This window comes from Flaviflagellibacter deserti (genome assembly GCF_042652085.1).
GTDB classification, from domain to species: Bacteria; Pseudomonadota; Alphaproteobacteria; order Rhizobiales; family Methylopilaceae; genus Flaviflagellibacter; species Flaviflagellibacter deserti.
In genome coordinates this window covers 1,015,896-1,073,021 of sequence record NZ_JBHSJF010000006.1, presented here as the reverse complement: position 1 = coordinate 1,073,021, position 57,126 = coordinate 1,015,896, and the positions used below count along the sequence as shown (strand labels likewise).

Here is a 57,126-nt window from a genome sequence, read left to right as displayed (position 1 = left end):
GACCGGAGCATTGCCCTGGGTGGCGGATTTCTTGACGGTCTTCTGCTTGTCCTTCGCGGGCTTCGGCTGCGCGACCTTCTGCTTCTTGCGAGGCGGCGGGGCCTCGTCGACCGGGAATTCCTGGAAGTCCTCGTACTGTTCGTAGACGACGACCGGAGGACGCCGAGGCATGCGGGGACGATAGCGCTCGCCGCAACTGTTGAACTCGCAAGGGTTGGACATCTCGAAGCCGCCGCCGCGACCGCCCATTCCGCCGCCACCGGGCGGCAGTGCGATGAACTGCGCATAGGCGGTGCCCGTCGCGAGACAGGCGCCGAACATTGCCAGACCGAACAGGCTGGAACGAGCGTAAGGCAACTTGGACATCCGACGATCCTCCGGATCAGGATGCGGGCGAAGCCGGAGCGACGAAGCTCACCGCCGGCCTCTGACGCATGGTGTCGATCACACGGTCGAAACCGGCCTGGTCGAGATCGGCCGGGCCGATACGCACCTTGTACAGGCCGCCTTCGAACGGGGCTTCGATGATGGTGCCACCGACGTCGCGGAGCAGGGCATCGATCTCGCCGACAGTGGCCTGGGGTTTGAAGCTTACCAGAACCTGCCGTCCTTCGGACAGCGAAGCCGGAGCGGTCGCGGTTTCGTAAACGGCGCCTCCGGAACGCTCCGACACGATGACGCCGGTCTGGACCGCGATGATCGCGATCGCGGCGGCGGCTGCGAAACCGAGAGTCTTCGGCGACAGCGCGGCCTTGATCTCGGAGAGCCAGGCGCTCAGGCTGAACTTCGGCTTGTACGCACGCGGATTGGCGGCTTCCTCGGCATCGATCGCGGCGAACAGCTTGTCGGCCGCGCTGCGGGAGGGAGCGCCGAGGCTCTCGTTGAGCAGGAGATTTTCGGAGGCTTCCAGCCGCACGTCCTCGAAACGCCGGGCGAGCTCCGGATCGGCCTCGATCGCGGCCGCGACGCGGCGGTTCTCGGCCTCGCTCAGTGTGCCTGCCGCATACCAGGGGAGGAGCAGCGAGATTTCAGCCTTGTCTTCCAACTTCGTCATCACGGCCATCCTCGGTCGATGCCGGCGGTCTTGAGCAGGTCGGACAACCGCTTGCGCGCATAGAACAGGCGCGTCTTCACGGTGTTCTCCGGAATTCCGAGGATTTGGCTCGCCTCTTCCACGCTCTTCTCGTGGTAGTAGACGAGATCCACGATCTCACGGTGTTCCGTGGACAAGTGGTTCAAGCACTCACGAATGGCGCTTGCCTTGTCCTTCTTCTGGATCGTCACTTCGGGGCTGTCGCCGTCGTCCTCTATGGATTCGGCGACTTCCTCGTCGAGTTCGGCATCGGTCTTCTTCCGAAGCGAACTTAGCGCCTTGAAACGTGCGATCGAGAGAAGCCAGGTCGAAACGCTGGATCGTCCCTCGAACCGCCCGGCCTGACGCCAGACGTCCAAGAATACCTCGCTGATCAAGTCCTCCGCATTTGCCTCATTACGAACGAGCCTGAGTACGAAGCGGTAAACCCGCACATGGTGCCGCGCGAACAGCACCTGCATCGCCAGTTTGTCGCCTGCCGCAATGCGGCCGATCAGAACATCATCGGGCGTTGCCGTGTTTGCAGCCACTTCGTACCTGCTCGTTTATGGGTCGCGGAAGGATGTCCAGAGGTTCAAGACGACCGGGGTCGTAACGAAGATTTATTTCGTGGGCGTTTCGAGACGGAAACAAAAGCGAAAAGCCGGTTTTCGCCGGCTTTTCGTTTAATCGCAGATCTTTTTTGTGGTCCAGACCCAATCCGACGCCCGGATGGGGGTTCTGACCCTTACCTTCCGCAGAACGCAGTTTCGCTGACTCGCAAGAGAAGGGGCGCTCCGAAGAGCGCCCCCTGGTCTGCGGCTCAGTAGCTGCAGACCTTCTTCTTGGTCCAGTACCAGTCCGGACCGGGGCCCGGATTGTAGACCTTCACCTTCTTCCACCAGCAGCTCGGGCCGTAGCTGCTGTAGTACGGTCCGTGGAACTTGAAGCCGAAATGACCGCCGTGATGACCATGGTGGCCATGATGACCGCCGTGATGCCCGCCGCCGTGATGGCCGCCCTTGGCGGAAGCGATCGTGGGGGACAGGGCCATCGCGCCGAGAGCTGCGGCCGCCGACAAAGTGAGCATTGATTTGCGAAGCATATGATCTTCCTCTGGTAATCAGGAGACCAGGAGGGGTGATCCGGTCCCTATGCTGATTGGTCGTCCTGAGGAGAGGGTTGGTTCGACAAAAGTATAAGAAAAACGATGCCTGGAACGGATGAACAGGAAAGAAAAAGGCGCCCCGGAGGGCGCCTCACATCTGCTCAGTAGCAGATCTTCTTCTTGGTCCAGTACCAGTCCGGGCCGGGACCCGGATTGTAGACCTTGACCTTCTTCCAGTAGCAGGTCGGGCCGCCGATCACGACCACACCCGGCGAGTAATAGCCGTGATGGCCATGGTGGCTGTGATGGCCGTGGAAACCGACCCCGAAACCACCGAAGCCGATGCTGACGCCGCCGGCCGAGGCCGCGGTGGGAACGAGGGCGGAGGCACCGAGCGCCGCAGCCGCAGCAAAGCCAAGAACGATCTTGCGAAGCATAATGGTCATCCCTTCAACTTGGTGAGGCCGCCCGTTTAAGCCGGGATATTCGGCCTCGATGACCATTCGTCGTGGGGCTCGCGAAACCGGTTCATTCGATTTTGAAAAAAGAATCAACCCGCACTCAGGAGGCGTGCGGCCTCCTCGCGTTCGAACAGATAGAGCAGGGTGCGCAGCGCCGGACCGCGCGGGCCGGTCAGGTGCGGATCGCGGTCCAGAAGCATGACCGCTTCCTTGCGGGCGGTCTCCAGAAGCTCGCCGTAAATCTCGACATTGGCGAGCCGCGTTCCGGGCAGGCCGCTCTGGCGGGTGCCGAGCACCTCGCCTTCACCACGCAGGCGAAGGTCTTCCTCTGCGATACGGAAACCGTCCTCGGTTTCGCGGAGAATCTTGAGGCGCTTCTCGGCCGTCTCGCCGAGCGGAGGCTTGTAGACGAGAACGCAGGTCGACTTCGCATCGCCACGCCCGACGCGGCCCCGGAGCTGATGGAGCTGTGCGAGGCCGAAACGTTCGGCGTGTTCGATGACCATGATATTGGCCTCGGGCACGTCGACGCCGACCTCGATGACCGTCGTTGCAACCAGGATGCGGGTCTGTCCGGACGCGAATCCAGCCATCACGGAATCCTTTTCGGCGCCACGCATCTTGCCGTGGACCAGAGCGACCTGGCCCGGAAACTCCATCGATAGCTGGATATAACGTTCCTCGGCTGCCGCCGCGTCGACGAGGTCCGACTCCGAGACGAGCGGGCAGACCCAGTAGACGCGGGACCCGGTTTCGAGAGCGCGGTGCAGACCGGCGATGACTTCGTCCACGCGCTCGCTCGAAACCACGCGGGTGTCGATCGGCTTCCGGCCGGCCGGCTTTTCATGAAGCGCCGAGACTTCCATGTCGCCGAAATATGTGAGGACCAAAGTGCGGGGGATCGGCGTTGCCGTCATCACCAATACGTCGACGGCTTCGCCCTTGGCCGCGAGTGCCAGCCGCTGATGGACGCCGAAACGATGCTGTTCGTCGACGACCGCGAAGGCGAGGTCCTTGAAGGCGACGATCTCCTGGAACAGGGCATGAGTGCCAACCAGGATATCCACGTCGCCCGCCGCGACGTTGGCGAGGATCGCCTCACGTTCTCGACCCTTCTCGCGGGCGGTCAGGATGGCGACGCGAAGGCCGGCCGCCTCGGCGAGCGGCTTGATTGTCTTGAGATGCTGCCGTGCGAGGATTTCCGTCGGCGCCATCATCGCCGCCTGACGGCCGGCCTCGACTACGGTCGCCATCGCCAGCAGGGCGACGACGGTCTTGCCCGAGCCGACGTCACCCTGGAGGAGGCGCAGCATGCGCTCGGGTTTGGCCAGATCGCCACGAATGTCGTGAACGGCGCGAACCTGGGAGCCGGTCAATGCAAACGGCAAAGCGGCTTCGAGTTTCGTCACGATGCGCCCGTCACCGGCGCTCGAGCGCCCGTGCTGGTGGCGCATGTGACGGCGGACCAGACCGAGCGCGAGCTGGCCGGACAGCAATTCGTCATAGGCCAGACGATGACGGCTCGGGCTTTCCGGCGCCGCGTCCTCCGGCTGGAGCGGCAGATGGAGATGGCGCAGGGCTTCGCGGAACCTCGGCCAGCCGCGGCCGGCGACGACCGATGGATCCTGCCATTCGGCGAGATCGGGAATCCGTTCGGCGGCTGCTCGGGCCGCGCGAGATATCAATCCCTGTGTGACACCTTCGGTCAGAGGATAGACCGGCTCGACCAGCGGGAGCTTCGACAGGCCGGCTTCATCGACGATCCGCTCGGGATGCACCATCTGCAGCATGCCGTCGTATTGTTCGAGCCGTCCCGATATCCAGCGCTTCGCCCCGATCGGAAGCTGGCGCTCGACGTAGTTCTTGTTGGCTCCGAAGAAGACGAGCGTGACCCAGCCGGTGCCGTCGGTGACGACGATGCGGGTCGGAGCCTTCGGGCGGTTGCGCGGGGGGGCGTGGATTTCCTCGACCGTGACTTCGAGCGTGACCGTCCCGCCGGGCACCGCATCGGCGATCTTCGGGCGCATGCGGCGATCGACGATGCCGCTCGGCAGATGGAACAGGACGTCGAGGACGCGCGGCTCGTCCCCGAGAAGCCGCTTGAGGGGAAGCGCGCTCTTTTCGCCGAACCCCTGAAGGGTTTCGACGGGCGAGAACAACGGATTGAGGGCAGGGGGACGCATGGAAAGCGGACGGTGCCTGCTTGTAGGTCAGGGTTCAAGAGTTGCGCGTTTTCCGGGGCGGCGAAGCCGAGCCCGGAAACCATAGCCCTTGTCTGGCGAGCCGAGATGCTGCGGGGTATGGGTCTCGGGCTCGGCTTCGCCGCCCCGAGACACCAAGGAACACGCTTGTTGCGGCGCGGCTCTCAACTACATAAAGCCTTCTCTCGTGACCGGAACCACCCGCACCACCGCTGAATTGAACCCGCGCCGACGCCGCGTGCTTTACCGAGCCTGGCATCGCGGTACGCGGGAGATGGATTTCATCTTCGGCCGATTCACCGATGAGTGGATTGACCGGATGAGCGACACCGAACTCGATGAGTTCGAGCGGATCCTCGACGCGGGCGATACCGAGCTTTTCCTATGGGTCGCCGGCCAGATGCCGGTACCCGCCGAATACGATACCGAACTGTTTCGCCGCATCAGGGCGTTTCATGGAGTGCCGGCTGGGCCGGGTGGACAGGATTTGACGTGAAGCAGGCCGATGTGCTCGCGCGTGGCGGGCAGCTGATCTTTACCCATACGCCGGATGGCTTCGACGCCATGGTGCTCGCCGATCTGGCGCGGGCGCTCGCGCGGAACGACCGCAACGCGCCGGCCGCGATCGCCTATGTCGCTCGCGAGCGCACCCGCATGCATGCGATGGAGCGCGAACTCGCCTTCTTCGCGCCGGACATCGACACGCTGACCTTCCCGTCCTGGGACGTGCTGCCCTATGACCGCGCCTCTCCGAATGCCGCCATCTCGGCGCAGCGGATGACGACGCTCGCCCGCCTGGCCCGCACCAAGCAGGGTGACAAGCCCCGCGTCGTGCTGACGACGGCGAACGCGGTGGTTCAGCGCGTGACCAGCAGGAAGCAGATCGCGGCGCAGAGCCTTTCTGTCGCGCCGGGCAACGCCGTCGATCTCAACGGTCTCGTTCAGTGGCTGGAGACCAACGGCTTCCTGCGCGCCTCGACCGTTCGCGATACCGGCGAATATGCGGTGCGCGGCGGTATCCTCGATCTCTACCCGCCGGGACATCCTGCGCCGGTCCGCCTCGACTTCTTCGGCGACACGCTGGAATCGATCCGGCCGTTCGATCCCGAGACGCAGCGTTCGACCAGCCAGATGAAGGCGCTCGACCTCGTCCCGGTCAGCGAGGTTCTGCTGACGCAGGAGACGATGCGCCGTTTCCGGCAGGCCTATATCGCCGACTTCGGAGCGCCGCACCGCGGCGATGCGCTCTATGAAGCCGTGAGCGAAGGCCGTCGCTATCCGGGCGTCGAGCACTGGCTGCCGCTATTCCACGACGGACTGGAGACCCTGTTCGACCATCTCCCAGGCGCGGTGGTCGTGCTGGACCATCTGGTCGAGGACGCGGCTTCCCAGCGCCTGGCACACGTCGCGGACTATTACGAGGCCCGCAAGAGCGGCCTCGACGAGCAGGCCGGTGGTGCGCCGTATCATCCGCTCAAGCCGGACAAGCTCTATCTGTCGCCGAAGGAGTTCAAGGACGTCCTCGGCAAGAGCGGCCTGGCTCGCTTCTATCCGTTCGAGGCGGAAGCCAGGGAAGGCGTCCAGATCGTGGACGCGGGCGGGCGTCCCGGTCGCAATTTCGCTCCCGAACGCGCCGACGAGAACGCCAATGTCTTCGACGCGGCGGCGAAGCATATCAACGAGCTTCACGAAGCCGGAAAACGCGTCGTCGTCGCCGCCTGGTCGGAGGGTGCACGCGAGCGCCTGAGCCATGTCCTTCACGATCACGGCCTCGAAGACCAGAAAGAAGTCGCGAGCTGGGCCGAGGCGCAGAAGCTCGCCAAGGACCATGTGGGTCTCGCTGTTCTCGGCCTCGAAACAGGCTTCGAGACGCCGGACCTCGCCGTCGTCGGCGAACAGGACATTGTCGGCGACCGCCTGATCCGCGGCCGCAAGAAAGCGCGACGGGCCGCCGACTTTCTCACGGAAGTCACGGGTCTGTCGGCGGGCGATATCGTCGTCCATGTCGATCATGGGATCGGCCGTTTCATGGATCTGAAAGCGATCCAGGCGGCCGGCGCGCCGCATGACTGCCTTGAGATCATCTATGCCGGCGACGCCAAGCTCTATCTGCCGGTCGAGAACATTGAGCTGCTGTCTCGCTACGGTTCCGAGGACACCGACGTCCAGCTCGATCGCCTGGGCGGCGCCGGGTGGCAGAACCGCAAGGCCAAGCTGAAGCAGCGCATCCGCGAAATGGCCGGCGAGCTGATCAAGGTCGCCGCGCAGCGGGCGATGCGCGAGGCGCAGCGGCTCAATCTCGCGGACGGCATGTACGAGGAGTTCGCGGCCCGTTTCCCGTTCGAGGAGACCGAAGACCAGCAGAACGCGATCGATGCCGTGCTCGACGATCTCGCGGCCGGGAAGCCGATGGATCGACTGGTCTGCGGCGACGTCGGCTTCGGCAAGACCGAGGTCGCGCTACGCGCCGCCTTCGTGGCGGCCATGAACGGGAAGCAGGTCGCGGTCGTCGTGCCGACCACGCTGCTCGCTCGTCAGCACTATCGGAACTTCGCGGAACGGTTCCGCGGTTTTCCCCTGAAGGTGGCTCAGGCTTCGCGCTTCGTGGGTTCTGCCGAGATGAAGAAGACGAAGGAGGGCATCGCATCGGGCGATGTCGACGTGGTGGTCGGCACCCACGCCCTGCTGGCCAAGGGCGTTACCTTCAGGGATCTCGGTCTCGTCATCGTCGACGAGGAGCAGCATTTCGGCGTCTCCCATAAGGAACGGCTGAAGCAGATGCGCGCCGAGGTGCATGTGCTCACTCTGACCGCGACGCCGATTCCGCGCACCTTGCAGCTCGCACTGACGGGCGTGCGCGAGCTGTCGATCATTGCGACGCCTCCGGTCGACCGCCTCGCCGTTCGTACATATGTCGCTCCATTCGATCCGCTTGTCGTTCGAGAGGCATTGCTTCGGGAGCGCTATCGCGGCGGCCAGAGCTTCTATGTCTGCCCGCGTATCGAGGACATCGCGACCATCACCGAATTCCTGCGGACTCAGGTGCCGGAGGTGAAGTTCGCAGTCGGTCACGGCCAGATGGCGGCGACCGAACTCGAGGACGTGATGACCGCGTTCTATGAGGGACAGTACGACGTGCTGGTCTCGACCACGATCGTCGAGTCCGGCCTCGACATCCCGAACGCCAATACGCTGATCGTCCATCGCGCCGATATGTTCGGCCTGGCCCAGCTCTACCAGCTTCGCGGCCGCGTCGGCCGGGCGAAGACCCGCGCCTATGCGATCCTGACCACGCCGGTGAACAAGGCGCTGACGGCCAATGCCGAGAAGCGGCTGAAAGTGCTGCAATCGCTGGACAGCCTTGGCGCTGGCTTCCAGCTCGCCTCGCACGACCTCGACATCCGCGGCGCCGGCAATCTGCTCGGCGACGAACAGTCGGGTCATATCCGGGAGGTTGGCTACGAGCTCTATCAGCAGATGCTGGAGGAGGCGGTGGCCGCGCTCAAGGAGGGCGGCGAGGTCATCGACGAGCAATGGTCGCCGACGATCGCGATCGGCACGCCGGTGCTCATTCCCGAGACCTATGTCGAGGATCTGGAACTCAGGCTCGGCCTTTATCGCCGTCTCGCCGGGATCAGCGACGATGCGGACATCGCGGCGTTCGGCGTGGAGCTGGCCGACCGCTTCGGACCGCGTCCGCCGGAGGTCGAGCATCTGCTCAAGATCGTCGGCATCAAGGCGCTGTGCCGGAAGGCGAATGTTGAGAAGATCGATGCAGGCCCGAAGGGCGTGGTCATCGCCTTCCGCGACAACAGCTTCGGCAATCCGGACGGCCTGATCGCGTGGCTCTCGAAGGAGCGGGACGTGAAGCTGCGCCCGGACTTCAAGCTGGTCTTCAAGCGCGACTGGGCGACGCCAGAGCAGCGACTGAAAGGCACGACTGGCCTGATGCGCCAGATCGCCATGATCGCCGAGGCGAGCAAGAAGGCGGCTTAGAGCTTAGGCTACCTGGGCACGGCTGGAGGATTCCGGCCGCGGATAGAGCGCGGGCGAGGCGCCGCGCATATCCAGCGTCGATGCCAGCAACTTGGCGCCGCCCTCGGTCTGGACCGCTTCGCCGAACACCGGGTCGTGCTGGAACTGCGCTTCGGTGCCGGCTTCTGTTGCCGCGATGCCGAGATAGTCTTCCGTCGCGCGCCGTGGGAATGCCAGCCCGCCGATGCGGACCACGCCGTTGCGCACCGATCCGACGCGGATGTCGCCATCATGCAGCGCCGCCGGAAGGCCCGTATCGACCCATCCATCGAAGTCGATGTTGAGCGTCGGCGCCCCGGTTGCGGCGGGTAGGTTCGCCGCCGGCGTCATGGCGCCGCGCAGGACGAGCCGACCCTGGTTTGAGACCTTGGTTTCGATCATCGCCCGACCCAAAGGGGTCGTGCGCTGGAGACGCACTGCGCCGTGTGGGATGGGCTGAGGCCGGCCGTCGGCCTCGCGGCGAGCGGCGATGAGACCGATTTCGCCGAACGTGATCACGTCGGTCAGGATCGGGCCGCCGGATGCGATCGTGATCTTGCTCGGCCGTTCCCCGGTCCGCCAGACGGCAGATACGGTACGGGTAGGGCGGGTCGGCAGGCGGCCGGCTCGGGCCATGCCGGCGACGAGCGCGCCCGGCAGCACGACATGGGTCGCGCCTTCGGTGGCCAAAGCGCCTGCGAGCGCGCGAGAGCTGAAGGGCTGGTGAAGGACGAGTGGCGCACCGGAAAGCAGGCTGGCGATCAGGCCGGTCGCCATGCCGGCAAGGCTCGTCCCGAACATCGTGGTCGCGATGACGTCGGCGCCACCGATACCGGCTTCGAGAATATAACCAAGGCCGGCCGCCAGGAGATCGCAATGAGCGCGCGGCACTGGAACGAAGCCACCGGCGACGGCATCCCAGGTGATCGCGGCGAGATGCTGGCCGGGTTTCCCGGCACGGTCGGGAAGCTTCTCGAATTCCTCGGAGGCGAACTCGTCGATCTGCTCCTCGATCGGCACGACACCGTCCGGCACGTTCCGGCCGTAGGCAAGGATGAAGCGCACCGAGAAGGCTTCGAAAGCGGCGTGGCAGAGGACTTCGCCAGGACGCATGCTGCCGCTGCGCGAGGTTGTCAGGACAGCTTTCACGCCGAGTCGGCTGAAAGCCTGTCCGATCTCGCGTTGGCGCCATGCGAGCGGGATCGGGGTCACCACGTATCCCGCTCGCAGGATGGCGAGGAAGGAGACGATCTGCTCGACCGTGTTCGGCATCTGCAGGGCGATGACGGCGTCGCGGCCAAGGTCGAGCGAACGGAGAGCACGCGAAAGCTTCTCCACCTCGCGGTCGAGCGCTGCCCAGGTCAGGCGGCGCGGCGCACCGTCGGTGAATACGGGACGGTCGGCCGGGTCGACGACCGCGCGGGCGTCAGGTCGCGTCGTGGCCAGCCGCGCAAGCAGGCTGTCGAGCGTTACGTCCTCGCCAAAACTGTCGCCCGCAGCAAGCGAACGGTGTCGCTTCAAGATCATCCGAAACGCCCCCCGGCGTGTGACGCGATCGTCATTGCCCCAACTCCCGCCACCAGACCTCGGGAATCGCCCCGTAGAGTGGAGTGATTTGCGGCCGTCCGATATGGGACCAGCGGGCAATCCACTTCTTTGGCTGGTGAAAAAGCGGAATTACATAGAATCCCGACAGTAGAACGCGGTCGAGAGCGCGCGTCGCCGTCACGAGATCATCGCGGCTGCGCGCTGCGGTGATGGTGGAGATCATCGCATCGATCGCGGGCTGTTTGGTCCCCATGTAGTTTCGGGTGCCGGGAGCATCGGCCGCCGACGAGCCCCAATAGAACGCCTGCTCGTTGCCCGGAGAGAGCGAACTGTCCCAGGCGTACTGCGTCATGTCGAAATCATAGGATAGCAGCCGGCTGTCGAATTGCACTGCGTCGACCAGCCGGATGTCGGCTTGGATGCCGGCCCGGCCGAGGTCGCGGGCATAGGCGATCGCAATGCGCTCCTGCTCCTTGGTGCGGATCAGGAGCTCGAACCGAAACGGCTCGCCGCGCTCGTTCTTCAGCGTTCCGTCGGCGAGCTGCCAGCCGGCCGAACGCAGCAGCGTCAGCGCAGTCCGGAGCTGATCGCGATCCCTGCCGGAGCCGTCGGTGACAGGAGGCTTCCACGCGCCTTCGAGGATGTCGTCTCGAACGACGTTGGGGAACGGCGCCAGCAACGCGCGTTCGGCTTCGCTGGCCGGCCGCCGCAGCGCCGACAATTCGGAGCCGTGGAAGTAGCTGCCGGTTCTGGCCAGAAGGCCATGATAGAGATTGGTGTTTGCCCATTCGGCATCGAACAGGATTTCGAGGGCCTCGCGCACCCGGACATCCTGGAAGATCGGCCGTCTCGTATTGAAGACGAATGCGCTGATCGGTTTCGGCGCGCCGCTCACGATCTCGTCCTTGACCAGTCGGCCGTCGCGGACGGCCTGCTCGTCATAGCCCGTCAGCCATGTCGCCGGGTCGGTTTCGACGCGGATGTCGTATAGGCCGCGCCGAAACGCCTCCAGCAAGGTATTGGCGTCGCGATAGAAATCATAGCGGATCTCGCCGTAATTGCCCCAGCCTCGTGTCGTCGGCAGGCCGTTGCCCCAATAGTCGGGGTTGCGGCTGAGAGTGAAGCTGCGACCTGCGTCTACCTGCGAAATCACGTAGGGGCCGGAACCGACCAACGGCTCCAGGCCGCCGTTTTCGAACGTCTCGGGATTGGTCGCGTGCTTCGGCAGGATCGGCATCAGGCCGAGGATCAGGGGAAGCTCGCGATCGCCGGACCTGGAGATGTCGAAACGGATCGTCCGCTCGTCGATGATCTCCGCCTTCGAGACCTTGCTGTAGTAAGTCCGATGATTGGGCCGGCCGTGATCGCGCAACAATTGCCAGGAAAAGACGACGTCTTCGGGCGTCACGGGCTGGCCGTCGGAGAATCGCGCCTTCGGATTCAGCCGGAACTCGACGAAGCTCCGGTCGTCCGGCGTGGCTATGCTCTCGGCGAGCAGGCCGTAGAGTGTGAAGGGCTCGTTGTAAGAGCGGGCCATCAGCGGTTCGATGACGTTGTTGCCGATCGCCTGCTGAGGGGCCGTCCCGCGGACGATGAAGGGATTCAGGCTGTCGAAGGTGCCGAGCACGCCGTAGGTGATGCGTCCGCCTTGCGGGGCATCCGGCCGGACATAGGAGAGGGCACTGAAATCAGAGGGCAGCGCCGGTTCGCCATGCATGGCAATGCCGTGCCTCGGCTCCGCGGATGGCGCGGCGGAGCTAGGGATTCCGAGCAGAGCCGTGAAGCCTAGCCAAAAGAGAAATCCACAGACTGAACGCAAGCAAATTCCCGATCATGATTCGCGCGCTTTGAAGTGTATCATACGGGTCACGCAAGCTCGGTAAGCGCTTGCGATAGCAAAGCTGCCTGTTAATCCCTGAAACAGCTTGTCTTCGGTCACGCTGATGCCGTATTTCGCCGCGAGACAGCGGACCAATCAGCGCCCGACATTGCACCGTCAAACCTCGCGAGAGATTGCTCCGTTACTGGGGGAACACCGAATGATGAACTGCACTTTCCGCACGTCCGCGCAGATCGCGGCAGTCGGAGTGACACTCGCTCTGATGCCGGCCGTGGCTTTCGCCCAGGCGCCGTCGCTTGTACCGCCGCCGTCGGCAGCCCCGCCGGCCGCCGCCCCCAAGCCCGCCGCGCCTAAGCCGGCGGCTCCGAAGCCAGCGGCGCCGAAGCCGGCGGCTGCTGCTCCAACCGCTGCCCCGAACCTCCCGCCGGTCAGCGCGGCGATGGGCGCTGCGGTGCCCGCCAACAACGGCCCGAAGCCGGAATGGATGAAAGTCTGCGGCAAGGACGACAAGCAGAAGACCGAACTCTGCTCGGTTTCGAGCTACATCCAGGCTGACGCCGGCAACGTGGTCGGTGAGATCCGCCTGCTGGACGTCAAGCGTGACAAGGAATCGAAGCGCATCATTGAGGCGCTCATTCCCCCGGGCTTCCTGATCCCGCCGGGGGTCAACCTCGTCATCGACGACGCCAAGCAGCCGATCACCGGCCGTTATCGCGTGTGCTACCAGAACGTCTGCCTGGCCGAAGTCCAGGTCACCGACGAGACGCTCGCCGCCATCCGCAAGGGTTCGATGCTGACGTTCTTTGCCGCTAACGCGCAGGGACAATGGGTCGGCGCCAAGGCCTCGCTCGCCGGCTTCAGCTCCTCGTATGACGGTCCGTCGCTCGACCCGAAGGTCTATGAGGAGAAGCGGAAGAGCTTCGAGGAAGGTCAGAACAAGCTTCAGAGCGAGCTGATGAAGCGCGCCGAGGAGCAGCGCAAGAAGCTGCAGGACGGTGTTCCGGCCGCTGCGGCTCAGCCGGCTCCGGGCGAACCGGTCAAGACCCAGTAAGACCCCGAAACGGTCAATTCTCGGAACAGACGCGCGGTCCATCGGGCCGCGCGTTTTTCATTTCGGCAGGAGGTTGGGTGGGAAATCAGCGGGCGGGCCTTTCGAGGTCCAACGCCGATGCGCCCACATCCACTGGCCCGGATATTCCCGGATCCAGCGTTCGAAGGTCGCCTGAACCGTCGCGGTGGTCGCCGCGATGTCCGCGGCCCGGTCGCCGCTATCGGCGACCGGAATGGGCTCGATTTCCACGCGGAATCGGCACCCCTTCAGCCGGACCACCCGTGCGCCGACCAGCGGATAATCCAGCGACATCGCCAGGAAGGCGGGCAGGGGCGTCGACGGCGCGGGATGGCCAAAGAAGGGGACCATAATGCCGTCGCCAATGCGCTGATCGGCCAGGACGCCGGGCGGATTGCCGCCCTTGCCCCATGCGAGCAGGCGCCTGGCTGCGGCCTGGCCCTTCACGAAAAGCCCGCCGGGATAATAGGGCGTGCGGACCCCGACGACCCAGCGGTCGACCAGCGGGTTGTTGACCTTCTGGTAGATGCCCCCGATCGGAAAGCCGGCGCGCGTGAAGGCCGCAGCGGCGAGCTCCCAATTGGCGCAGTGAAGGGAGGTCACGACAAACCGACCGCCGCTCTTGCGCAGCTCTTCGACCAGACCTGTGGTCGGGAATTCGATCCGGCATGGATCGGACATCACGCGGTCGATCATCAGGCCCTCAGCAAATGTCCGGCCGAGATTTTCCCAGACATCGCCTGCAATCTCGAGGCGTTGCGTCTCGTCGAGGTCGGGGAACGCCACCGCGAGATGACGGAGTGCTGCCTCGTGCCGGCGATTGAGGGGCGCGAACCAGCGCCAGAGCTTGCCACTGACCGCTGAACCGATGTCGGGTCCAAGCAGCCGGAAGAATTGCTCGAGGCCCCGCAGCAGTCCGTATTCGACGGCGAACTGCAAATCGCGCGCGCGGGCGCTCTTCTGCTTCCGAGGTTTCGCCATTGGTCTAGACGTCCGCTCTGGCGGCGATGCCCTGGCGCATGATCGCCCGGCGCAAGGGCGGGATCGCGCCGAGCGCGCATAGCCCGGCGGCACGCCCGATCTGAGCCGGCAGGAACTCTGACATCAGCGAGCGATTGAGAACGTCGACAAAGGCCGAGCGCGGCCTGACATCGGCGGACCGGGCACGATCATAGGCCCCGATGAGATCGGAGCCGCCGATATCTCCATGCCGGTCACTCGCGACGACGACGAAATCGGCGATGGCTGCCGCGTCGCGAACTCCGAGATTGAGCCCCTGTGCGCCGATCGGCGGCAGAACATGGGCGGCCTCGCCGACGAGGGCGATGCGCCGTGCCGCGAAGCGATTGGCGACCAGCGAGGAGAGGGGACGTTTGCCGCGCGGCGAGTCGGGAGTGATGTTGCCCAAAATGCCGTGGGTGCGCTGCTGCAGCTCCCGTCCGACCGCGGCGTCGTCGAGCTCGCTCAATCGCTCCACCGTCGCCGGTGTGTCGACCAGGACGACGCTGGACCGGTTTCCCGGGAGCGGAACGAGCGTGAGCGGACCACCTGTGGTGTGGAACTCGGTCGAGACGTCATGGTGCGGACGTGTGTGGCGGACATTGAGCGTGAGCGCGGCCTGCGGGTAATCGCGCGTCTTCGCCGAAATGCCCGCGGCTCGACGGCAGATCGAGTTCCGGCCATCGGCGCCGACGATCAACGCGCCCGCAATCTTTTCGCCGCTCTGCAATGAGACGATCGCCCGATCGTCGTCCGACCGCACCGACGCGACCATTTCGTTCCTGATCGTCAGGGCTGGGAGCGCTTCGGCGGTTTCACGCAAAGCGGTGACGAGGACGCTGTTCTCGATGTTGTGGCCGAAAGAGGTGAAGCCCAGTTCCGCCGCGTCAAAGAGTACTTCGGGAGCGTGGATCAGCCGGTCGGTCGCATCGACGATGCGGAGCTTCTTCAGTGCTCCTGTCTGCGGGGCCAAGCGAGGCCAGAGGCCGAGCCGGGTAAGGATGCGAAGCGAGCCCTGCATCAGGGCCGTGGTGCGCGTGTCCTTCGGCGCGGGACCGGCAATCAGGGTCGTCGGCACTCCAGCGCGCGCAAGCAAAGCGGCGGCGACGAGGCCGGCCGGGCCTCCACCCACGACGATGACGTGATTGCGCTCGGTTTCCACCGAAACTCCTGGGTTCAGCTTCTCACTGAATAGGGATTCCCGGCCGCGGGAACAATGCTAGGTTCGCGCCATGGAGCCGCAGATTCCCGTTCCGTTGCGTTTGAAGTTCGCCGGCTATTCGGTCCATGCACTGACCGCCAGCGGCGCGGTGCTGGGATTTCTCGCCCTTCTGGCCGCGATCGACCATCGCTTCGTCGAGATGTTCATCTGGCTCGGCATCGCGCTTTTCGTGGATGGGATCGACGGAACATTCGCCCGCAGGGCCAATGTGAAGGAAACGGCCATCGCGATCTCGGGCGATACTCTCGACCTCGTGGTCGACTACGTCACCTATGTTCTCGTCCCGGCATTGGCGATGTTCCAGGCCGGCCTTTTTCCACTCGGCTGGGGCACGGTCGCGGCCGGGGCGATCTGCCTGACGGCGGCGCTCTATTTCGCCGATGTCCGGATGAAAACCGACGACTGGTATTTTCGCGGTTTCCCGGCCGTCTGGAACCTGTTCGCCTTCTTCGCCTTTCTGCTGAAGCCGGAGCCATGGATCACGTTCGGTCTCGTCATCCTGTTCTCGGGGCTGACATTCGCGCCGATCGCATTCGTTCATCCGATGCGGGTCGTCCGGCTCAAATTGTTGACGCTGCTCATGCTCGGCGCAGGGACGGTGCTCGCTGTCGCGGCGTTGTTCTGGAACCTCGACCCGCCCGGCCCCGTAGTTCTCGGATTGCTGGTCGTTGGAGCGTATTTCCTGCTCTTCGGCCTATTCCGCCCCAAATCGCAGGACTGAGAAGATGTTCGATCTCCTGATGTCGCCCGAAGCCTGGGCCGCGCTCGTCACCCTAACCGCGATGGAGATCGTGCTCGGAATCGACAACATCGTCTTCCTTGGGGTGCTCACCTCTCGGCTGCCGGCGGCGAAGGCAAAGCGGGCGCGTCAGATCGGCCTGGCGCTGGCTCTGATCTTCCGGATCGTCCTGCTCAGCGCGCTAGCCTGGCTGATGAAGTCGACCGAACCGCTGTTCGAACTGTTCGGCCAGGGATTCTCGCTTCGCGACATCATCCTGGTCGCAGGTGGCGGCTTCCTGCTGGTGAAGAGCACGCTGGAGATTCACGGCGGCATCGAGGGTATGGACGAGGAGCAGCATGGCAAGGTCTCGGAGGCCGCCTTCGGCATGCTGATCCTGCAGATCGTCGCGATTGATGCCGTGTTTTCGATCGACTCGATCATCACAGCCATCGGCATGGCACAGCATATCGAGATCATGATCGCGGCCGTCGTCATTGCGATCGCACTGATGTATTTCGCCGCCGGCCCTGTCACCGATTTCATCTCGAAGCATCCGACGACGCGGATGCTGGCGCTCAGCTTCCTGATGCTGATCGGCGTCGCGCTTGTCGTCGACGGGTTCGGTATCTATGTACCGCGCGGATATATCTATTCCGCGATGGCGTTCTCCGCTCTGGTCGAGATGTTGAACGTGATCGCCCGGGGACGCAGGGAGCGCCGGAGGAAGCCAAAGCCGGCGCGATGAGGGGAACCATGGTCGAGGCAGTACGTGTTCACAAGTTGGGCGGACCCGAGGTCCTGACTTACGAGACGATCGGGAGCAGACCTCCAGGACCGAGCGAGATCCGGATCAGGACGACCGCCATCGGCGTAAATTTCATCGATGTCTATTTCCGCACAGGCCTCTACGCATCCGATACGCCGTTCATCGCCGGCAAGGAAGCGGCTGGCGTCGTCGAGGAAGTGGGGGAGGGTGTCACCGACTTTCGGGTCGGGGATCACGTCGCTTCCGCCACGCTGTCGGGTTCCTACGCGACCGAGCTGACTGCGCCGGCCGCCGTCTTCGTGAAAGTACCGGACGGCATTTCGGACGAGACAGCGGCGGCGATGATGCTGAAAGGGATGACCGCGCGTTATCTCCTGCGCCGCACCTTCAAGGTCGGGCCGGAGCACACGATCCTGTTCCACGCGGCATCTGGCGGCGTCGGTTCGATCGCCACGCAATGGGCCAAGCATCTCGGCGCGACGGTGATCGGAACCGTCGGTTCAGAGGAGAAGGCGAAGCTGGCAAAAAAGAACGGCGTCGACCACACGATCCTCTATCGCACTGAGGACTTCGTGCAGCGCGTCGCCGAGATAACTGGCGGAGCGAAGTGCGACGTCGTTTATGACTCGGTCGGCCAGCAGACCTGGAAAGGGTCTCTCGATTGCCTGAAGCCGCTCGGCCTGTATGTGCTGTTCGGCAATTCCTCCGGCGCGGTGACCGACTTCAATCCCTCGCTTCTCGCGCAGAAGGGATCCCTGTTCATGACCCGGCCGACTTTGTTCGGCTACACCGCGAAGCGTGAAGACCTGATCGAAACGGCGAACGATCTGTTCGACGTTGTGAAGAGCGGCGCGGTCGAGATCCCGATCGGAGCGCGCTTCGCCCTGAAGGATGCCGCGGATGCCCATCGTGCGCTGGAGAGCCGCGGAACGACCGGCTCGACGATCCTAATCCCCTGAATGAGCAAGGGCCCGCCTCGTCGAGGCGGGCCCTTCTTCGCCTTGGCGGGCCGAAGCCAGCCGGTCGGCGGCTACCGTCAGGCGGCCTTCTGGTTGAGGCCGCTGAGTGCGATCTTGGAGAGAAGCTGGTCGGTCTTCTTCTCTTCCACGAGCGTCTGTTCGAGAAGTCTGGACGCGTCCTTCATGCCGAGCTGGTTGGCCCAGGCGACGAGCGTGCCGTAGCGCGAAATCTCGTAATGCTCGACTGCTTGCGCATCGGAGAGAAGGGCTGCGTCGAGGACCTGCTTGTCCTCGATCTCTTCCATCGCTTCCTTGCTCTCCTCGACGAGGCCTTCCATCGCCGCGCAGGGCTTGCCCTGGGCGCGCTTGCCGAGCATTTCGAAGACCTGTTCGAGACGTTCGACCTGACCCTCGGTTTCGGTGCGATGCGTCTCGAAGGCATCCTTGAGCTGCGGCGTCGCGGCCTTTTTTGCCATTTTCGGCAATGCCCTAAGCACTTGCTTCTCGGCGTGGTAGACATCCTTCAGTGTGTGGAGGAACAGGTCCTCCATCGTCTTGACGGCCATTGGCGTTCTCCGCGTTTGATCCCAGCCCGAGAACGTGCCGGGCTGTCCGGAGTTCCGGCCGATCAACAACGAAGAGAATAAATGCCGCGCGGCTCAGCCGCCGGTAACGGACATGTGGCGCGAAACGGCCGGGCGCTTGTGCTGCCGGTCGATTACGAAATCATGGCCCTTCGGCTTGCGCGCGATGCCAGCCTCGATGGCTGCGTGAAGGGCTTCATCGCTCTCGGACGCGCGAAGCGGCAGGCGAAGATCGGCGGCGTCTTCCTGGCCGAGGCACATGAAGAGAGTGCCCGTGCAGGTCACCCTGACGCGATTGCAGCTTTCGCAGAAATTGTGGGTGAGGGGAGTGATGAAGCCCAGGCGGCCGCCGGTTTCGGCCACCCGCACATAGCGGGCTGGGCCCCCGGTCCGATCCGGAAGATCGGTCAGCGTGTAATGGCGTTCGAGCCGGGCACGGACCGTCGATAGCGGCAAATACTGATCGGTTCGATCGCCGTCGATATCGCCGAGCGGCATGGTCTCGATCAGAGTTAGGTCCATACCGAAGCCGTGCGCCCATTCGAGCATGCGCTCGAGCTCGTCCTCGTTGCCGTCCTTCAGGGCGACGGCGTTGATCTTGACCTTGAGGCCGGCCGAACGGGCGGCGGAGATGCCGTCCAGAACCTGGGCGAGATCGCCGCGACGCGTGATGGCGCGGAACTTCACCGGATCGAGCGTGTCGACGGATACGTTGATGCGCTTCACGCCTGCTGCCGCCAATTCCGCGGCATAGCGCGCGAGCTGCGTGCCGTTGGTGGTGAGCGTCAACTCCTCGAGCGCGCCGGACTCCAGATGCCGGGACAGACTGCGGATCAGCGTCATCAGATCGCGACGGACGAGCGGCTCGCCGCCGGTGAGACGGAGTTTGCGGACGCCGCGCGCGATGAACGCCGAGCAAAGACGGTCCAGTTCTTCCAGCGTCAGCAGATCGCGCTTCGGCAGGAAAGTCATGTCCTCCGCCATGCAGTACACGCAGCGGAGGTCGCAACGGTCCGTCACCGAAACCCGCAGGTAGGTGATCTCGCGGTGGAACGGGTCGATCAGCGGGCTATAGCGCGCGGTTTCGCCGGGGGTGGAGAGCGCTGTCATATGAGGGATGTATGGTGGATTTCTTCGCCTTGCAATCGGTGCTTTCTATCCCGCCATTCTGTCTTTCATTCAGGCGCTCGAAATCAGCAAAATTTGGGGTGGAACAGACGCGAAAAGATGCGCAACGAAAGTATAAGGAGCACGGGGAGGGCTCCGTCAAATGGGACCCAATCTGGCCCCATCATGTGTCGTCATTTTCGTAAGTGGCTAAAAACAAACAATAAATCCGGTCGCCGGACCGTCACACGAGGTTCATCCGAGGCCAGTAACTGCTTGCGCCGGACACTGCCCTTAAGGAGAACCACAGTGACCTCCAAGCTTTCTCGACTGCTTTCCATTTCTGCCGCCCTGGTGATGGCGTCCTCGACGATCGTCGCCGCCGAGCCGAGCGCTGAACTCATCGCCGCCGCCAAGAAGGAAGGCACGCTCACCACGATCGCCCTTCCGCACAATTGGTGCGGCTATGCAGAGGTGATCTCCACCTTCAAGGCGAAGTACGGCCTCGAAGTAAACGAGCTCAACCCGGATGCGGGTTCGGGCGACGAGATCGAAGCGATCAAGGCGAACAAGGGCAATACGGGCCCGCAGGCTCCCGACGTTATCGACGTCGGTCTCTCCTTCGGCCCGTCGGCCAAGAAAGAAGGCCTGCTGCAGCCGTACAAGGTGTCGACCTGGGCCTCGATGCCGGACAGCGCCAAGGATCCGGAAGGCTATTGGTACGGCGACTATTACGGCGTTCTGTCGTTCGTCGTGAACACGGACATCGTCAAGAACGTCCCGAAGGACTGGGCCGATCTGAAGAAGTCCGAGTTCGCCAACAGTGTGTCGCTCGCCGGTGACCCGCGCGCCTCGAACCAGGCCGTCCAGGCTGTCTACGCCGCCGGCGTGGCGGCTGGTGAAATGGACGCGGCAAAGATCGGCGAAGCCGGTCTCAAGTATTTCGCCGAACTCAACAACGCCGGCAATCTCGTTCCGGTCATCGGCAAGTCGGCCTCGCTCGCCCAGGGCTCGACCCCCATCGTCGTCGCCTGGGACTATAACGGCCTCTCCTGGAAGGACAGCTTGAAGGGCAATCCGCCGGTCGAAGTCGTCGTCCCGCAGTCGGGCGTCGTCGCCGGCGTCTACGTCCAGGCGATCTCTGCCTATGCGCCGCATCCGAACGCCGCCAAGCTTTGGATGGAGCATCTGTACTCGGACGAGGGACAGATCCTGTGGCTCAAGGGCTATTGCCACCCGATCCGCTTCAACGACCTCGCCAAGAACGGCAAGGTGCCGAAGGAGCTCCTCGACAAGCTGCCGCCGGCCAACCTCTACGCCAAGGCCGTGTTCCCGACGCTCGAGGAACAGGACAAGGGCAAGACGGCGATCACCACGAAGTGGGACAGCACCGTCGGCGCCAACGTCAAGTAAGCTCGATCAAGGCCTCTCCGCCCAACGCGGAGAGGCCATTTTTGACGTCCGGAATATCCCAGCATGACCGCCGTTTCTGCTCCCGCAGCCAGCACAGCACCATTGATCAAAAAGGACACGGTTATCGACTGGCTGGGCATGGCGCCCTTCATCATCTTCTCGCTGCTCTTCCTGATCATTCCGACGCTCTACCTCGTCACCGGCGCGTTCTTCACGCCCGAGGGAGAGTTCACCTTCCAGAACATCGCCGATCTGTTCACGCCCTCGATCATGAGCGCGTACTGGATCAGCATCAAAGTATCGCTCGCCTCCTCGCTCGGCGGAGCGCTGATTGGCTTCTTCCTGGCCTGGGCGGTGGTGCTCGGCGGCCTGCCGAACTGGGTGCGGTCGACGCTGCTGACCTTCTCCGGCGTCGCCTCAAACTTCGCTGGCGTGCCGCTCGCCTTCGCCTTCCTCGCCACGCTCGGCCGCACGGGCCTCGTCACGATCTTCCTGCGCGGCTGGTTCGGCTTCAGCCTCTACGGCACCGGCTTCAACCTGCTGAGCTTCTTCGGCCTGACCATCACCTACATGTACTTCCAGATCCCGCTGATGGTCCTGATCCTGACGCCTGCGCTGGACGGCATGAAGAAGGAATGGCGGGAGGCGTCTGAAATCCTCGGAGCGACCAACTTCCAGTACTGGACCATGGTCGCGTTCCCCATCCTGTGGCCGAGCCTGCTCGGTACGACGCTGCTGCTCTTCGCGAACGCATTCGGCGCCATCGCCACCGCCTATGCGCTGACCGGCAGCTCGCTGAACATCGTGCCGATCCTGCTCTACGCGCAGATCCGCGGTGACGTCCTGCACAATCCGAACCTCGGCTACGCGATCGCTCTCGGCATGATCGTCATCACCGGCGTGTCGAACGTCCTCTATCTCATGCTGCGCATGCGCGCCGAACGGTGGCAGAAATGAAGGGCTCACGTATCGGCGCCTGGATCGCCGTCATCGTCGGCGCGAGCTATTTCATCATCCCGCTGCTCGGCACGCTGGAGTTCTCGCTGCGCATGCGGCGTGGCGTATACAGTATCGACGCCTACGCGTCGGTCTTCACCGATCCGCAGTTCCGCGCGACCTTCGGCTATTCCATGCTGATGGCGCTGCTGACCATCGTGTTCGGCATGCTGCTCGTCGTGCCGACCGCCTATTGGGTTCGGCTGCGCGTGCCGAGGATGCGGCCGATCGTCGAGTTCATCACGCTGCTGCCGCTGGTCATCCCGGCGATCGTGATCGTGTTCGGCTATCTCAGGATGTACAATTCCTCGTCCGTCCTACCGCTGACCGGCAATGCGATGGGCACGAACATCCTGCTCGTCTTCTCCTACATCACTCTGTCCTTGCCCTACGTGTACAGGGCGGTCGACACCGCCATGCGAGCGATCGACGTCCGTGTGCTGACCGAGGCCGCGGAGAGCCTCGGCGCCAGTTGGACGACGATCATGTTCAAATGCATTTTCCCGAACGTGATGAGCGGCGTTCTCTCGGGCGCCTTCATCACGCTGGCGATCGTCATGGGCGAATTCACCATGGCCGCTCTGCTCAACCGTCCGGCGTTCGGTCCGTATCTCCAGCTCGTCGGCGCCAACAAGGCCTACGAGCCGTCGGCGCTCGCCGTGATCGCCTTCACGATCACCTGGCTCAGCATGGGTCTTCTCAATCTCATCTCGGGTGCCCGCAGGGGCGCCCCGGCAAGGTAACCGGCCATGTCCTTTCTCGCGCTCAACAACATCCAGAAGTCGTTCGGTCCGGTTCAGGTCGTCCAGAACTTCAACATGAACATCGAGAAGGGGGAGTTTATCTCCTTCCTCGGCCCATCCGGCTGCGGCAAGACCACGGTTCTGAGGATGATCGCGGGCTTCGAGACGCCAACTGGCGGCACGCTTTACATCAACGGCAAGGACCAGCGTCCGCTGAAGCCGAACCAGCGCAATATCGGCATGGTGTTCCAGGCTTACGCGCTGTTTCCGAACATGACCGTCTACGACAACGTCGCCTTCGGCATGAAGGTGGCGGGCGCTCCGAAGGCCGAGACGGATAGCCGCGTCAAGGAGATGCTCGGTCTCATCAAACTAGACCATCTGGCCGATCGCTATCCCTACCAGATGTCGGGCGGACAGCAGCAGCGCGTGGCTCTTGCCCGCGCGCTCGCGGTCAAACCGCAGGTGCTCCTTCTCGACGAGCCGCTGTCGGCGCTCGATGCCAAGATCCGCGTGTCGCTGCGTGAGGAAATCCGCGCGATCCAGCGTCAACTCGGGATCACCACCGTCTTCGTCACTCACGACCAGGAAGAGGCGCTGTCGATTTCCGACCGCATCGTGGTGATGAATGCCGGCAAGGCCGACCAGATTGGCACCCCGTTCGAGATCTACAACACGCCAGCGACCCGCTTCGTCGCGTCCTTCGTCGGCACGCTGAACCTGATCGAGGCCGAGGTCATCGATCCGGCGTCGAACTGCATCCGCATCGGCGATCAGGACATCACGCTCAAGCAGTCGCTCGCGAGCTACAATGGCGGCGACAAGGTTTCCCTTGCGCTTCGTCCAGAGGCCGGTTCGCTGTCCGAGGGGATCAAAAGCGATACGGCACTGACCGGACAGGTGGTGTCCGCTCACTTCCTGGGCTCGGTCATCCGCACCCGCATGGATGTTGGCGGTAACGTCATCTCGTTCGATATGTTCAACAGCCCGGGCGTGACGCCTCCGGTTGCCGGAGAGACTGTGACACTTCGCTTCATGGCCGCGGACCTGCTCGTGATCCGCGACTGAGGATCAGGGCAGGGCGATCAAAGCGTGGCTCGGGACCGGCGAGACGTCGATGACGTCCGCAGGATCGGTCATCGGCGCCGCCTCGAACTTGATGCCGGCCATGTCCTCGTTCTGCCAGGTCAGCGAGCAGAGACGACGCACCGGCAGATTGCCTTCGATATCGAGGACGAATTGCGGGGGCAGCCTCACCGGTCGCAGGAGCTGCACCAGCGCACCCTCCTGCGAAACATCACGCACCACGCATCCCAGTGGCCGGGCCCTCGGTACGCGGAGATTGGCCTCGATGGAAATCGGAACCCGCTCGTAACGCCGTCTCTGCGGTTGTTCGACCGCGCCTGCCATGTGCCCCATCCCCGCACTGGTTTCGTGCGAACAAAGCGGGCAGAGATGTCATTGTCGAGAGTGTTTTGGGTACTCGGAAAGGCGTTGGTGAACGGCCGGTTTAGGGACTCGCCCGAATTTCTTCAGTTCCCTCGAAGACGGATTGAAGCCATGCCGAAATCGAAGGCCAGGGCCTCGATTTCATCGCCGGTCAGAGCGCCTTGGTCGAGGTCTCTGTCGTCACGCCAAACGCCTCGCTGGATTTCGTAAAAAGCTTTTTGCGCGCGCGATTGGCCTGGAAGGCCAGATCGAGAAGCTTCGGCGATTGCTTGATGGTCCGCTTCGCGTGGAGCTTGGCCGCCTCGAACGCGGCGAACGGCACACCTGCCGGAGAATGTGCCTTGATCGTCCGGATGAGATCGAGCTCCACATCGCAGATCTCCTTCTTCACGCCGACTTCGCCGCGCGAGAAGTCGAAGAGCGGAGTGCCAGCGATCGTGGCCTGTTCGAGCACATGATTGAGCAGAAGCCGCCCGGGAGAGTGCTTGGTGTGCGGCCCCTCCTCATGCGCCATCTGATAGAGCAGCCATGATACCGGCCCCGCCAGCGTCAGATTGAGCGCGATCGTATGGCCGTCACGCTGAATCCCGTAAAGGTGCCAGACCTCGCCGCCTGCCAGCATGCGGGAGACGATCAAGTCGCGTTCCTGCGGATCGACAAATGGATTGTTCGCGCCGCGGGCGTCCAGCTGGTCGGATTTCCATTTGAAGATGCGGTGCAGGTTCTCACGGAGCGCTTGCGGCTCGGTGAACCGGACGAATTCGATGTTGCCCTCTCCATCGAGCCTGCGGCGCTTTTCTTTCAGGCCGCGCCGCGTGCCGCCGCTGTGCATGGCGGTATAAAAGGTCTCCCAATCTGTTCCGAGATTGAGAGCGAAGGCCGGCATTCCTTCGGAATGAGCCGACCACTGCGCGAACGGATTGGGTGCGCCGCTAACCTGGGCCGGCTGGCGATAGAGAAGCGTGGCCGAGGGATCGCCGGTCAGGCTTCGAAGGCGCTTCCAGATCGCGTCGACGTCGTTCGGAGCCAGCGTGCGGAACAGGTTCTTCTCGATCACCGGCAGGAAATAGTCGGTCCAGTCGTCGCCGTGCCATTGCAGTACGCGAACGCCGAAAGACTTCCGGATCATCAGTGGGAAGATCGCCTGAACATTGCTCTTGTCGCGGACGACGACAAATGCCCGCTCCGTATTCGCGGACAGTGTGACGGTCTTGTGCCAGTCGAATTGTTGGAACGGCGTGATCAGTGCGCGTTTCTCTAGATCGCGCCAGTCATTCTCGACTTCGCTAAACGAGTGCGCAACAGTCCACTTGAGGTCAAGCATAGTGCTGATCCGAAACTAACATATGACTTTCATCAAAGGCGACGTATCTTAATATCTGATGGATACGGTGATTTACCGTAGAGATATAATCTCCAGGTCGTAAACCAAACGAGAACTCTGTTCGCCGAAAGTCGGATCAACGGGGGATTGGTCCGTGACGGCTTGGTCACTGTCGAAATTGAGCTTTCGGGCCCAGATCGGCTTGTTGACGAGCGCGGTGGCGATTCTCGTATCGGCCATGGTTGGCCTCGGAGCAGTCGCGGTCAGCCGCAACCAGACGGTCGAATTGATCCGCGCCGATCTCCAGGCCGTCGCACGGACCATGGCCGACCGGCTTGGCGGGGGTGTGAACGAAAAGCTCCGCGAGATCAGCCTCCTCGGCGACCTCGAGCCTCTATCGGAAATATGGTCGGACGCCGCTCAGATCAGGTCAGCCCTCGAACTATTGCAGCAGGCTACGCCGACCTTCGCGTGGATCGGTTTCGCCGATAAAACGGGCAAGGTGATCGCGGCGACCGAACGCCTGCTGGAAGGTAAATCGGTCGCGGACCGGCCGTGGTTCGTTCATGGCCTGATCGGCAACACCATCGAGGACGTGCACGAGGCGAAGCTTCTCGCCGATCTCTTGCGCGACCGGGCACAGCTCGAGCCGCTTCGTTTCTTCGACGTCGCATCCCCGGTCTACAATGCGGGCGGAGAACTCGTCGGCGTGCTCGGCGCGCACATCAATTGGGAATGGGCGAGCGAACTGAGAACGTCGACGCTCGCAGCCGACAGCCATCCCGACACGAAAATCCTGATCGTCCGTCGCGACGGAACCGCGATCCTTGGTGGCGAGGCGCCGGATCAGAAAGTCCTGACGACCGAACAGGCAGCTTATGCGTACAGGACGGGCGCCGGCGCATTCGCGGACGATCAGAACGTCTCGGCTTTCGCCGTGATGCGTGGCCGCGAGGGTGCGCAGCTTGGCTGGATCGTGGTCGCGCAGCAGCCGGCGGCAACCGCGCTGGCCCCGTTGACTCGCCTGACCGCCACGATCGCGGCGCTTGGCTTGGGGACCGGGTTGCTCGGGCTTCTGGCAGCCGGTGGAATCGCACGGCGCCTTTCGCAGCCTCTCCATGCGTTGGCGGATGAAGCCGACCAGATCGGCCGCGACCCCGGCAAGACTATGATCCATCACCAGCACGGCTCGGCCGAAATTGAGCAGCTGTCCGCGTCCTTGAGATCGCTTCTGCGTCGGCTCGGGCTGGAGGAGGAAAAGCGCCATGCGCTAGAGGAAGAGGCGACAGAGACCGTGCATCGTCTCGCGGCCGATATCCGCGAACTCAAGGCCTTAGCTCACACGGATCCGCTGACTGGTTTGTTGAACCGCCGCTCGTTCATGGAGGTCGCCGAGCGCGCCATGCGCCAGAAACGGACTGCCGAAATGTCCGCCGCGGTGTTCGTGATCGACATCGACCACTTCAAGCTCGTCAATGACACGTTTGGCCATGCCGTCGGCGACGAGACGCTGAAGCATGTCGCCGAGACGATCTCCGCCGCTCTCCGTGAAAAGGATCGCGCGGCGCGATTTGGTGGAGAGGAGTTCGTCGCGCTCGTGCAGGACGTTAGCCGGAAGAGCCTGGCGGAAATGGCCGAGCGCGTGCGCGGATCGGTGTCCGTTCGTGCCGTTCTGCCGAACGGTGACACGGTGACGGTCAGCATCGGCGCCGCGATGATCCTGGCCGATGATATTGATATCGAAAAGGTCATCGAACGTGCGGACCAGGAGCTTTACCGGGCCAAGCTTTCGGGTCGCAACCGGGTCTGTATTTCTCCTGTCCGCTCGTCTCTGGCGGCCTGAGCCAGGAGCGGATCAGCCTTTCAAGTGTCGCATGGCGTTTTAGGGTAGGGGATAGGCGCAATTGTGCCGGCCCCCGAGCCGGTTTTCCAACCCGCCTTCAATCTGGGAAATTCCGGATGAACGATCTCGCTGCCAATGCGCGGCGCATTCTTGATTTGTTGCAGTCGGCCGACCCCGGCCCGCATCAGTTTGTGCTGACCGATATTCTGAGCGCTCGTTTCCGCGAGCGGGGAGGCTCGGCTGAAGACTTCCAGCTCGGCCTTGCCTATGGCGTCGGCGAGGGCTGGTTCGTGTTCGAGGACGTGACGGTGCGCCTGACGCTGAAGGGCGCCTCCCTGCTCGTCTGAACGTCAGTTCAGCCGGATGATCCCGTCAACCGCCCTGTATTCAGCAGGCTTGATGAGGCCACAGTGCGCGACGCGCACGGAATGGAGCCCGCCTTCCAGGCGATCCCGCCAAAAATCGAGGAACCGGACAAGAACCGGGAAGTTCGGAGCCAGATCGTATTCCTGCCAGAAATAGCTTTGCAGCAGGCTCGGATGATCCGGCAGGCGATAGAGAATTTCGGCCGTGGTCAGACCATAGCCCTGCCATTGCTTGACGAAGTCAGACGACACCATGCGCGACTCCTTCCATATGTCATGGTGCCGACATCCTTTCCGGTCAACAAGCGGAGCGCGATTTTTCCAATGAATTCCGATTGTTAGCACTCAATTATGGCGAGTAGCAACAGAAGGTGCGGCGGGGTCGACATGCGCGGAATGCGGGATTCTCCCAAGCAGGCAACAAGGCGTTGTTAACCATGCGATCGACAACCTCCTGTGGTGTTCCGGCGACTTCGGGACCAGCTTGAGGGGGCCAAGATGGCAATGTTGGGCAGGGGAAATGGCGGAGCCGCCGATCAGAAGGCAAAGCTCGCGGCACTCGATCGCGTGCAGGCCGTGATCGAATTCGATCTCAACGGCACGATCTTGATGGCAAATGACAACTTTCTCGGAGCCGTCGGATATTCGCTCGACGAGATAAAAGGCAAACATCACTCGATGTTCGTCGAGCCAGCCTATCGCGACTCGCAGGAATATAAGGGCTTCTGGACAAAACTCAGACGGGGGGATTTCGAGGCGGCTCAATACAAGCGCATCGCCAAAGGCGGACGGGAAATCTGGATCGAGGCCTCGTACAATCCGATTCTCGGCAAGGACGGCAAGCCGAAGAAGGTGGTGAAGTTCGCGACCGACATCACCGCCCAGAAACTCGAAGACGCGGATCGCGCAGGGCAGCTCGCGGCGATCAACAAGGCGCAGGCCGTCATCCAGTTCACGCTCGACGGCATCATCCTCGATGCAAACGATAATTTCCTCGCGACGGTTGGCTATTCGCTGCCCGAGGTCAAAGGCAGGCACCATTCGATGTTCGTCGAGCCGACGTACGGCTCGAGCGCCGAATACGCGGCTTTCTGGGCGAGCCTCAAGCGTGGCGAATACCAGGCGGCGCAGTACAAGCGCCTCGGCAAGGGTGGCCGAGAAATCTGGATCCAGGCCTCCTACAATCCGATCATGGATGCCTCGGGTCGCCCATACAAAGTCGTGAAATTCGCGACTGATATCACCTCGCAGGTGAAGCTGCTCGATCAGCTCCGGGTGATGATCGACACGAATTTCGGCGAGATCGACCAGGCGGTCGGGCGTTCCGCGCAGGAATCGAGCGCGGCCATGCAGGCGGCGGCCGCCACTTCGGACAATGTGCAGACAATGGCGGCGGCCGCGGAGGAACTGGCCGCTTCGGTCGCCGAAATCTCGGGCGGCATGGCCAAATCCCAAGCTGCGACCGACAGCGCGTTCGAACAGACTGCGGTGGCAGGCGATTTCACCAAGCGGCTGTCCGATGCGGCAAGTGCGATGGGCGGCATCGTCAACCTGATCCAGAACATTGCCAGTCAGATCAATCTTCTCGCCCTCAACGCGACGATCGAATCCGCTCGGGCCGGGGAGGCGGGACGCGGTTTCGCGGTCGTCGCCCAGGAGGTCAAGAACCTCGCCAACCAGGCGGCGCGGGCGACCGAACAGATCAGCACCGAGATCAACTCAGTCCAGGATATCTCGAACGACGTGGTCAGCGCGCTCGGCTCGATCCGCGACTCGGTCAGCGTGATGCGGGAGCATGTGGTAGCGACAGCGAGCGCCATGGAAGAACAGAGCGCTGTCACCCGCGAGATGTCGATCAACATGCAGAACACGTCCGACGCGGTGTCCGCCATCTCCACCAATATCCAGACGATCAGTTCGTCGGTAACCCAAGTATCCTCGGCGGTCGCGACGACCCGCGACGCGGCACGCGTTCTCGCCAGATAACGGAAGTGAGGGCCGGGCGATCTTTCCGGCCCTCGTATGCAACGACGCTTGCCGGATCGCAGCTCCGGAGCGAAAATATCCTTATGGCGTTCTGGATAGAGCCGCTTCTGGCGATGCTCCGGCGGGGACAACCCGCAACGCTGGTTCATATCGCAAAGGTCGAGGGATCGGGCCCGCGGGAGCCGGGCGCCGTCATGCTCGTCGGCCCCGATGAGCTGCACGGGACGATCGGCGGCGGGGAACTTGAATATCGAGCAGTCAAACAAGCGCGCGCACTCGCACCGACCGGGCGGGGCGCGATCGATCAGACCTCGCTCGGACCCGAAATCGACCAATGCTGCGGAGGGCGCGTAACGCTGGCATACGAACCGTTCGGTGCGACCGATGTCGCGCTGGTCGAAGATCTGCTCCAGAAAGCGCACGGCTCGGTGCCTATCTGGCGGCAAACCGAGATTTCCGCGGGTGGAGATGTCCGCCGCGATTTTATCGACACCGAGCCTGGCGATCTTCCTGCCGACACCGAAATGGCTGTCATGACCGAGCGCCTGAACCCGGACCATATCGCCGTCTACATCTTCGGGGCCGGCCATGTAGGAGTTGCCACCATGCGGGCCCTTGCGCCGCTCGGCTTCGAAGTCACCTGGATCGATGACCGTGCCGGTCTGATGAGCGCAGACGCTGTGGCGCGGAAACTCGAACTGGCTATCCCTGAAAGCGCTGTCGAACAGGCGCCTTCGAATGCCTATTATCTCGTCATGACGCACAGCCACGACCTCGATCTGAAGATTTGCGAGGCAGTGCTGAGACGCGGTGATGCGGCCTATCTCGGGCTTATCGGTTCGAAGTCCAAACGCGCCCACTTCTTGCATCGCCTGGGCGAGACAGGGCTCGATGTTTCGCGTCTGACGTGTCCGGTCGGATTGCCGAATATACTCAGCAAGGAGCCGGCGGTCATAGCGGCGTCAATCGCGGCGGACCTGTTGTTGAGGCGGGAAAGAGGAGTGTCACATGCTGAAAAGTGACAGGGATATCGGATTCCTGCGGCGCGCTGTGGCCCTGTCCGGAGATCATGTGAAGGCGAGCGACAGCGGCCCGTTCGGGGCGGTGATCGTCCGCAATGGCGAAATCATTGCCGAGGGCTGGAATCAGGTCACCAAGACCAACGATCCGACGGCTCATGCCGAGATCGTCGCGATCCGGATCGCCTGCGAAAAGATCGAGAATTTTTCGCTCGCCGGCTGCGAGATCTATTCGAGCTGCGAACCATGCCCGATGTGCCTTTCGGCGATTTATTGGGCACGGCTCGACCGGCTCGTCTATGCCAATAGCCGGGGTGATGCCGCGGCGATCGGCTTCGACGACGACTTCCTCTATCGCGAGGTGGTCAAGCCGCTGCACGAGCGGGCGATCGCGACGACGAAGCACGACCTGCCGGAGGCACTTGATGTCTTCGCGGACTGGGCGGCCAATCCGAACAAGATTCCTTACTGAGGCATGAGTGGGCGGATGGGGCGAGACCAGAGTAATGGCATATGAATGCGATCCGCTTCCGGCTGAACGGCGCTCGGCTTGAAGAGGGCTTGATCCCTCCGTCGACGACGGTGCTCGATTACATCCGTGATCACCTGCATCTTACCGGCACCAAGGAGGGCTGCGCCGAGGGCGATTGCGGCGCATGCACGGTCGCCATTCTGAAGCCCGGATCGACGCGCTGGGAGGCGGTCAATTCCTGCATCATGCTGGTGCCGCAGCTAGACGGCTGTGCGATCCGAACGGTCGAGGGCGTATCGGGGCGAGGCCCGCTTCATCCGGTCCAGAAGGCCCTGGCGGAGGGCGACGGCACACAATGCGGCTTCTGTACGCCTGGCTTCGTGATGTCGCTGTTCGCGGTCCACCAGAACGGTGAGCCAACGGACACCGAAACGATCCACGACGTGCTTGCAGGAAATCTTTGCCGCTGTACCGGCTATCGACCGATCGTCGATGCCTGCAAGGCGGCCACCGCCCAATCTTGGGTCGAGATTGGCGACAGCGCGGTCGAAAAAGGCAGGACCAATTACCGGCGCGATGGTCACTATTTCATCGCGCCCTCGGACCTTCCCGCGTTGATCGCCGCTCTCGCGGAGAACCCGGGCGCGCGACTCGTCGGCGGCGCGACGGACCTTGGGCTACTCGCGGGTCATGAGCGGCAAGTGCTGCCGGCGCTGATTTCGACGGCGCATGTCGCGGAAATGAAAGCCGTCGAGGATACACCCCATCAAATCGTGATTGGCGGCGCAGCGACATTTGCTGATGCCCTACCTCTGCTCGACGAGCATTTCCCGGCGTTCGGGGAACTGGTTCATCGTATCGGTTCCCGGCAGATCAGGTCGCTCGGCACGTTTTCTGGAAATCTCGGTACGGCATCGCCGGTCGGCGACACGCTTCCCTGCCTGATCGCCCTCGGCGCCGAAGTGGAGCTCGCTTCGCAGGCGGGTTCGAGAACGATGAAGGTCGAGGATTTCATCCTGGGTTATCGGAAGACCGACCTGAAGCCGGGCGAGGTCATCGCGCAAATCCGCATCCCGAAGCTCCGCGATACGGAGAGCTTTGCCGCATACAAAATCTCCAAGCGCTACGATCAGGACATTTCGATCGTGCTCGCGGCCTTCCGCGTTACCCTCGGCGATCGTCGGCCGACGGATGTCGTGGCTGCGTTCGGCGGCATGGCGGACCGGGCCAAGCGTGCGCGGATGCTTGAGACGGAACTCGTGGAGAAGGGGTGGACCGCGCTCGACGATGCCGAAGACCTTCTCGCCGCGGATTTCACGCCGCTGAGCGATCATCGCGGCAGCGAGAAATATCGGCGTATTGTTGCGGCGAACCTCGTGCGGCGGATGCATCTGGAAGTGACCGCCTCCGGCGTTCCGCTGCGGCTGGAGGTGCTGTGAGCACCTCCCTCAATCGCATCGCGACCGGCGTCCATACCAGCCTCTCGCATGAGAGCGCGAACGGCCACGTCACCGGCTCGGCGATCTATCTCGACGACATGCCGCTGCCATCCGGCGCGCTTCATGCCGCCGTGCTGCTCAGTCCGCATGCGCATGCGCGGATTAAGAGCATCGACGTGACGAAGGCCGAGAAGGCTCCAGGCGTGATCGCGGTCGTCACGGCACAGGACATACCGGGTCACAATGATATCGGCCCTATCGGCAAGAACGAGCCCATACTCGCGCCCGGGCTGGTCGAATATGCCGGCCAGATCGTGGCCGCCGTCGCAGCCCGGACGCTCGATCAGGCGCGCGCGGCAGTAAAGCTGATCGAGGTCGAATACGAAGTTCTGCCGGCGATCCTCGATCTGGCCGAGGCGGTCGAGAACAAGCTGCTCGTGGCGAATGAAATCCACATCGAGCGCGGAGCGGTCGACGACACGCTGGCTGCCGCCACACATCGACTGAACGGTGAGGCGCGCTGCGGCGGGCAGGACCATTTCTATCTGGAGGGTCAGATCGCCATTGCCGTACCGGGCGAGGGGATCGACATGCAGGTCTATTCCTCGACCCAGCATCCGACCGAGGTGCAGCACGGCGTCGCCCATCTCCTCGGCGTGCCGTACTCGCAGATCACCTGTGAGGTACGCCGCATGGGCGGAGCGTTCGGCGGCAAGGAAAGCCAGGCGACGATCATCGCCGGCATCGCCGCCGTTCTGGCCCACCATTGCCGCAAGCCGGTGAAGCTTCGCCTTCCGCGCGACGTCGACATGCTCGCCACCGGCAAAAGGCACGATTTCCTGTTCCGCTACGATGTCGGCTTCGATGGCGAGGGGCGCATCCTCGCGCTCGATCTACTGCTGGCCGCGAACGGCGGCAGCGTGATGGATCTGACCCCGCCCGTGCTGAGCCGTGCGCTCTGTCACGCCGACAATTGTTATTACCTGCCGGTCGTCCGGCTGCACGGCATGCCGTGCAAGACCAACACCGTCTCGAACACGGCGTTCCGCGGTTTCGGCGGGCCGCAGGGCATGTTGGCAATAGAGAACGTGATCGACGAGATCGCCCGGCATCTGGGCGTCGGCGTGGACGAGGTCCGGCGGAGCAATTTCTACGGCGTAGGCGAACGGGACGTGACCCCGTACGGCCAGGTCGTCCACGACAACATCATCGCCGAGGTTATGGCCGAGCTCGACGCGGCCAAGAATCTCGCCGATTGGCGGGCTGATATCGACGCCTTCAATGAGACGAGTCCTGTCATCAAGAAGGGTCTCGCGACGATGCCAATCAAGTTCGGCATCTCGTTCAACAAGCCGGAGCTGAACCAGGCCGGCTCGCTGATTCATGTTTATGTCGACGGGTCGGTCCATCTGAACCATGGCGGCACCGAGATGGGACAGGGGCTCTACACCAAGGTCGCGCAGGTCGTCGCGGAGACATTCCAGATCGATCTCGACATGGTGCGTGTTACGGCGACCTCTACCGGCAAGGTGCCGAACACCTCGCCGACCGCCGCGTCATCCGGCTCCGATCTCAATGGAATGGCGGCGCTGAACGCCGCGACGATCATCAAGGAGCGCATGACCAAGGTGGCGGCGAAGCATTTTGACGTGCCGGCCAAGGACATCGTGTTCGCCGACAACCGCATCCATGCGGGCAATCGCTCGATCTCGTTCAAGGAATTGGCCGAGATGAGCTGGCAGCAGCGCGAGCAGCTATCGGCCGCCGGCTATTACAAGACGCCCGGCATCAGCTGGGACTTCAAGACGAACAGCGGCACGCCATTCTACTACTACGCCTATGGCGCTGCCGCCTCCGAGGTCGCGGTCGATATGCTGACCGGCGAGACGCGCGTGCTCCGCACCGAGATCGTCCACGATGCCGGCAAATCGCTGAATCCGGCGATCGATCTCGGCCAGATCGAGGGCGCCTTCGTGCAGGGCATGGGCTGGCTGACCTGCGAGGAACTGGTCTGGGACAAGGAAGGGCGGCTCAGGACCCACGGTCCGTCGACCTACAAGATTCCCGGCAGCCGCGACGTGCCGAAAGTGCTCAATGTCCGCTTGCTCGACCAGCCGAACCGCAAGCCTACGATATTCCGGTCCAAGGCGATCGGCGAGCCGCCGTTCATGCTGGCGATCTCGGTCTGGCTTGCGATCCGTGACGCGATCTCCAGCCTGAGTGGCCATCGCCTCGCGGCCCGACTCGACGCTCCGGCAACCAATGAGAAAGTCCTCGCCGCCGCGGAGGACATGAAGGCACGACTGGCGGGCACTGCATGACGATCCTCATCGTCATGCAGGATTGGCTCGGCATGATGGTGCGCTGGCTGCACGTCGTCACCGGCATCGCCTGGATCGGCTCCAGCTTTTACTTCATCGCGCTGGATCTCAGCCTGAAACCGCGCGAGGGGCAGGCGCCCGGGATCAAGGGCGAGACCTGGCAAGTCCATGGCGGCGGCTTCTACCGGATGATCAAGTTTCTGGTCGCGCCGAGCGAGATGCCGGACGAGCTGACCTGGTTCAAATGGGAGGCCTATGCGACCTGGCTGTCGGGTTTCGCACTGCTCGTCATCGTCTACTACTGGAACGCCGAGCTGTTCCTGAAAGGCGAGAATTCGGAGCTGACGACAGGCGGGGCGGTCGCGCTCAGCCTTGCGGGGCTCGCCGGAGGTTTCGCGGCCTACGAAGCACTTTGCCGGTCGCCGCTAAGGCATAGCCAGCTCGCCGTCGGCGTCGTGCTGTATGTCGCGCTCGTCCTGTTCGGCTTGTTCTACACCCATGTCTTCACCGGGCGCGGTGCGTTCATCCAGATCGGGGCGCTGATCGGTACGATCATGGTCGCGAACGTCTTCGTCGTCATTATCCCGAACCAGAAGATCATCGTCGCCGAACTCATCGCGGGCCGCACTCCTGACCCCAAGCTCGGCGATCAGGGAAAACTCAGATCGGTCCACAACAACTACCTGACGCTGCCGGTCATCCTGCTGATGATCTCGAACCATTACCCGCTGCTGCATTCGACCGAATACAGCTGGCTGATCCTGGCGCTGATCCTCGCGCTCGGTCCGGTCATCCGGCATTTCTTCAATTCGCGGCATGCGGGCCAAGGCAGTCCGTGGTGGACCTGGCTGGTGGCCGGGATGATCCTCATCGCGATCGGCTGGCTGTCGGATCAGGGGCGGCTTGATCTGGAGAGCAGCGCGCTGCCACCGACGTCCGATTTCGCCGAGGTCCAGAACCTCGTCATGGGTCGCTGCAGCATGTGCCATTCCGACAAGCCAAATTTCCCCGGGATTACCCATCCTCCACGTGATGTGAGGCTCGATACGCCAGAGCGCATCCACGCCCATGCCGCCGCTATCGGCCTTCAGGCCGCATGGTCGCGCAATATGCCGCCGTCAAATGTCACCGGCATGCTCGACGAGGAGCGCGCCCAGCTTGCGGCGTGGCTGAAGGCCGGGGCACCATCGCAGTGATGACCAAGATAGCGCTTGAAGACCTGAATGCCGCTCCCAGGGACGCCTTCGTCCGCTTCCTTGGCGGCATTTTCGAGCATTCATCATGGATAGCGGAAGCGGCGGCCGCGAAACGCCCATTTGCGACCGTCGCGGAGCTGTTCGCCGCTATGAGGTCCGCGGTCCACGAAGCCGATGCGAATACCCGCTTCGCTCTCGTTACCGGCCATCCGGATCTTGCCGGCAAGGCGGCGCGAGCCGGCAAACTCTCGGCCGAGAGCGCAGAGGAGCAGAAGGGCCTGGGAGTTGGCGATTTCTCCGAGGCTGAGTTCGCGCGCTTTCAGCAATTGAACCATGCGTATCGGGAACGCTTCGGCTTTCTCTTCATCATCTGCGTTCGCCGCCACACCAAGGATTCCGTTCTTCGCCAGTTCGAGAAGCGGCTGAAGAACAGCCGTGACGAAGAACTCGCGACCGCGCTGAAGGAAATCGAGAGGATCGCGGCGCTTCGGCTCGACGCGCTGGTCGAGGCTCCTGACCGCCTTCCGGTATACGGTCACATCTCGACCCACGTCCTGGATACGCATGGCGGCAGGCCGGCCGAAGGCGTCGCGGTCGAACTCGTCGAGATACGCGACAGCGGCAAGCCCCGGCTCATAACCCAGGCGGTGACGAATGCGGACGGGCGGACATCCGAGCCGATGTTCAGCGGTCAGCCGATCGCCATTGGCACCTACGAACTCCGCTTCGACATCGGCGCCTATTTCGCGAGGCTGAACCTGGCCGATCCGCCGTTCCTGACACGGGTGCCGGTGCGCTTCTCCGTCTCCGCACCGGAAGGTCGCTACCACGTACCACTGGTCGTCACTCCCTGGAGTTACTCGACCTATCGTGGCAGCTGATTGTGGGGCAGAGAGAAATCCGTCTGAGGGAGAACGAACTTCAACGCCCTCAGCGCGTTAGTATTCTGCCACCCGAAAAACAATCGGGCTGGGTGCTCGAACGTCAGGGCATCGAGAGGGTGGTGCGGGTCGTCTCTACAAGAGTCGCTCGTTGAATGGCGGCAAAGAGGTATGTCGACACTGCATATCCCGTCGCTGCCAACAATGCCCCGAATGCGGCTGGATGTCGCAGGTTTTTGTGCTAGGCTGACGACCTAACAAGAAGGAGCCGAACATGGCTTGGGAAACGCCGGTTATCGTGGAAACCTCCTGCGGTCTTGAAGTGACCGCTTACGCGCCTGCCGAAGGCATCGAAGGCGACGGCGAGTTCTGATCGCTTCATTTGAAGGCGATTGTTCTCGGAGCAGCGGCCGGCGGTGGTTTCCCGCAATGGAACTGCCGCTGTGCCGTTTGCGCGCTCGCGTGGGCCGGTGACGAGCGGGTCAAGCCCGCAACGCAATCGAGCCTGGCGATCAGCACCGATGGCGCGTTCTGGCTTCTGCTGAACGCCTCGCCGGATATCGGCGCACAGCTGAGAGCGACCCCGGCGCTTTGGCCCCGGGGTGAGCGGGAGTCTCCGATCACGGCCGTGGCGCTGACGAATGCCGATATCGATCATATCGGCGGACTGCTGACGCTCCGGGAACGCCAGGCCTTTTCGATCTTCGCGATGAAACAGGTGCACGCAGCGCTGACGATGAATCCGATGTTCTCGGTGCTGTCGGCGCCTGTGCGCATGGAGGTGTACTCGGGTGTGCCCTTTCGTGCACTTGAGGGCCTGGAATGTGCACTCGTGGCCGTACCGGGTAAGGTCGCGTTGTTTCTCGAAGGCGAGTCCCCGAAGCTGGCGTCGGACGAGGGCGATACGGCCGCGGCTTTCGTCAGCGACGGTAACAAGACGCTCGCCTACGTTCCTGGCTGTGCTTCGCTGACCGACAGGCTGATCGACCGGCTGTCGGGAGCCGACGCCGTATTGTTCGACGGCACGCTTTTCAACGACGACGAGATGATCCGGGCCGGTGTTGGCGAGAAGACCGGTCGGCGCATGGGGCATTTGCCGATCGCGGGCGAGGGCGGTTCGCTGGAGATTCTTTCAAGACTGCCTGTCGCTCGCAAAATCTACATCCATATCAACAATACCAATCCTGTCTGGATCGACGGGTCGCCGGAACGGCGCGAGGTCGAGGCAGCCGGAGTCGAGATTGCCTATGACGGCATGGAGATCGTGCTGTGACGACATTGCTCTCGCCGGACGAACTCCATCAGCGCCTGCTTTCCGTCGGCGCCGAGCGCTACCACGACAAGCATCCGTTCCACCGGCGCCTGCATGAGGGCCGTTGCAGTCGCGGGCAGGTCCAGGCCTGGGCGCTGAACCGCTTCTATTACCAGGCCCATATCCCGGTGAAGGATGCGGCTTTGATCGCTCGCATGGACGATTCCGCGCTTCGGCGGGCATGGCGTCAGCGGCTGATCGACCATGACGGCGCCGAGGCGGGCGATGGTGGTGTCGAACGGTGGCTGCGTCTGGCGGAAGGCGTCGGTCTGGATCGCGGGGATGTGGCAGCCCATCGCGGCGTGCTGGCCGGCACGAAATTCGCAGTCGAAGCCTACGTCCATTTCGTCAGCGAGCGGTCGCTTCTTGAGGCGATCGCCTCGTCGCTCACCGAACTGTTCTCTCCGGCGATCATCCAGAACCGCGTCCAGGGCATGCTGGCGCACTACGATTTCGTCAGCACGGAGACGCTCGCTTATTTCACTGCCCGTCCGAGCCAGGCCAAACGTGATGTCGAGGTCGCGCTCGACTACGTGACGAGAAATGCCCGCACGCCGGACCAGCAGCAGGCTGTCGTCGCCGCATTGGTCTTCAAATGCGATGTCCTGTGGTCGATGCTCGATGCGCTCCACTACGCCTATGTCGAGCCCGGAAATCTGCCTCCCGGCGCCTTCATTCCGGAGGCATCATGACCGCTTTGGCCGAAGACATCATCCCGCGCTTCGCACGAGGCGTCCGGCTTCGGGAAGACCCGGTCCGCGGGGGTTGGAGCCTGCTTGCACCGGAACGCGTGCTGACGCCGAACCCGGTCGCGGTCGAGGTGCTCAAGCTCTGTGATGGCAACAGGAGCCTGTCGGAGATCGTCGACGAACTCGCCGCACGCTTCTCCGTCGATCGCGCACGCATTGAAGCCGACGTCGAGGCCCTGCTCGCCGACCTGCGCGCCAAACGAATGGTGGAACTGCTATGACCGCGCCTCCGCCACTCGCGATGCTGGCGGAACTGACGCACCGCTGCCCGCTGTCGTGTCCCTATTGCTCCAACCCGCTCGAACTCGACAAACGTTCGGACGAACTCGACACCGGGACCTGGGTCCGGGTCTTCGAGGAAGCGGCCGCGATCGGTGTGATCCATCTGCACCTGTCCGGCGGCGAGCCGGGAGCGCGGCGCGATCTGGCCGACCTGGTGCGCGGAGCGGCGGGGGCGGGGCTCTATACGAACCTCATCACGTCCGGCATCGGTCTCGACCGGCCGCGGCTGGAAGCGATCGCGGAAGCCGGCCTCGATCATGTCCAGCTTTCGATTCAGGATGTCGACGAAGCCGCGGCCGACCGTGTCGCCGGTCTGGCAGGCTCGCATCGCAGGAAGCGCGACTTCGCCCGCATGGTCGGCGAAATCGGTCTTCCGCTCACCATCAACTGCGTCATCCATCGCGAAAACGTCGCCCGCGCCGGAGACATGGTTCATGAAGCCGTCAGCATGGGCGCGCGACGAGTGGAGGTCGCGCATGCCCAGTATTACGGCTGGGGTCTGCAGAACCGCGCCGCGCTGATGCCGGACCGTGAGGATGCGCTTGCTGCCGGTGAGACCGTGGAACGGCTTCGGGCCGAACTCGTCGGCACAATCGTGATCGACTACGTCCCGCCGGATCACTTCGCACGCTTTCCGAAGCCCTGTGTCAACGGCTGGGGACGGCAATCGCTGAACATCACGCCGCGCGGCCGCGTCCTGCCTTGCCATGCGGCCGAAAGCATTCCCGGTTTGGAATTCTGGAACGTGGCCGAGCATTCGTTGGCGGACGTCTGGCAGAACTCACCGGCGTTCAATGCCTTCCGCGGCACCGACTGGATGCAGGAACCCTGCCGGAGCTGCGCGCGCAAGGAAGTGGATTTCGGCGGATGCCGCTGCCAGGCCATGGCGCTGGCGGGAGATCCGCGTGCCACCGATCCCGTCTGCAGCTACTCGCCGCTGCATCATCTGGTCCGCGAGATTACGGGCGGGACCCATGAAGGTGAGGGATGGACGCCCCGAGGTCGTGAGCAAAGAGCAAAAGACGAGCCGATTCCGCTACCAGTATCCTAATCAGGGGCTTGCCCTCACGAACTGAAAAGCAACCGATCCCGTTGTTTGATGTGGCCTGGCAGATAGGCCTCCTTGAACCAGGTTTTCCCTCCCGGCGCGGGCGGTTTCGCGAGCTTCAAGACCTCGACCTTCTCGTCTGCCTCCCTGAGGGCGACCCGAAAATGAAAATGGTCGAATGTGCGTAGCGCCTCGACCGCATAGGCGGTAGCGACCCGGCCGTCCTCGATCATGATGAGGTGGTCGCCATTCTGCCGTTCGCCACCTGCAGCCATGTTCGACGAGCCGGTGAAAACCTTGGCATTGGGCGTATTGAAATCGGTCACGACGAATTTGTGATGCAACACGTTGGATCGGCTGTTGCCACCCGAGTAACTCGACCACTCGCTCGAAAACGGTTCGGGAGCCTCGCCGGCCAAATAGGCAAAAGACACCAAGCCGCGACTGCCATCGGGCTTGAAGACGGAAAGGCCTCCCTGTCGCTGCGAGATGCCATAGGAGAAGGTCGAGCGATGAACGAGCTCCTCCAGTGCCTCGCGAACACGGCCGGTCAGCTGATTCAGGAACACCATTGCGTAGAGGACGGAGCTCTCGGCCTGCTCAATGGCATCCGCCACGGGTGTCAGAGAGAGAAGCGGATCCTCGTGCGGCGAAACCGCGATCTTGACGGTGGGACCGCCGGTCGAAGTGCAATCGTGCCAGCTCTGGGACAGACTGTCGGCGCGAAATTTTCCGGCAGCACCCCGCTTGTCGATGAATTCGAAGTATCGGTCGAACACGTCCGCAAAAAGTCTGGTGACCTTCTGATCCCGGAAGACCAGAGTATTGTTGCTTTGAACGTACAGCCCCCGAAGGGTGAAGTTCGTCGATCCGCCCAGCGCCTTGAACGCGACCCCGTTGCGCTTCAGAATCAGAACCTTGTTGTGCTGCTGACGCTCGAAGTTGCCGCGCTTCACGGCAGCCCCCGCCGTAATTAGGCGCCGGCTTGCTTCGCTCTCGTTGGAATTCTCAAGGCCGTGACCGCCATGATCATCAACGACCGCACGGAGACGATTCTTGAGTGCCGCAAGCCTACGTATGATTTCCGGCTCTCTGAGTTCATATAAGAGCGCATCGACCGTTATCTCGGTGTCTGCAATAGCTTCGTCGAGCAGTGCATAGATCGTTTCTCTACTTTCGAAACCGAGCCACTTGTACTCTGTTTGGCATCCAGCCATGTCGAAGTCGACGTCAGCCGGAGGAGCGGACGCAAGAGGCGGCAGGATGCTTTCCTGACAGGGAAATCTCTCTTTGTCGGCATAGGCCTGGGAGGAGGCATATCCGCGCGTAAAGCCGACGTCCACGATCCCGTCGATCGTTTCATGATCGAGATTGATCGCCGCTTCCGCCGATGTTCCTCGCCGGAGCGAGCCGTTCGAGTTCACATACATCGGCGTTGCGCGGTAGCGGTATTCGCCGCCCTTCGGCTCGAAGGGGAAGTGGATCCAGCGGAATTTCTGGATCGGCGCTTCGGTCGACGGCGCGCCTCGTTTCTTCTGCTCGTCGGTCAGGCCGTCATAGGAAAATTGCAGCCGGTTCCAGACCCGCTTCCAACTGCTCTCACCTGGTTCGCGGAATTCAAGCGCGAAGCCAACGAAGTCCTCGGTTGCCTTGGACTTGTCGAGATCAAACCCGACCAGACATTTGCGCTCACCGCGATGGAGCTTGATCGTGGTGCCGCCGTTCTCCTCCCGCTTCATGAAGTCGTTTGCCATGGAGCCCCCACCGGTCGATGCATCGCGACGGAACGAAAGCTGACTTGTGTTGCAGATTTATGCAACCGATGGGACACATCACTGCTTCTCGATAAGAAAGGTCTGTCGGGTTTCGCTTGTGTCGTGTCTGACCAGCGTATCTCCCGTTTCACGTACCAGATTGGGGATATCGATCGCCGACATAAGATCGGTGCTAACCACGACGAGGCGGTCCCCCGGCAGGAGAGTGGCCAACGCTTTTCGCGTTCTCAGCACCGGCAGCGGGCATTTCAGCCCGCAAAGGTCCAGCGTCCGCGAACTCATCGCGCCTGGGACGCCGCGACGGCTTCCGACTGCTGGAGGGCGTTCTTCACAGACGAGAACACCTCGAATTCCTCGCCGCGGGCAATGGCGACGAGCGTCACTCCCGCTTCCTCTGCCATGCGGACGGCGAGTGCCGTCGGGGCGGAGACAGCCGCGAGGATGGGCGCTCCGATGGCGGCAGTTTTCTGCACCATCTCCACGGATACGCGGCTCGTCAGCGCGATGATGCCGGTTGAGGCGTCAATGCCGTTGCGAAGGATATGGCCCGCGAGCTTATCGAGCGCGTTATGTCGGCCGACGTCCTCGCGAACAGCGATCAGGCCATCCTTCGGCGTCCAGAAGCCGGCGGCATGCATTGCCCGGGTTTCGCGGTTCATCAGCTGCGCGGGCTGAAGAGCGGCCATTGCCGCGATGATCTGATCGGGTTTGAGCAGACTGGCGGCGGCCACGGTCTTCGCGGGCTTGGCTGCTTCCTCGATGCTTTCAATACCGCAGAGACCGCAACCGGTAGGTCCAGCCAGCAGGCGGCGCCGGCGCGAATAGGTCTCGGCGAGTTCCGGCACGAGCCACATCCGCAACTCTATGCCTTCTTCCTCTTCGACTAGCTCGAGCGAGGCAATGTCGGAAGGTTTCGAGATGAGGCCTTCGGTCAGGCTGAAGCCGACAGCGAAATCCTCGAGATCGCTCGGCGTGGCCATCATCACGGCCTGGGTCGAACCGCCATAGGTAATGGCGATCGGCACTTCGTTCGGGATCGCGCGCTCGTCGGTCGCGAACGCACCGTTGCGCCAGACGGCACGCTGCACGCGCAGGATGGGATCATGCATTGCGGGCGCTCTTCTGGAATAGGATCGGCAGAATGGATCGCGCGCCGGAGAGATCGGAGATTTTGATCATGCAGATCACGTGGCATTGCTGAATGATCGCCGCAAGCCCTGCTTGACCTGTTCTCCCCGGCTCCTCACCCTGCTGGGGTGTTACATCATTCGCCGAATCCCCGGATTGTCCGGCTTACGCCGCTCAACGAGGCGCTGGAGCGCCTGACCTCTCTGGCCGCTAAGATCGATGCCCGCGAGCGGCCGCTCTCCCAGGCAGTGGGTGCGGTGCTCGCCGCCGACATCATCGCTCCCGCGCATCTGCCGGCATCCCCTGTGGCCTATGCCGATGGATGGGCGGTCAATGCGGCCGAGGTGGTGGGCGCGAGCGCTTACAGTGCCGCCATTCTCGCGCCGCCGCCGATATGGGTGGAGGCGGACGATCGCATGCCCGATGGTGCGGACGCGGTTCTGCCGGAGGATGCCTTGACGGCCGTCGCGCCGGGTATGGCGGAGGCATCGATGTCGATCGCTCCGGGAGAGGGCGTCCGTAATACCGGGCAGGATGTGGCGGCGGGCACTTTGGTGATGGCCGAGGGGACGCGTGTGGCACCGCGTCATGTCGGCATCCTGCGCGCCTGCGGGTTCGAGACAGCGATGGTGCGCACGCCACGCGTCCGACTTGTCGTGGCGACGGCGGCCGCTGCCCGCAAGGTCGACATGGTACGGATGTGGCTGGAGGGGGCAGGAGCCGAGATTCTCGATCTGCTGTCGGCCCCCGGCGATCGGGAGAAGCTTGCGGCCTGCTACGCCATGCCCGGCGCCGATCTCGTCATTTCGCTGGGCGGCACCGGACAGGGGCGGGGGGATTGCGCGGTTGCGGCGCTCGGCGACGCAGGAACGGTCGAACTCCAGGGTGTTGCGCTCCGTCCGGGCGGCACGGCCACATTCGGCCGGGTGGAGGGCGTTCCGGTTCTGCTGCTGCCCGGACGCGTCGATGGCGTAATCGCGGGCGTCCTCGTCCTCGCCTCGACCTTGCTGACCCATATTTCTGGGCTATCGAGACCCGATTGGCACGCGCCGTCGCGCCTGACGGACAAGGCCAGTTCCGTCATCGGCTTCACCGAACTCTTCCTCGGCGTGCCGGAGGGTGACTTGATACGCCCGATCCCGCTCGACGAAGCAAGCTTCGACGCGCTGGCCCGCGCCGTAGGCTGGTTTACCGTGCCGCCCGGTTCGGAGGGGTTTGCGGCCGGAGATACCGTGCATCTCAGGCCGTTCCAGCCTAGATAAAGCCCATGAAAGATAATCCGATCCTCGACGCGGTCCGCCGGGCGGCGCGTCAGGAGCAATTTCTCGACGTCGTCTCACGTGACGAGGCGGAGAAGCGCTTCCGCGCGGCGGTGCCGCATGTCGCTCTTCCGGCCGAAAAAGTCACGCTCGCGGATGCGCTGGGACGTGTGCTTGCGGAGACACTGGCTGCGCCGATCGATTTGCCACCCTTCGACCGTTCGTCGGTCGACGGCTTTGCTGTCCGCGCGGGTGATACGGTCGGCGCCAGCGAGCGCACTCCCATACGCTTGCGGTTGAATGCCGAGGTGCTGGCCTGCGGTACCGCTCCGAGGCTGACGGTTGCTACAAGCACAGCCACCGCGATCTCGACCGGCGGCGTCGTGCCGCGCGGCGCGGACGCGGTCGTCATGATCGAGCAGACAGCTTTCGGCGAAGACGATCACGGTCCCTACGTCGATATCCGCCGCCCAGCCGCCCCCGGTGGGTTTGTCGCCTTTGCGGGGTCAGACATCGCGCGCGGCGAAACCATGTTGCGCGTCGGCACCGAGTTGACCTCCCGCGAGATCGGCGTGCTGGCTGCCTGTGGACTGGCGGACGTGCGGGTGGTTCGTCGCCCTCGGGTCGGCATCATCTCGACCGGCGACGAGCTCGTGCCGCCGGGCTCCGAACTGCCGGAAGGAGCGATCTACGATTCCAATTCCGCGATCACCGCGGCCGCCGTTAGGGAGAACGGTGGCGAAGCTGTGCTGTTCGGTATCATCCGAGACGATGAGACTGCGCTCGCGGCCGCTGTCGAACGTGCGCTCTCGGAAACCGATCTGGTCGTCCTGTCCGGCGGTACATCGAAGGGAGCGGGCGACGTCTCGCATCGCATCCTGTCTCGGCTCGGCGAGCCGGGAATCATCGTGCACGGCGTGGCGCTGAAACCGGGCAAGCCGATCTGCCTTGCCGTTTCGCGTGGTAAGCCGGTCGTCGTCCTGCCGGGCTTTCCAACCTCGGCGATCTTCACCTTCCATACCTTCGTCACGCCGCTCGTCCGCGCAATGGCAGGCCTGCCGCCGCATGGCGAGGAGGTGGTGGAGGCAACCTTGCCTGTGCGGGTGCCGTCCGAATTGGGGCGGACCGAATATGTGATGGTGTCGCTCGGCGAGAGCGCCGACGGTCTCGTGGCGTTTCCGCTCGGTCGCGGTTCCGGCTCGGTGACCGCGTTCTCTCAGGCCGACGGTTTCTTCGCCGTTGATGCGCTAGCCGATGCGGCAGACGCGGGCTCCGAGCATAAGATCCAGCTCATCGGCAGCAGTCTGCATGTTCCGGATCTCGTTCTGGCCGGTAGCCAGGACGTAGGCCTCGATGCGGTCGTCGGGTTGCTCGCGAAGCAGGGACTGACGGTCCGCACACTCGCGATCGGCAGCATGGGCGGGCTGGCGGCGCTCAAGCGCGGCGAATGCGACCTTGCGCCGGCGCACCTGCTCGATCCGAAAACGGGCACCTACAACACTCCCTATCTCGCCGACGGAATTTCGCTCGTGCCCGGCTGGCGGCGGCGGCAGGGGGTGGTGTTCCGCAAGGGCGATCCGCGGTTCGAGGGCAAGAGTGCCGCCGATGCCATTGCGACTGTCGCAGCCGATCCGGACACGATCCTCGTCAACCGCAACGCAGGTTCCGGAACGCGCATCCTGCTCGACGGCCTCCTCCCGGTCAGGCCGGCCGGTTACGCCAACCAGCCGAAATCGCACAACGCGGTCGCAGCGGCGATCGCGCAGGAGCGCGCCGACTGGGGAATGGCCATCGAGAACGTCGCGCGGCTCTATGGGCTCAGCTTCCTGCCGGTGGCCGACGAGCACTACGATTTCTTCCTCGCCGACGCCCGTCGCGATCGTCCGGCCGTCCAGGCTTTCCTCGCGGTCCTTGCGGGCGACGACGCACGCTCGCTTCTGTCCGGTCTCGGCTTCATACCGGCCGACACCCTCGCTCTCGCCGGTGAATAATGGCCCAGCTTTCCAATGACTGCTTCGCCTTCGGCGGTGAGCTCATGCCGATCGAGGCGGGACTGGCGCTGATCGGAGAGCGCGTTCAGCCCGTCGCCGAGATCGAGACCGTCTCGCTGTTCGAGGCCGACGGCCGGGTGCTTGCCGAGGACATTATCGCTCCGCTGGATCTGCCGGGTTTCGACAATTCGGCCGTCGACGGCTGGGCTGTCCGCCATGCCGACCTATCGCCGGACGGCGAAACGGTGCTGCCGGTGGTCACCCGCATCGCGGCCGGAGACCGCGCGCCGCACAAAATCGGGCCTGGCGAGAGCGCGCGCATCTTCACCGGCGCTGTCATGCCGGCCGGCGCCGATACTGTCTTCATGCAGGAGGACGTCCGTGAGGAGGCGGGCAGATTGATCCTGCCCCCCGGCCTGAAGCTCGGCGCCAATCGCCGCCTTGCGGGCGAGGACATCGCCGCCGGCGCGCCGGCGCTCGCGGCCGGTCTGCGGCTGCAGCCGCAGCATATCGCGCTCGCGTCCGCGCTCGGCCTCACCGAGTTGAAAGTCCGCCGTCGGCTGAGGGTCGCGGTTCTGTCGACCGGCGACGAACTGGTCGCTCCCGGCCAGCCGCTGGCGCCCGGCACGCTGCACGATTCCAACCGTGTGATGATGGCGGCCATGCTTCGCCGCGCCGGCTGCGAGGTGACCGATGCCGGCATGCATCGCGACGAGCCGGAGAGCCTCGCCAACGCGATCCTGAAAGCCGCGGCCGGGCACGACCTGATCATCTCCTCCGGCGGCGTCTCGACCGGTGAGGAGGATCATACCCGCAAGGTCGTCGAGCGTGTCGGCACGCTGGTTCAGTGGCGGCTGGCGATCAAGCCCGGCCGGCCGGTCGCGATGGCAGTCGTGGACGGCACGCCGTTCGTCGGGCTGCCGGGCAATCCCGTCGCGGTCTTCGTGACTTTCGTAAATGTCGTCCGCGCGTTGGTCGCCCGGCTTGGCGGCGAGACCTGGGCGCCGCCGCCACCGGTGCCGGTGCGCAGCGCCTTTCCGTATCGGAAGAAGACCGGACGCCGCGAATTCGTCCGGGTCGCGCTGGTCCGTAATGCGGATGGCAGCGTCGAAGCGCACAAGCATCCGCGGGAGGGTGCTGGCGTGATCACGTCGCTGACGGAAAGCACCGGCTTCGTCGAACTGTCGGAGCCGGTCACCAGCGTCGCCGTCGGCGATGTGGTCGGTTATCGCTCCTACGAAGAGATGTTCTGACCGTCAGCGGTTGAACAGGACCTCGCCGCAGTTTTCGATGTCATAGCCGCCGAAGCTCTTCGCATGCTTCCGGAAGTCGTCGCTCCGCGTGAAGGTGAGGAGCTTCTGGAACGGCGGTTCGAGGAGATCGCGACGGCGGCAGACGAGATCGAACCGTTCGCGGTGGAGCGGCACGAAGGTGAGATTGAAGCGGCGCGCTACCGAGCCGACCGCGAGGCCGCAATCCGCATCGCCATCGAGCAGCGCGAGGGCCACGTCGGTCTGGGTTAGTGCCGGTTTCGAAAGCTCATTGAACGAAGTTTCGGCGATGCCGGCGGCGGCGATAAGCTTCCGGAACAGGATCTGCGTGCCGGATCCTTCCTGGCGGGGCACGATGCGTGCGCGCTTGTTGGCGACGTCCTTGATCGAATTCAGATCGAGCGGATTTCCGGGCAGGACGACGAGACCTTGCTCGCGCCACGCCCAATGCACGACGACGAGATCGAAGGGCGGTGAGCTATCTCGGGCGGCGGCGATATTGCCTGAATTCTCACCCTTGTCCTCGTCGCCGAGGTGGATGCCGGCAGCGATCGCCCCTCCGGTGGAGAGCCGTTCAAGACCGGCCGAGCTCCCTTCGACGAGCGTGGCGAGGCCGCATCCGGATTCGCGCAGCGCCCATTCGAGTAGGGGATCGCTCGATCCCGCCACGATCTGCGGCGCGTTGAGGAGCTTGGGATCCTGAAGCTCGATATGCGCCTCGATCCAGCGATCGATCAGCGCGCGTGGGAACAGGAGCTTTCCGGTCGCCTTCGAACACGGAATCTCCTTCCGGGCGACCAGATCATAGATCGTTCGCTCCTTGATCCGAAGATAGGCCGCGACCTCGGATGTCGTGAGAAAATCCATGCATTTTTCCCCGTTTATTCCATTGTTGCGCGCAACTAATCACGAGAGGTAGTGATGCGCAATGAAAGCGTGCATTTGAGCCATGCCAGAAGCGTTCACAGCCGCGCTGCAATTGGTGACGTCCGGCGACCCGGAGCTCACCCGTATTGTCGTTTTGTCGCTTCGTGTGACGTTGTCAGCGCTGCTGATAGCTTCACTGATTGGCCTGCCGCTCGGCGCGTTCATCGCGATCACCCGCTTCCCGGGCCGTCCGGCGATCGTCGTTCTGCTGAACACGTTCATGGGATTTCCGCCCGTCGTTGCGGGACTGCTGATCTATCTCCTCCTTTCTCGCTCCGGTCCGCTCGGCGCACTCGGATTGCTGTTCACTCCGGGCGCGATGATCGTCGCGCAGACGGTCCTGATCCTGCCGATCGTCGCCTCGCTGACACGGCAGGTGGTCGAGGACCTCTGGGTCGATTATGAGGAGCAGCTTCGCTCCCTCGGTTCTTCCCGACTGCGGGCGATCCCGACGCTTCTCTGGGATGGCCGCTACAGCCTGCTAACCGCGCTTCTCGCGGGCTTCGGCCGGGCGAGCGCCGAGGTCGGCGCGGTGATGATCGTCGGCGGCAATATCGCCGGCTATACGCGCACTATGACGACAGCGATCGCGCTCGAGACGAGCAAGGGCGATCTCGCTCTGGCACTGGCGCTCGGCGCGATCCTTCTAGCGCTGACCCTGGCCCTGAATGCCGGCGCATTCGGCACGGCGCGGTTAGCACAGCGGGTCGGAGGCTGAGCGTGATGCGCGGTCCGCTCTCGATCCTTCCGCTTCGTTGCCGCTCTGTTGGGCTCAACGTACGCGGTCGCGATCTACTCAAGGATGTGACGGCAGACCTGATGCCCGGCGTGCCGAGCATGATCATGGGTCCAAACGGCGCCGGGAAAAGCCTGTTCCTGCGCATCTGCCATGGCCTTCTCCAGCCGACGTCCGGCAGCGTCGAGTGGAGCGGCCCGGCTGGCCGCGCGCAGGCCATGGTGCTGCAGCGGCCAGTGCTGCTGCGCCGCTCGGCCCGCGCCAATGTCATTCACGCCCTGGCGCTTGCGGGGGCACCACGTTCCGAACGTGGTGCGCGAGCAGATGCCGCGCTCGAACGTTTCGGCCTTGGTGCCATCGCCGCGCGGCCAGCGCGCCTGTTGTCCGGCGGCGAACAGCAACGGCTCGCCATAGCCCGCGCCTGGGCGCTCAACCCACAGGTCCTGTTCCTCGACGAGCCGACCTCCGCCCTCGATCCCAGTGGCACCAGAGCGGTTGAGGAGATGATCACCGTGATCGCCCGCGAGGGCGTGAAGATCGTGATGGCTACACACGATCTCGGGCAGGCGCGGCGACTCGCCGGCGAAGTCCTGTTCTTTCATGGCGGCCGGCTGCGTGAGCAGACGCCGGCACCCGCATTCTTCGAGAAACCCCAGACCCCGGAAGCAGCCGCGTTTCTCAACGGCGATCTGCTCTGGTGAACCGAAAAACAGGGAGACGACCGATGTTCCACTTCAAGAATTGGGCCGCCGCGGCAGTCGTCGCGTTGGGCGCGATCACGACCCCCGTACTTGCGCAGGATCGCTTCATCACGGTGGCGTCGACCACCTCGACCGAGCAGTCCGGCTTGTTCGGCTATCTCCTGCCGAAGTTCAAGGAGAAGACCGGCATCGAGGTTCGCGTCATCGCCCAGGGCACCGGCCAGGCGCTCGATACCGGCCGTCGGGGGGATGCCGATGTGGTGTTCGTGCACGACACGCCGTCGGAAGAGAAGTTCGTCGCCGAGGGCGCGGGCGTGAAGCGCTTCCCGGTCATGTACAACGACTTCGTCGTCGTCGGCCCGAAGTCCGACCCGGCCGGCGTGAAAGGCACGAAGGACGTTGTCGCGGCGTTCAAGAAGATCGCCGAAGCCAAGGCTCCGTTCGCCTCGCGCGGCGACGATTCCGGCACCGACAAGGCCGAGAAGCGCCTCTGGAAGCAGGCCGGCCTCGATCCGAAGTCCGGCGCCGACTGGTACAAGTCGACCGGCTCCGGCATGGGCCCGACGCTGAACACCTCGGCCTCCATGAACGCCTACACGCTGGCCGACCGCGGTACCTGGCTCGCCTTCAAGAACCGGGGTGATCTCGATATCGCCGTCGAGGGCGACACCAAGCTGTTCAACCAGTACGGCGTCATTCTGGTGAACCCCGAGAAATTCCCGAGCGTGAAGAAGGCCGACGGCCAGGCCTTCATCGACTGGCTGGTCTCCGACGAGGGCCAGAAGGTCATCGCTGGCTATAAGATCAACGACCAGCAGTTGTTCTTCCCGAACGCGAAGGGCTCGTCGTGAGCCCGGGCCGCGTCGGGCTCCTGCTCGCCGTGGCGATGACCTTCGCGGGCTCGGCTTCGGCCGAGCCCGTGCTGTTGAAATCGGCCGGCAGCCTCAAGCCCGCGTTCACCCGATTGATCGCCGCGTTCGAGGCTCAGTCCGGCGCGAAGGTCGACCCGGAATTCGGTGCTTCGGGCCTGATGAAGGATAAAATCCTATCGGGTGATCCGACGGACATCTTCACCTCCGCCAATCTGGAGCACCCCAAGGCGGTTGCGGCGGCCAAGGGCGGAGATGCGAAGCCGTTCACTCACAACACACTCTGCGCGCTCGCGCAGCCCGAACTCGCGGTCACGTCGGACAGCCTGCTCGATACGCTGCTCGATCCGAAAATCGGGGTTGCGACTTCGACTCCAAAATCGGATCCGGCCGGCGATTATGCGTTCGCTCTGTTCGACAAGGCCGACGCACTGAAGGCGGGTTCGACCGCGACACTCAAGGCCAAGGCCCTGCAACTGACCGGCGGCCCGAACTCCGTGAAACCGCCGGAAGGCCGTTCGTCCTATGGGTTCATCATGGGGGAGAAACAGGCCGATATCTTCCTGACCTACTGCACCAATGCCGTGGTGGCAGCGAAGGAGGTACCGAGCCTGCAGACGATCGCGATTCCGGCTAGTCTGGAGGTTGGCGCGGTCTACGGAATGATCGTTCTCTCTACCAATCCCGACGCGCAGAAGCTTGCGGACTTCATCCTGTCGCCGGCCGGACAATCGGTCCTCAAGGACTTCGGTTTCAGCGCTCCGTCCAAATAGCGGAAGAGGCCGAAAGCCAAACAAAAAGGGCGCCCGCAGGGGCGCCCTTTTTCGTTCAGCGAGTGCTCTTATTCGGCGGCTTCGGCCGGAGCCAGATCGCGCTCGATCTTGATCGCGCAATACTTGAACTCCGGGATCTTGCCGAACGGGTCGAGCTGCGGGTTCGTCAGCATGTTCGCGGCAGCTTCCGCATAGGCGAACGGGATGAAGACGAGGCCGACCGGCATGCGGTCGTCGATGCGCGCCTTGAGGCGGATCGTGCCGCGGCGACTCGACACCAGCATGTACTCGCCGGTCTTGATGCCGGCGCGCGTCAGGTCGTGCGGCGACATATAGGCCACCGCCTCCGGCTCGACCGCGTCGAGAACGTTGGAGCGGCGGGTCATCGAACCCGTGTGCCAATGCTCAAGCTGACGGCCGGTGGTAAGGACCAGCGGGTAGTCGAGGTCCGGGGTCTCGGCCGGGTTGATCAGCTTGGCCGGGACGAACTTGCCGCGACCGGTCTTGGTCGGGAAGCCGTTGCCGAACACGATGTCATGGCCGGGCTCGTTCGGGCTGTCGACCGGGTAGGTGACCGACTCTTCGCGGTCAACGCGTTCCCAGCTGATGTTCGCGAGCGACGGCATCGCGCCGACCATCTCGGTGAACACCTCGGAGACGTGGCCGTAGTTCCAGTCGAGGCCGAGACCGCGCGCCATATCCTGGATGATCCAGAGGTCCTGGCGAGCCTTGCCGGGCAGCGGCACCGCCGCGCGGCCCATCTGGACCTGGCGGTTGGTGTTGATGACCGTGCCGTCCTTCTCCGGCCAGGCGGAAGCGGGGAGCACGACGTCCGCATACTTCGCCGTCTCGGTCAGGAAGATGTCCTGGACGACGAGGTGGTCGAGCATGGCCAGCGCTTCGCGGGCGTGGTTCACGTCCGGATCCGACATCGCCGGGTTCTCGCCCTCGATGTAGCAGCCGGTGATCTTGCCGGCATGGATCGCATCCATGATCTCGACGACGGTCAGGCCGCGCTTCGGATCGAGCTTGGTGTTCCAGTACTTCTCGTAGAAGGCCTGAACCTCCGGGTCTTCGACCGACTTGTAATCCGGGTAGAACATCGGGATCAGGCCGGCGTCGGAGGCGCCCTGGACGTTGTTCTGGCCGCGCAGCGGGTGCAGGCCGGTGCCGGGGCGGCCGATCTGGCCGGTGACGAGCGACAGCGCGATCAGGCAGCGGCTGTTGTCCGTGCCGTGGATGTGCTGCGAAACGCCCATGCCCCAGAAGATGATCGAGGATTCAGCGCGGGCGTAGAGCCGTGCGACCTCGCGAAGCGTCTCGGCGGGAATGCCGCAGATCTTCTCCATCTCTTCCGGCGGGTAGTTCTTGACGTTCTCGGCGAGCTTCTCGAAATCCTCGGTGTTCGCCTGGACGTACTGCTTGTCGTAGAGGCCTTCCTCGATGATCGTGTGCAGCATCGCGTTCAGCATCGAGACGTCGCGTCCCGGCTTGAACTGCAGCATGTGCGTGGCGTGACGTGACAGGGCGACGCCGCGCGGGTCCATCACGATCAGCTTCGCGCCACGCTCCGCGGCGTTCTTGAAGAAGGTCGCCGCGACCGGGTGGTTCTCGGTCGGGTTGGCGCCGATGACAACAATCACTTCAGCGTCTTCAGCCGCCATGAACGGAGCCGACACCGCGCCCGAACCAACGCCCTCGATCAGCGCCGATACCGACGAGGCGTGGCAAAGACGGGTGCAGTGGTCGACGTTGTTGGTGCCGAAGCCGGTACGGACAAGCTTCTGGAAGAGATAGGCCTCTTCGTTCGAACCCTTGGCCGAGCCGAAGCCGGCCAGTGCATTGCCGCCGCGCTCGTCGCGGATCTTGGCGAGACCGCCGGAGGCGACCGCAAGAGCCTCTTCCCAGGTCGCTTCCCGGAAATGGGTGAAGGGGTTCATCGGGTCGATGTCGACGTCGTGTTTGGAAACGCCTTCCTTGCGGATCAGCGGCACGGTCAGACGATCGGGGTGATGGGCGTAGTCGAAGCCGAAGCGGCCCTTCACGCAGAGGCGGTTCTGGTTCGCCGGGCCGTCACGGCCTTCGACGGCGACTATCTTGTCGTCGTGGATCTGATAGGTCAGCTGGCAGCCGACGCCGCAGTATGGGCAGACCGAATTGACTTCGCGGTCCGGCGCATTGGTGTAGGTGCCTTCCGCGTCGATCAGGGTGGCCGGCATCAGAGCGCCGGTCGGGCAGGCCTGGACGCACTCGCCGCAGGCGACGCAGGTCGAATCGCCCATCGGGTCGTTGAAGTCGAACACGATCTGCTCGAGATGGCCGCGGCCGGCCATGCCGATGACGTCGTTGACCTGAACTTCACGGCAGGCGCGGACGCAGAGATTGCAGTGGATGCAGGCGTCGAGCTGCACGGCCATCGCCGGGTGCGAGAAGTCGTCGACTTTATTCGGACGCCCCAGTTCCGGGAAGCGGCTGTCCGCCACTTCGACCCTGTCGGCCCAGTTCCAGAAGCTGGAGTTCGGATCCTGCGAGGTCTCGCGCTCGGGCTGGTCAGCGACCAGGAGCTCGAACACCAGCTTGCGCGAGGTCTTCGCGCGCTCGGAAGCCGAATGCACCTTCATGCCCGGCGAAGGGGTGCGCACGCAGGAGGCAGCCAGTACGCGCTCGCCTTCCACCTCGACCATGCAGGCGCGGCAATTGCCGTCCGGGCGATAGCCGGGCTTCGGGCTGTAGCAGAGATGCGGGATTTCCGTGCCCTGACGATTGGCGACTTGCCAAATCGTTTCGCCGGGGCCGGCGGTGACTTCCTTGCCGTCGAGGGTAAAGGTGATGCCGTCGAGCATGTTTGCCTCTTACTCCGCCGCCTGCAGCGACGCGAAATCGCCGCGGAAATGTTTCATGACCTGTTTGATCGGGTTCATCGCCGCCTGGCCGAGGCCGCAAATCGACGCGTCGCCCATGACCTTGCCGAGTTCGACAAGGAGTTCCTCGTCCCATTTCGGCTGGCTGATTAGATGCACGGCCTTTTCAGTACCAACGCGGCACGGTGTGCACTGGCCGCAGCTCTCGTCCTCGAAGAACTTCAGAAGGTTGAGAGCGACGTCACGCATATTGTCTTTGTCGGACAGCACGACGACCGCTGCAGACCCGATGAACGAGCCATGTTGCTCCAGCGTTCCGAAGTCTAGCGGGATGTCGGCCATCGAAGCCGGTAGGATACCGCCCGAAGGACCGCCCGGCAGGTAGCCCTTCAGCGTGTGGCCGTCGGCCATGCCGCCGCAATATTGGTCGACGAGTTCCTTCAGCGTGATGCCGGCCGGGCAAAGCTTGACGCCCGGCTCCTTGACACGGCCCGACACCGAGAAGGTGCGCAGGCCGGTGCGGCCGTTGGTACCGTGGCTCGCGAACCAGGCGCCGCCCTTTTCCAGGATCTCACGGACCCAGAAGACGGTCTCGACATTGTTAATGAGCGTCGGGCGGCCGAACAGGCCGACCACGGACGGGAAGGGCGGCTTGTGGCGCGGAAGGCCGCGCTTGCCCTCGATGCTCTCGAGCATCGCCGACTCTTCGCCGCAAATATAGGCGCCGGCGCCGCGGCGGAGATGGATCTTGGTGTGCGGCGCGTGACCGGCTGCCTCGACCTTCGCGATCTCACGCAGAAGGATTTCGCGGCACTGCGGATATTCGTCACGCAGGTAGATGTAAACGTCAGTCGCCTCGACTGCCCAGGCGCCGATCAGCATTCCTTCGAGGAAGCGATGCGGGTCACGCTCAAGATAATGGCGGTCCTTGAACGTGCCGGGCTCCCCTTCGTCGCCGTTGATGGCCATCAGGCGCGGGCCGGGCTCGGCGCGGACGAAACGCCATTTACGGCCGGTCGGGAAACCGGCGCCGCCGAGACCGCGGATGCCGGAATCCTCAAGGCCCTTGATAACGCTTTCGACGTCGCGTGTGCCGTCGAGGCACTCGCCGAGCATCTTGTAGCCGTCGCCGGCGACATAGCCAGTGTAGTCGAGATAGTCCGGAATGTGCGGATGGGTGTGGCCGTGCTCGACAGCGTGCTTCACGCTCTCGACCGTCGCATTCTCATGCAGGCTGTGGCCGATCGCGGTGACTGGAGCATTGTGGCAGCCGCCCATGCAGGGAGCGCGGACGACCCGGACTTCGCTCTCGTCAACGCCGGCCTTCAGCGCTTCGAGAAGCTGTTCGGCGCCCGCGAGCGCGCAGCTCAGCGAGTCACAAACACGGACCGTGATCTTCGGCGGGGCTTCCTCGCCATCGAGGACGATATCGAAATGAGCGTAGAACGACGCGACCTCGTACACCTCGACGAGAGCCATCCGCATTTCCTTCGCCAGGGCGGCGAGGTGGCGGGCGTGCAGGCAGCCATAGGTGTCCTGGATGAGGTGAAGGTGCTCGATCAGCAGGTCTTCCTGGCGCGAGCGCGTGCCGAGCAGGCTGCGAATTTCTTCCAGGCTCTGCGGATCGACCTGGCGGCCCTTCTGCTGGTCGCGTGTCTTGCGACGGCCGGAACCGGGATGGATGCTCCGCGGGGGAACGGTCTTCCCGGCGGTCGAGTGGCTAATCGTCGTGGTCGGCGCGCTCACTTTTTTGCAGCCCTGCCTGTTTTGGTTGGGTCACTTTGGAGCCTTTCGAAATATCAGTGCAGCACCAAAAATACCAGATACCAAAGCCTTAAATGCCTAGAGGTGCTTGGCTTTATTTGGTCTGCAAGAATGACGGTAAATTGGCATTAAGGAGCCTTATGCTGCATCAAATGCAGCAATATGCAGCCTGTTGGCCATCTTAATCGGCCGTTCTGATCGCCCGATAGAGTGTCCCGATGAAGCGTCAGGCCGGCTTCGGGCCCTTCAACGCGCGGTGGGCGTGAACGGAAGACCGCCCCGTGCGTTTAGCCGGTGCACACGAATCCGGAGGGGACGATGGCCAAGGCGAACGTCAACGATCGCGATAGCATCGAACTGATCTACGACCAGTCGGTCTTCGAGCACGACGCCGCGCGCAATGCGCGTGGCGAGAGTGCGGTGGTCCACGGGCTAAACATCCTCTCGGCTCCGGACGGAAATGGCACGATCGAGATCGCGCGTGCATCTAGGCACATTGCAGAACGCGACCCGGAAGGAGATTCCGTCTTCATTGCCGCGTACCGCGCCCGCGCGACAACGG

At 63.5% G+C, this 57,126-nt stretch carries 51 protein-coding genes and 1 pseudogene (2 of these 52 running past the window's edge); 31 read left to right on the top strand and 21 right to left on the bottom strand.

The genetic code is table 11. From position 1 onward, the window contains the following. From ACFPFW_RS12165 to recG, 6 genes are all read right to left on the bottom strand, one after another. Positions 1-366, bottom strand: partial view of a S8 family serine peptidase gene (locus tag ACFPFW_RS12165; RefSeq protein ID WP_114956049.1) — the 5' end (the start) only. 1,149 nt of this gene lie to the left of the window's left edge; the window shows 366 of its 1,515 coding nt (coding positions 1-366); the start codon lies at positions 364-366; its stop codon lies off the left edge, out of view. A gap of 16 nt (positions 367-382) precedes the next feature. Next, positions 383-1,054 (bottom strand): hypothetical protein, encoded by a 672-nt coding sequence (locus ACFPFW_RS12160; RefSeq protein WP_114956050.1) that lies wholly within the window; start codon positions 1,052-1,054, stop codon positions 383-385. Then, positions 1,054-1,623: a sigma-70 family RNA polymerase sigma factor gene (locus ACFPFW_RS12155; protein WP_114956051.1), complete on the bottom strand. Its 570-nt coding sequence runs from the start codon at positions 1,621-1,623 to the stop codon at positions 1,054-1,056. Before ACFPFW_RS12155 ends, ACFPFW_RS12160 begins: the two co-directional genes overlap by 1 nt. A 272-nt stretch (positions 1,624-1,895) precedes the next feature. Beyond that, positions 1,896-2,177, bottom strand: coding sequence for a sulfur globule protein precursor (locus tag ACFPFW_RS12150; RefSeq protein ID WP_379770890.1), 282 nt, complete (start codon positions 2,175-2,177; stop codon positions 1,896-1,898). A 164-nt stretch (positions 2,178-2,341) separates the two neighbouring features. Beyond that, positions 2,342-2,626, bottom strand: a complete 285-nt coding sequence (locus tag ACFPFW_RS12145) for a sulfur globule protein precursor (RefSeq protein ID WP_162799595.1) — start codon at positions 2,624-2,626, stop codon at positions 2,342-2,344. A gap of 104 nt (positions 2,627-2,730) precedes the next feature. Further along, entirely contained in the window at positions 2,731-4,824 is a 2,094-nt protein-coding gene (recG, locus tag ACFPFW_RS12140) for an ATP-dependent DNA helicase RecG (RefSeq protein ID WP_114956053.1), read from the bottom strand. Positions 4,825-5,029: 205 nt separating this feature from the next. Here recG and ACFPFW_RS12135 point away from each other — a divergent pair, with 205 nt between their 5' ends. Continuing rightward, positions 5,030-5,338, top strand: coding sequence for an FAD assembly factor SdhE (locus tag ACFPFW_RS12135; protein WP_114956194.1), 309 nt, complete (start codon positions 5,030-5,032; stop codon positions 5,336-5,338). After that, positions 5,335-8,838, top strand: coding sequence for a transcription-repair coupling factor (mfd, locus tag ACFPFW_RS12130; RefSeq protein ID WP_379770885.1), 3,504 nt, complete (start codon positions 5,335-5,337; stop codon positions 8,836-8,838). Before ACFPFW_RS12135 ends, mfd begins: the two co-directional genes overlap by 4 nt. Before the next feature lie 3 nt (positions 8,839-8,841). On the opposite strand, the gene ACFPFW_RS12125 is transcribed toward mfd, so the two are convergent. Beyond that, complete coding sequence (locus tag ACFPFW_RS12125) at positions 8,842-10,383, bottom strand: AMP-binding protein (protein WP_114956055.1); 1,542 nt, start codon at positions 10,381-10,383, stop codon at positions 8,842-8,844. Between the two features lie 31 nt (positions 10,384-10,414). Continuing rightward, entirely contained in the window at positions 10,415-12,121 is a 1,707-nt protein-coding gene (locus tag ACFPFW_RS12120; protein ID WP_114956056.1) for an extracellular solute-binding protein, read from the bottom strand. A 322-nt stretch (positions 12,122-12,443) separates the two neighbouring features. Here ACFPFW_RS12120 and ACFPFW_RS12115 point away from each other — a divergent pair, with 322 nt between their 5' ends. Further along, on the top strand, positions 12,444-13,295 hold the full coding sequence (locus ACFPFW_RS12115; protein WP_162799607.1) for an invasion associated locus B family protein: 852 nt from the start codon (positions 12,444-12,446) through the stop codon (positions 13,293-13,295). Between the two features lie 57 nt (positions 13,296-13,352). Here the strand turns inward: ACFPFW_RS12115 and ACFPFW_RS12110 are convergent, their stop codons facing one another. Further along, positions 13,353-14,294 carry a lysophospholipid acyltransferase family protein gene (locus tag ACFPFW_RS12110; protein ID WP_114956058.1) on the bottom strand — a complete coding sequence of 314 codons (942 nt, stop codon included), beginning with the start codon at positions 14,292-14,294 and terminating at the stop codon, positions 13,353-13,355. Positions 14,295-14,298: 4 nt separating this feature from the next. Further along, entirely contained in the window at positions 14,299-15,474 is a 1,176-nt protein-coding gene (locus ACFPFW_RS12105) for a UbiH/UbiF family hydroxylase (RefSeq protein WP_114956059.1), read from the bottom strand. Positions 15,475-15,544: 70 nt separating this feature from the next. Between ACFPFW_RS12105 and ACFPFW_RS12100 the strand changes: the two genes are divergently transcribed. From ACFPFW_RS12100 to ACFPFW_RS12090, 3 genes are read left to right on the top strand one after another with little or no spacing between them, the layout of a single operon-like run. Beyond that, positions 15,545-16,255, top strand: a complete 711-nt coding sequence (locus ACFPFW_RS12100) for a CDP-alcohol phosphatidyltransferase family protein (protein ID WP_114956060.1) — start codon at positions 15,545-15,547, stop codon at positions 16,253-16,255. A 4-nt stretch (positions 16,256-16,259) separates the two neighbouring features. Then, positions 16,260-17,000: a TerC family protein gene (locus ACFPFW_RS12095; RefSeq protein ID WP_114956061.1), complete on the top strand. Its 741-nt coding sequence runs from the start codon at positions 16,260-16,262 to the stop codon at positions 16,998-17,000. Positions 17,001-17,008: 8 nt separating this feature from the next. Beyond that, on the top strand, positions 17,009-17,980 hold the full coding sequence (locus ACFPFW_RS12090) for a quinone oxidoreductase family protein (RefSeq protein WP_114956062.1): 972 nt from the start codon (positions 17,009-17,011) through the stop codon (positions 17,978-17,980). Between the two features lie 77 nt (positions 17,981-18,057). Here the strand turns inward: ACFPFW_RS12090 and ACFPFW_RS12085 are convergent, their stop codons facing one another. After that, positions 18,058-18,546, bottom strand: coding sequence for a YciE/YciF ferroxidase family protein (locus ACFPFW_RS12085; protein WP_114956063.1), 489 nt, complete (start codon positions 18,544-18,546; stop codon positions 18,058-18,060). 93 nt (positions 18,547-18,639) lie between these two features. Further along, positions 18,640-19,674, bottom strand: a complete 1,035-nt coding sequence (gene moaA / locus ACFPFW_RS12080; protein WP_114956064.1) for a GTP 3',8-cyclase MoaA — start codon at positions 19,672-19,674, stop codon at positions 18,640-18,642. A 354-nt stretch (positions 19,675-20,028) separates the two neighbouring features. On the opposite strand from moaA, the gene ACFPFW_RS12075 reads away from it, so the two are divergent. The 4 genes from ACFPFW_RS12075 (at position 20,029) to ACFPFW_RS12060 (ending at position 23,891) form a co-directional block, all read left to right on the top strand. Then, entirely contained in the window at positions 20,029-21,084 is a 1,056-nt protein-coding gene (locus ACFPFW_RS12075; RefSeq protein WP_379771482.1) for an ABC transporter substrate-binding protein, read from the top strand. Positions 21,085-21,147: 63 nt separating this feature from the next. Beyond that, a complete protein-coding gene (locus tag ACFPFW_RS12070) occupies positions 21,148-22,041 on the top strand; it encodes an ABC transporter permease (RefSeq protein ID WP_114956066.1) in 894 nt (297 codons plus the stop codon). After that, entirely contained in the window at positions 22,038-22,823 is a 786-nt protein-coding gene (locus tag ACFPFW_RS12065; protein WP_114956067.1) for an ABC transporter permease, read from the top strand. Before ACFPFW_RS12070 ends, ACFPFW_RS12065 begins: the two co-directional genes overlap by 4 nt. A 6-nt stretch (positions 22,824-22,829) precedes the next feature. Beyond that, positions 22,830-23,891 (top strand): ABC transporter ATP-binding protein, encoded by a 1,062-nt coding sequence (locus tag ACFPFW_RS12060; protein WP_114956068.1) that lies wholly within the window; start codon positions 22,830-22,832, stop codon positions 23,889-23,891. Positions 23,892-23,894: 3 nt separating this feature from the next. Here ACFPFW_RS12060 and ACFPFW_RS12055 read toward each other — a convergent pair whose 3' ends face one another. Together ACFPFW_RS12055 and ACFPFW_RS12050 are read right to left on the bottom strand one after the other, a co-directional pair. Beyond that, positions 23,895-24,233, bottom strand: a complete 339-nt coding sequence (locus ACFPFW_RS12055) for a PilZ domain-containing protein (RefSeq protein WP_162799608.1) — start codon at positions 24,231-24,233, stop codon at positions 23,895-23,897. A 190-nt stretch (positions 24,234-24,423) separates the two neighbouring features. After that, positions 24,424-25,596, bottom strand: coding sequence for a GNAT family N-acetyltransferase (locus ACFPFW_RS12050; RefSeq protein ID WP_114956070.1), 1,173 nt, complete (start codon positions 25,594-25,596; stop codon positions 24,424-24,426). A gap of 154 nt (positions 25,597-25,750) precedes the next feature. Here ACFPFW_RS12050 and ACFPFW_RS12045 point away from each other — a divergent pair, with 154 nt between their 5' ends. Continuing rightward, on the top strand, positions 25,751-27,439 hold the full coding sequence (locus ACFPFW_RS12045) for a diguanylate cyclase (protein ID WP_162799609.1): 1,689 nt from the start codon (positions 25,751-25,753) through the stop codon (positions 27,437-27,439). A 116-nt stretch (positions 27,440-27,555) separates the two neighbouring features. Next, positions 27,556-27,786, top strand: coding sequence for a hypothetical protein (locus ACFPFW_RS12040; RefSeq protein WP_114956072.1), 231 nt, complete (start codon positions 27,556-27,558; stop codon positions 27,784-27,786). A gap of 3 nt (positions 27,787-27,789) precedes the next feature. Here ACFPFW_RS12040 and ACFPFW_RS12035 read toward each other — a convergent pair whose 3' ends face one another. After that, a complete protein-coding gene (locus ACFPFW_RS12035; RefSeq protein ID WP_114956073.1) occupies positions 27,790-28,059 on the bottom strand; it encodes an usg protein in 270 nt (89 codons plus the stop codon). A 243-nt stretch (positions 28,060-28,302) separates the two neighbouring features. Here ACFPFW_RS12035 and ACFPFW_RS12030 point away from each other — a divergent pair, with 243 nt between their 5' ends. The 11 genes and pseudogenes from ACFPFW_RS12030 to pqqE all read left to right on the top strand — a co-directional run bounded on the left by ACFPFW_RS12030 (position 28,303) and on the right by pqqE (position 40,512). Then, on the top strand, positions 28,303-29,790 hold the full coding sequence (locus tag ACFPFW_RS12030) for a methyl-accepting chemotaxis protein (protein ID WP_379770867.1): 1,488 nt from the start codon (positions 28,303-28,305) through the stop codon (positions 29,788-29,790). Between the two features lie 83 nt (positions 29,791-29,873). Further along, entirely contained in the window at positions 29,874-30,812 is a 939-nt protein-coding gene (gene xdhC, locus ACFPFW_RS12025) for a xanthine dehydrogenase accessory protein XdhC (protein ID WP_114956196.1), read from the top strand. Next, on the top strand, positions 30,799-31,281 hold the full coding sequence (locus ACFPFW_RS12020) for a nucleoside deaminase (RefSeq protein WP_114956074.1): 483 nt from the start codon (positions 30,799-30,801) through the stop codon (positions 31,279-31,281). The genes xdhC and ACFPFW_RS12020 overlap by 14 nt, the downstream gene beginning before the upstream one ends. Positions 31,282-31,322: 41 nt before the next feature. After that, a complete protein-coding gene (gene xdhA, locus ACFPFW_RS12015; protein WP_114956075.1) occupies positions 31,323-32,720 on the top strand; it encodes a xanthine dehydrogenase small subunit in 1,398 nt (465 codons plus the stop codon). Next, positions 32,717-35,041, top strand: a complete 2,325-nt coding sequence (gene xdhB, locus ACFPFW_RS12010) for a xanthine dehydrogenase molybdopterin binding subunit (RefSeq protein ID WP_114956076.1) — start codon at positions 32,717-32,719, stop codon at positions 35,039-35,041. The genes xdhA and xdhB overlap by 4 nt, the downstream gene beginning before the upstream one ends. Further along, a complete protein-coding gene (locus ACFPFW_RS12005; protein WP_114956077.1) occupies positions 35,038-36,237 on the top strand; it encodes a urate hydroxylase PuuD in 1,200 nt (399 codons plus the stop codon). Before xdhB ends, ACFPFW_RS12005 begins: the two co-directional genes overlap by 4 nt. Further along, the gene (gene uraD / locus ACFPFW_RS12000; protein ID WP_114956078.1) at positions 36,237-37,118 is read left to right on the top strand and encodes a 2-oxo-4-hydroxy-4-carboxy-5-ureidoimidazoline decarboxylase; all 882 of its coding nucleotides are present in this window, start codon (positions 36,237-36,239) and stop codon (positions 37,116-37,118) included. Before ACFPFW_RS12005 ends, uraD begins: the two co-directional genes overlap by 1 nt. A gap of 274 nt (positions 37,119-37,392) precedes the next feature. After that, positions 37,393-37,491, top strand: coding sequence for a pyrroloquinoline quinone precursor peptide PqqA (gene pqqA / locus ACFPFW_RS11995; RefSeq protein ID WP_114956079.1), 99 nt, complete (start codon positions 37,393-37,395; stop codon positions 37,489-37,491). Positions 37,492-37,500: 9 nt separating this feature from the next. Continuing rightward, entirely contained in the window at positions 37,501-38,391 is an 891-nt protein-coding gene (gene pqqB / locus ACFPFW_RS11990; protein WP_114956080.1) for a pyrroloquinoline quinone biosynthesis protein PqqB, read from the top strand. Next, a pseudogene (gene pqqC / locus ACFPFW_RS11985) lies at positions 38,388-39,400 on the top strand (pyrroloquinoline-quinone synthase PqqC). The gene pqqB and the pseudogene pqqC overlap by 4 nt, the downstream one beginning before the upstream one ends. After that, on the top strand, positions 39,397-40,512 hold the full coding sequence (gene pqqE / locus ACFPFW_RS11980) for a pyrroloquinoline quinone biosynthesis protein PqqE (protein WP_114956083.1): 1,116 nt from the start codon (positions 39,397-39,399) through the stop codon (positions 40,510-40,512). The pseudogene pqqC and the gene pqqE overlap by 4 nt, the downstream one beginning before the upstream one ends. A gap of 14 nt (positions 40,513-40,526) precedes the next feature. On the opposite strand, the gene ACFPFW_RS11975 is transcribed toward pqqE, so the two are convergent. The 3 genes from ACFPFW_RS11975 to fdhD all read right to left on the bottom strand — a co-directional run bounded on the left by ACFPFW_RS11975 (position 40,527) and on the right by fdhD (position 43,393). Next, complete coding sequence (locus ACFPFW_RS11975) at positions 40,527-41,939, bottom strand: phospholipase D-like domain-containing protein (RefSeq protein ID WP_379770859.1); 1,413 nt, start codon at positions 41,937-41,939, stop codon at positions 40,527-40,529. 402 nt (positions 41,940-42,341) lie between these two features. Next, positions 42,342-42,566: a sulfurtransferase TusA family protein gene (locus ACFPFW_RS11970; RefSeq protein ID WP_114956085.1), complete on the bottom strand. Its 225-nt coding sequence runs from the start codon at positions 42,564-42,566 to the stop codon at positions 42,342-42,344. Beyond that, positions 42,563-43,393 carry a formate dehydrogenase accessory sulfurtransferase FdhD gene (fdhD, locus tag ACFPFW_RS11965; RefSeq protein ID WP_379770856.1) on the bottom strand — a complete coding sequence of 277 codons (831 nt, stop codon included), beginning with the start codon at positions 43,391-43,393 and terminating at the stop codon, positions 42,563-42,565. The genes ACFPFW_RS11970 and fdhD overlap by 4 nt, the downstream gene beginning before the upstream one ends. Positions 43,394-43,540: 147 nt before the next feature. On the opposite strand from fdhD, the gene ACFPFW_RS11960 reads away from it, so the two are divergent. The 3 genes from ACFPFW_RS11960 to ACFPFW_RS11950 are packed head-to-tail and all read left to right on the top strand — an operon-like array spanning position 43,541 to position 47,915. Continuing rightward, a complete protein-coding gene (locus ACFPFW_RS11960) occupies positions 43,541-44,674 on the top strand; it encodes a molybdopterin-binding protein (protein WP_114956086.1) in 1,134 nt (377 codons plus the stop codon). 5 nt (positions 44,675-44,679) lie between these two features. Further along, positions 44,680-46,662: a molybdopterin biosynthesis protein gene (locus ACFPFW_RS11955; RefSeq protein ID WP_114956087.1), complete on the top strand. Its 1,983-nt coding sequence runs from the start codon at positions 44,680-44,682 to the stop codon at positions 46,660-46,662. Further along, positions 46,662-47,915 carry a molybdopterin molybdotransferase MoeA gene (locus ACFPFW_RS11950; RefSeq protein WP_114956088.1) on the top strand — a complete coding sequence of 418 codons (1,254 nt, stop codon included), beginning with the start codon at positions 46,662-46,664 and terminating at the stop codon, positions 47,913-47,915. The genes ACFPFW_RS11955 and ACFPFW_RS11950 overlap by 1 nt, the downstream gene beginning before the upstream one ends. Before the next feature lie 3 nt (positions 47,916-47,918). On the opposite strand, the gene ACFPFW_RS11945 is transcribed toward ACFPFW_RS11950, so the two are convergent. Further along, entirely contained in the window at positions 47,919-48,800 is an 882-nt protein-coding gene (locus tag ACFPFW_RS11945) for a substrate-binding domain-containing protein (RefSeq protein WP_114956089.1), read from the bottom strand. An 82-nt stretch (positions 48,801-48,882) separates the two neighbouring features. Here ACFPFW_RS11945 and ACFPFW_RS11940 point away from each other — a divergent pair, with 82 nt between their 5' ends. The 4 genes from ACFPFW_RS11940 to ACFPFW_RS11925 are packed head-to-tail and all read left to right on the top strand — an operon-like array spanning position 48,883 to position 51,939. Then, positions 48,883-49,578, top strand: a complete 696-nt coding sequence (locus tag ACFPFW_RS11940) for an ABC transporter permease (RefSeq protein ID WP_114956090.1) — start codon at positions 48,883-48,885, stop codon at positions 49,576-49,578. Positions 49,579-49,583: 5 nt separating this feature from the next. Beyond that, a complete protein-coding gene (locus tag ACFPFW_RS11935; protein WP_114956091.1) occupies positions 49,584-50,297 on the top strand; it encodes an ATP-binding cassette domain-containing protein in 714 nt (237 codons plus the stop codon). A gap of 23 nt (positions 50,298-50,320) precedes the next feature. Beyond that, positions 50,321-51,148: an ABC transporter substrate-binding protein gene (locus ACFPFW_RS11930; RefSeq protein ID WP_114956092.1), complete on the top strand. Its 828-nt coding sequence runs from the start codon at positions 50,321-50,323 to the stop codon at positions 51,146-51,148. After that, on the top strand, positions 51,145-51,939 hold the full coding sequence (locus tag ACFPFW_RS11925; RefSeq protein WP_379770849.1) for a molybdate ABC transporter substrate-binding protein: 795 nt from the start codon (positions 51,145-51,147) through the stop codon (positions 51,937-51,939). The genes ACFPFW_RS11930 and ACFPFW_RS11925 overlap by 4 nt, the downstream gene beginning before the upstream one ends. Positions 51,940-52,007: 68 nt before the next feature. Here the strand turns inward: ACFPFW_RS11925 and fdhF are convergent, their stop codons facing one another. Then, on the bottom strand, positions 52,008-54,782 hold the full coding sequence (fdhF, locus tag ACFPFW_RS11920; RefSeq protein ID WP_114956093.1) for a formate dehydrogenase subunit alpha: 2,775 nt from the start codon (positions 54,780-54,782) through the stop codon (positions 52,008-52,010). Between the two features lie 9 nt (positions 54,783-54,791). Then, positions 54,792-56,483 (bottom strand): NAD(P)H-dependent oxidoreductase subunit E, encoded by a 1,692-nt coding sequence (locus ACFPFW_RS11915; RefSeq protein ID WP_379771478.1) that lies wholly within the window; start codon positions 56,481-56,483, stop codon positions 54,792-54,794. Positions 56,484-56,882: 399 nt separating this feature from the next. Between ACFPFW_RS11915 and ACFPFW_RS11910 the strand changes: the two genes are divergently transcribed. Beyond that, on the top strand, positions 56,883-57,126 hold the 5' portion of the coding sequence (locus ACFPFW_RS11910; protein WP_114956094.1) for a hypothetical protein. The gene runs 173 nt beyond the window's last position; the window shows 244 of its 417 coding nt (coding positions 1-244); the start codon lies at positions 56,883-56,885; the stop codon falls past the right edge of the window.

Bases quoted from the DNA above. Each gene is read 5' to 3' on its own strand.
- ACFPFW_RS12160 (WP_114956050.1), bottom strand. From the start codon at position 1,054: ATGACGAAGTTGGAAGACAAGGCTGAAATCTCGCTGCTCCTCCCCTGG.
- ACFPFW_RS12150 (WP_379770890.1), bottom strand. From the start codon at position 2,177: ATGCTTCGCAAATCAATGCTCACTTTGTCGGCGGCCGCAGCTCTCGGC.
- ACFPFW_RS12145 (WP_162799595.1), bottom strand. From the start codon at position 2,626: ATGACCATTATGCTTCGCAAGATCGTTCTTGGCTTTGCTGCGGCTGCG.
- recG (WP_114956053.1), bottom strand. From the start codon at position 4,824: ATGCGTCCCCCTGCCCTCAATCCGTTGTTCTCGCCCGTCGAAACCCTT.
- ACFPFW_RS12125 (WP_114956055.1), bottom strand. From the start codon at position 10,383: ATGATCTTGAAGCGACACCGTTCGCTTGCTGCGGGCGACAGTTTTGGC.
- ACFPFW_RS12120 (WP_114956056.1), bottom strand. From the start codon at position 12,121: ATGCATGGCGAACCGGCGCTGCCCTCTGATTTCAGTGCCCTCTCCTAT.
- ACFPFW_RS12115 (WP_162799607.1), top strand. From the start codon at position 12,444: ATGATGAACTGCACTTTCCGCACGTCCGCGCAGATCGCGGCAGTCGGA.
- ACFPFW_RS12110 (WP_114956058.1), bottom strand. From the start codon at position 14,294: ATGGCGAAACCTCGGAAGCAGAAGAGCGCCCGCGCGCGCGATTTGCAG.
- ACFPFW_RS12100 (WP_114956060.1), top strand. From the start codon at position 15,545: ATGGAGCCGCAGATTCCCGTTCCGTTGCGTTTGAAGTTCGCCGGCTAT.
- ACFPFW_RS12095 (WP_114956061.1), top strand. From the start codon at position 16,260: ATGTTCGATCTCCTGATGTCGCCCGAAGCCTGGGCCGCGCTCGTCACC.
- ACFPFW_RS12090 (WP_114956062.1), top strand. From the start codon at position 17,009: ATGGTCGAGGCAGTACGTGTTCACAAGTTGGGCGGACCCGAGGTCCTG.
- ACFPFW_RS12085 (WP_114956063.1), bottom strand. From the start codon at position 18,546: ATGGCCGTCAAGACGATGGAGGACCTGTTCCTCCACACACTGAAGGAT.
- moaA (WP_114956064.1), bottom strand. From the start codon at position 19,674: ATGACAGCGCTCTCCACCCCCGGCGAAACCGCGCGCTATAGCCCGCTG.
- ACFPFW_RS12075 (WP_379771482.1), top strand. From the start codon at position 20,029: ATGGCGTCCTCGACGATCGTCGCCGCCGAGCCGAGCGCTGAACTCATC.
- ACFPFW_RS12070 (WP_114956066.1), top strand. From the start codon at position 21,148: ATGACCGCCGTTTCTGCTCCCGCAGCCAGCACAGCACCATTGATCAAA.
- ACFPFW_RS12065 (WP_114956067.1), top strand. From the start codon at position 22,038: ATGAAGGGCTCACGTATCGGCGCCTGGATCGCCGTCATCGTCGGCGCG.
- ACFPFW_RS12060 (WP_114956068.1), top strand. From the start codon at position 22,830: ATGTCCTTTCTCGCGCTCAACAACATCCAGAAGTCGTTCGGTCCGGTT.
- ACFPFW_RS12055 (WP_162799608.1), bottom strand. From the start codon at position 24,233: ATGGCAGGCGCGGTCGAACAACCGCAGAGACGGCGTTACGAGCGGGTT.
- ACFPFW_RS12050 (WP_114956070.1), bottom strand. From the start codon at position 25,596: ATGCTTGACCTCAAGTGGACTGTTGCGCACTCGTTTAGCGAAGTCGAG.
- ACFPFW_RS12040 (WP_114956072.1), top strand. From the start codon at position 27,556: ATGAACGATCTCGCTGCCAATGCGCGGCGCATTCTTGATTTGTTGCAG.
- ACFPFW_RS12035 (WP_114956073.1), bottom strand. From the start codon at position 28,059: ATGGTGTCGTCTGACTTCGTCAAGCAATGGCAGGGCTATGGTCTGACC.
- ACFPFW_RS12030 (WP_379770867.1), top strand. From the start codon at position 28,303: ATGGCAATGTTGGGCAGGGGAAATGGCGGAGCCGCCGATCAGAAGGCA.
- xdhC (WP_114956196.1), top strand. From the start codon at position 29,874: ATGGCGTTCTGGATAGAGCCGCTTCTGGCGATGCTCCGGCGGGGACAA.
- ACFPFW_RS12020 (WP_114956074.1), top strand. From the start codon at position 30,799: ATGCTGAAAAGTGACAGGGATATCGGATTCCTGCGGCGCGCTGTGGCC.
- xdhA (WP_114956075.1), top strand. From the start codon at position 31,323: ATGAATGCGATCCGCTTCCGGCTGAACGGCGCTCGGCTTGAAGAGGGC.
- ACFPFW_RS12005 (WP_114956077.1), top strand. From the start codon at position 35,038: ATGACGATCCTCATCGTCATGCAGGATTGGCTCGGCATGATGGTGCGC.
- uraD (WP_114956078.1), top strand. From the start codon at position 36,237: ATGACCAAGATAGCGCTTGAAGACCTGAATGCCGCTCCCAGGGACGCC.
- pqqA (WP_114956079.1), top strand. From the start codon at position 37,393: ATGGCTTGGGAAACGCCGGTTATCGTGGAAACCTCCTGCGGTCTTGAA.
- pqqE (WP_114956083.1), top strand. From the start codon at position 39,397: ATGACCGCGCCTCCGCCACTCGCGATGCTGGCGGAACTGACGCACCGC.
- ACFPFW_RS11975 (WP_379770859.1), bottom strand. From the start codon at position 41,939: ATGTATGTGAACTCGAACGGCTCGCTCCGGCGAGGAACATCGGCGGAA.
- ACFPFW_RS11970 (WP_114956085.1), bottom strand. From the start codon at position 42,566: ATGAGTTCGCGGACGCTGGACCTTTGCGGGCTGAAATGCCCGCTGCCG.
- fdhD (WP_379770856.1), bottom strand. From the start codon at position 43,393: ATGCATGATCCCATCCTGCGCGTGCAGCGTGCCGTCTGGCGCAACGGT.
- ACFPFW_RS11955 (WP_114956087.1), top strand. From the start codon at position 44,680: ATGAAAGATAATCCGATCCTCGACGCGGTCCGCCGGGCGGCGCGTCAG.
- ACFPFW_RS11950 (WP_114956088.1), top strand. From the start codon at position 46,662: ATGGCCCAGCTTTCCAATGACTGCTTCGCCTTCGGCGGTGAGCTCATG.
- ACFPFW_RS11945 (WP_114956089.1), bottom strand. From the start codon at position 48,800: ATGGATTTTCTCACGACATCCGAGGTCGCGGCCTATCTTCGGATCAAG.
- ACFPFW_RS11940 (WP_114956090.1), top strand. From the start codon at position 48,883: ATGCCAGAAGCGTTCACAGCCGCGCTGCAATTGGTGACGTCCGGCGAC.
- ACFPFW_RS11935 (WP_114956091.1), top strand. From the start codon at position 49,584: ATGCGCGGTCCGCTCTCGATCCTTCCGCTTCGTTGCCGCTCTGTTGGG.
- ACFPFW_RS11930 (WP_114956092.1), top strand. From the start codon at position 50,321: ATGTTCCACTTCAAGAATTGGGCCGCCGCGGCAGTCGTCGCGTTGGGC.
- fdhF (WP_114956093.1), bottom strand. From the start codon at position 54,782: ATGCTCGACGGCATCACCTTTACCCTCGACGGCAAGGAAGTCACCGCC.